The sequence below is a fragment of the Kitasatospora sp. NPDC032121 genome, assembly GCF_055580145.1.
Map to the genome: position 1 here is coordinate 1 of NZ_JBVILX010000031.1, position 43,101 is coordinate 43,101.

The 43,101-nt window shown below is 75.1% G+C and carries 40 protein-coding genes; 16 read left to right on the forward strand and 24 right to left on the reverse strand.

Annotated elements, in window-relative coordinates; genetic code table 11:
- Nucleotides 1–84 precede the first annotated feature (84 nt).
- From ACZ5OX_RS37715 to ACZ5OX_RS37740, 6 genes are all read right to left on the reverse strand, one after another.
- Nucleotides 85–849 carry an SDR family NAD(P)-dependent oxidoreductase gene (locus ACZ5OX_RS37715; protein ID WP_465636524.1) on the reverse strand — a complete coding sequence of 255 codons (765 nt, stop codon included), beginning with the start codon at nucleotides 847–849 and terminating at the stop codon, nucleotides 85–87.
- 138 nt (nucleotides 850–987) lie between these two features.
- Nucleotides 988–1,152 (reverse strand): hypothetical protein, encoded by a 165-nt coding sequence (locus ACZ5OX_RS37720; RefSeq protein WP_465636526.1) that lies wholly within the window; start codon nucleotides 1,150–1,152, stop codon nucleotides 988–990.
- A 223-nt stretch (nucleotides 1,153–1,375) separates the two neighbouring features.
- Entirely contained in the window at nucleotides 1,376–2,116 is a 741-nt protein-coding gene (locus ACZ5OX_RS37725; protein WP_465636528.1) for a LysM peptidoglycan-binding domain-containing protein, read from the reverse strand.
- Between the two features lie 556 nt (nucleotides 2,117–2,672).
- The gene (locus tag ACZ5OX_RS37730; protein WP_465636578.1) at nucleotides 2,673–3,341 is read right to left on the reverse strand and encodes a response regulator transcription factor; all 669 of its coding nucleotides are present in this window, start codon (nucleotides 3,339–3,341) and stop codon (nucleotides 2,673–2,675) included.
- 150 nt (nucleotides 3,342–3,491) lie between these two features.
- Nucleotides 3,492–5,153, reverse strand: a complete 1,662-nt coding sequence (locus ACZ5OX_RS37735) for a sensor histidine kinase (RefSeq protein WP_465636530.1) — start codon at nucleotides 5,151–5,153, stop codon at nucleotides 3,492–3,494.
- Between the two features lie 123 nt (nucleotides 5,154–5,276).
- Complete coding sequence (locus ACZ5OX_RS37740) at nucleotides 5,277–7,805, reverse strand: SpoIIE family protein phosphatase (protein WP_465636532.1); 2,529 nt, start codon at nucleotides 7,803–7,805, stop codon at nucleotides 5,277–5,279.
- Nucleotides 7,806–8,059: 254 nt separating this feature from the next.
- Between ACZ5OX_RS37740 and ACZ5OX_RS37745 the strand changes: the two genes are divergently transcribed.
- Together ACZ5OX_RS37745 and ACZ5OX_RS37750 are read left to right on the forward strand one after the other, a co-directional pair.
- Nucleotides 8,060–9,373 (forward strand): outer membrane protein assembly factor BamB family protein, encoded by a 1,314-nt coding sequence (locus ACZ5OX_RS37745; RefSeq protein WP_465636533.1) that lies wholly within the window; start codon nucleotides 8,060–8,062, stop codon nucleotides 9,371–9,373.
- A gap of 46 nt (nucleotides 9,374–9,419) precedes the next feature.
- Nucleotides 9,420–10,055 carry a nucleoside/nucleotide kinase family protein gene (locus tag ACZ5OX_RS37750; RefSeq protein ID WP_465636535.1) on the forward strand — a complete coding sequence of 212 codons (636 nt, stop codon included), beginning with the start codon at nucleotides 9,420–9,422 and terminating at the stop codon, nucleotides 10,053–10,055.
- Between the two features lie 21 nt (nucleotides 10,056–10,076).
- Here the strand turns inward: ACZ5OX_RS37750 and ACZ5OX_RS37755 are convergent, their stop codons facing one another.
- From ACZ5OX_RS37755 to ACZ5OX_RS37775, 5 genes are all read right to left on the reverse strand, one after another.
- Nucleotides 10,077–10,883: a DNA-formamidopyrimidine glycosylase family protein gene (locus ACZ5OX_RS37755; protein ID WP_465636537.1), complete on the reverse strand. Its 807-nt coding sequence runs from the start codon at nucleotides 10,881–10,883 to the stop codon at nucleotides 10,077–10,079.
- A 52-nt stretch (nucleotides 10,884–10,935) separates the two neighbouring features.
- Nucleotides 10,936–11,397: a universal stress protein gene (locus tag ACZ5OX_RS37760; RefSeq protein WP_449793118.1), complete on the reverse strand. Its 462-nt coding sequence runs from the start codon at nucleotides 11,395–11,397 to the stop codon at nucleotides 10,936–10,938.
- A gap of 262 nt (nucleotides 11,398–11,659) precedes the next feature.
- A complete protein-coding gene (locus ACZ5OX_RS37765; RefSeq protein WP_465636539.1) occupies nucleotides 11,660–12,709 on the reverse strand; it encodes a zinc metalloprotease in 1,050 nt (349 codons plus the stop codon).
- 93 nt (nucleotides 12,710–12,802) lie between these two features.
- Entirely contained in the window at nucleotides 12,803–13,480 is a 678-nt protein-coding gene (locus ACZ5OX_RS37770) for an AAA family ATPase (protein ID WP_449793116.1), read from the reverse strand.
- 149 nt (nucleotides 13,481–13,629) lie between these two features.
- Nucleotides 13,630–14,556 (reverse strand): LLM class F420-dependent oxidoreductase, encoded by a 927-nt coding sequence (locus tag ACZ5OX_RS37775; RefSeq protein WP_465636542.1) that lies wholly within the window; start codon nucleotides 14,554–14,556, stop codon nucleotides 13,630–13,632.
- Between the two features lie 189 nt (nucleotides 14,557–14,745).
- On the opposite strand from ACZ5OX_RS37775, the gene ACZ5OX_RS37780 reads away from it, so the two are divergent.
- Entirely contained in the window at nucleotides 14,746–15,099 is a 354-nt protein-coding gene (locus tag ACZ5OX_RS37780) for a DUF6401 family natural product biosynthesis protein (protein ID WP_392878136.1), read from the forward strand.
- A 30-nt stretch (nucleotides 15,100–15,129) separates the two neighbouring features.
- Here ACZ5OX_RS37780 and ACZ5OX_RS37785 read toward each other — a convergent pair whose 3' ends face one another.
- A complete protein-coding gene (locus ACZ5OX_RS37785) occupies nucleotides 15,130–15,939 on the reverse strand; it encodes a mechanosensitive ion channel family protein (RefSeq protein ID WP_465636544.1) in 810 nt (269 codons plus the stop codon).
- 199 nt (nucleotides 15,940–16,138) lie between these two features.
- Between ACZ5OX_RS37785 and ACZ5OX_RS37790 the strand changes: the two genes are divergently transcribed.
- On the forward strand, nucleotides 16,139–16,903 hold the full coding sequence (locus ACZ5OX_RS37790) for an alpha/beta hydrolase (RefSeq protein ID WP_465636545.1): 765 nt from the start codon (nucleotides 16,139–16,141) through the stop codon (nucleotides 16,901–16,903).
- Nucleotides 16,904–17,162: 259 nt separating this feature from the next.
- Here ACZ5OX_RS37790 and ACZ5OX_RS37795 read toward each other — a convergent pair whose 3' ends face one another.
- The 3 genes from ACZ5OX_RS37795 to ACZ5OX_RS37805 are packed head-to-tail and all read right to left on the reverse strand — an operon-like array spanning nucleotide 17,163 to nucleotide 19,245.
- The gene (locus ACZ5OX_RS37795) at nucleotides 17,163–17,585 is read right to left on the reverse strand and encodes a hypothetical protein (RefSeq protein WP_392878149.1); all 423 of its coding nucleotides are present in this window, start codon (nucleotides 17,583–17,585) and stop codon (nucleotides 17,163–17,165) included.
- Nucleotides 17,573–18,469: a class I SAM-dependent methyltransferase gene (locus ACZ5OX_RS37800; protein WP_465636547.1), complete on the reverse strand. Its 897-nt coding sequence runs from the start codon at nucleotides 18,467–18,469 to the stop codon at nucleotides 17,573–17,575. The genes ACZ5OX_RS37795 and ACZ5OX_RS37800 overlap by 13 nt, the downstream gene beginning before the upstream one ends.
- Nucleotides 18,466–19,245, reverse strand: coding sequence for a DUF2071 domain-containing protein (locus ACZ5OX_RS37805; protein WP_465636549.1), 780 nt, complete (start codon nucleotides 19,243–19,245; stop codon nucleotides 18,466–18,468). The genes ACZ5OX_RS37800 and ACZ5OX_RS37805 overlap by 4 nt, the downstream gene beginning before the upstream one ends.
- 384 nt (nucleotides 19,246–19,629) lie before the next feature.
- On the opposite strand from ACZ5OX_RS37805, the gene ACZ5OX_RS37810 reads away from it, so the two are divergent.
- Nucleotides 19,630–20,310 (forward strand): hypothetical protein, encoded by a 681-nt coding sequence (locus tag ACZ5OX_RS37810; protein WP_465636551.1) that lies wholly within the window; start codon nucleotides 19,630–19,632, stop codon nucleotides 20,308–20,310.
- Here ACZ5OX_RS37810 and uppS read toward each other — a convergent pair.
- From uppS to ACZ5OX_RS37825, 3 genes are all read right to left on the reverse strand, one after another.
- A complete protein-coding gene (uppS, locus tag ACZ5OX_RS37815) occupies nucleotides 20,255–22,111 on the reverse strand; it encodes a polyprenyl diphosphate synthase (RefSeq protein WP_465636552.1) in 1,857 nt (618 codons plus the stop codon). The genes ACZ5OX_RS37810 and uppS overlap by 56 nt on opposite strands.
- Before the next feature lie 153 nt (nucleotides 22,112–22,264).
- Nucleotides 22,265–23,710, reverse strand: a complete 1,446-nt coding sequence (locus tag ACZ5OX_RS37820; RefSeq protein WP_465636580.1) for a sensor histidine kinase — start codon at nucleotides 23,708–23,710, stop codon at nucleotides 22,265–22,267.
- A gap of 56 nt (nucleotides 23,711–23,766) precedes the next feature.
- Nucleotides 23,767–24,528, reverse strand: a complete 762-nt coding sequence (locus ACZ5OX_RS37825; protein WP_465636554.1) for a response regulator transcription factor — start codon at nucleotides 24,526–24,528, stop codon at nucleotides 23,767–23,769.
- A 199-nt stretch (nucleotides 24,529–24,727) separates the two neighbouring features.
- On the opposite strand from ACZ5OX_RS37825, the gene ACZ5OX_RS37830 reads away from it, so the two are divergent.
- The 3 genes from ACZ5OX_RS37830 to ACZ5OX_RS37840 all read left to right on the forward strand — a co-directional run bounded on the left by ACZ5OX_RS37830 (nucleotide 24,728) and on the right by ACZ5OX_RS37840 (nucleotide 27,532).
- A complete protein-coding gene (locus ACZ5OX_RS37830; protein ID WP_465636556.1) occupies nucleotides 24,728–26,107 on the forward strand; it encodes a ferredoxin reductase family protein in 1,380 nt (459 codons plus the stop codon).
- 131 nt (nucleotides 26,108–26,238) lie between these two features.
- Nucleotides 26,239–26,748 (forward strand): FMN-binding protein, encoded by a 510-nt coding sequence (locus ACZ5OX_RS37835; RefSeq protein WP_465636557.1) that lies wholly within the window; start codon nucleotides 26,239–26,241, stop codon nucleotides 26,746–26,748.
- A 31-nt stretch (nucleotides 26,749–26,779) separates the two neighbouring features.
- Nucleotides 26,780–27,532 carry an FAD:protein FMN transferase gene (locus ACZ5OX_RS37840; RefSeq protein WP_465636582.1) on the forward strand — a complete coding sequence of 251 codons (753 nt, stop codon included), beginning with the start codon at nucleotides 26,780–26,782 and terminating at the stop codon, nucleotides 27,530–27,532.
- Nucleotides 27,533–27,639: 107 nt separating this feature from the next.
- On the opposite strand, the gene ACZ5OX_RS37845 is transcribed toward ACZ5OX_RS37840, so the two are convergent.
- Complete coding sequence (locus ACZ5OX_RS37845) at nucleotides 27,640–28,665, reverse strand: hypothetical protein (RefSeq protein WP_465636559.1); 1,026 nt, start codon at nucleotides 28,663–28,665, stop codon at nucleotides 27,640–27,642.
- A gap of 190 nt (nucleotides 28,666–28,855) precedes the next feature.
- Here ACZ5OX_RS37845 and ACZ5OX_RS37850 point away from each other — a divergent pair, with 190 nt between their 5' ends.
- Together ACZ5OX_RS37850 and ACZ5OX_RS37855 are read left to right on the forward strand one after the other, a co-directional pair.
- The gene (locus ACZ5OX_RS37850; RefSeq protein WP_465636561.1) at nucleotides 28,856–30,241 is read left to right on the forward strand and encodes a sensor histidine kinase; all 1,386 of its coding nucleotides are present in this window, start codon (nucleotides 28,856–28,858) and stop codon (nucleotides 30,239–30,241) included.
- The gene (locus tag ACZ5OX_RS37855; RefSeq protein ID WP_465636562.1) at nucleotides 30,229–30,885 is read left to right on the forward strand and encodes a response regulator; all 657 of its coding nucleotides are present in this window, start codon (nucleotides 30,229–30,231) and stop codon (nucleotides 30,883–30,885) included. Before ACZ5OX_RS37850 ends, ACZ5OX_RS37855 begins: the two co-directional genes overlap by 13 nt.
- 32 nt (nucleotides 30,886–30,917) lie before the next feature.
- Here the strand turns inward: ACZ5OX_RS37855 and ACZ5OX_RS37860 are convergent, their stop codons facing one another.
- From ACZ5OX_RS37860 to ACZ5OX_RS37880, 5 genes are all read right to left on the reverse strand, one after another.
- Nucleotides 30,918–33,119: a DEAD/DEAH box helicase gene (locus tag ACZ5OX_RS37860; protein WP_465636564.1), complete on the reverse strand. Its 2,202-nt coding sequence runs from the start codon at nucleotides 33,117–33,119 to the stop codon at nucleotides 30,918–30,920.
- 155 nt (nucleotides 33,120–33,274) lie between these two features.
- The gene (locus ACZ5OX_RS37865) at nucleotides 33,275–34,267 is read right to left on the reverse strand and encodes a hypothetical protein (RefSeq protein WP_465636566.1); all 993 of its coding nucleotides are present in this window, start codon (nucleotides 34,265–34,267) and stop codon (nucleotides 33,275–33,277) included.
- Nucleotides 34,264–35,205, reverse strand: coding sequence for an ABC transporter ATP-binding protein (locus ACZ5OX_RS37870; RefSeq protein WP_465636567.1), 942 nt, complete (start codon nucleotides 35,203–35,205; stop codon nucleotides 34,264–34,266). The genes ACZ5OX_RS37865 and ACZ5OX_RS37870 overlap by 4 nt, the downstream gene beginning before the upstream one ends.
- Before the next feature lie 83 nt (nucleotides 35,206–35,288).
- Complete coding sequence (locus tag ACZ5OX_RS37875) at nucleotides 35,289–35,741, reverse strand: GntR family transcriptional regulator (protein ID WP_465636568.1); 453 nt, start codon at nucleotides 35,739–35,741, stop codon at nucleotides 35,289–35,291.
- 123 nt (nucleotides 35,742–35,864) lie between these two features.
- The gene (locus tag ACZ5OX_RS37880) at nucleotides 35,865–37,385 is read right to left on the reverse strand and encodes a DUF2079 domain-containing protein (RefSeq protein WP_465636570.1); all 1,521 of its coding nucleotides are present in this window, start codon (nucleotides 37,383–37,385) and stop codon (nucleotides 35,865–35,867) included.
- Between the two features lie 40 nt (nucleotides 37,386–37,425).
- Here ACZ5OX_RS37880 and ACZ5OX_RS37885 point away from each other — a divergent pair, with 40 nt between their 5' ends.
- From ACZ5OX_RS37885 to pcp, 6 genes are all read left to right on the forward strand, one after another.
- A complete protein-coding gene (locus ACZ5OX_RS37885) occupies nucleotides 37,426–37,629 on the forward strand; it encodes a hypothetical protein (RefSeq protein WP_465636572.1) in 204 nt (67 codons plus the stop codon).
- An 81-nt stretch (nucleotides 37,630–37,710) separates the two neighbouring features.
- The gene (locus ACZ5OX_RS37890; protein ID WP_465636573.1) at nucleotides 37,711–38,625 is read left to right on the forward strand and encodes an alpha/beta fold hydrolase; all 915 of its coding nucleotides are present in this window, start codon (nucleotides 37,711–37,713) and stop codon (nucleotides 38,623–38,625) included.
- Nucleotides 38,626–38,704: 79 nt separating this feature from the next.
- Nucleotides 38,705–39,466, forward strand: coding sequence for a MerR family transcriptional regulator (locus ACZ5OX_RS37895; RefSeq protein WP_465636575.1), 762 nt, complete (start codon nucleotides 38,705–38,707; stop codon nucleotides 39,464–39,466).
- Between the two features lie 84 nt (nucleotides 39,467–39,550).
- On the forward strand, nucleotides 39,551–40,765 hold the full coding sequence (locus ACZ5OX_RS37900; RefSeq protein ID WP_465636577.1) for an MFS transporter: 1,215 nt from the start codon (nucleotides 39,551–39,553) through the stop codon (nucleotides 40,763–40,765).
- Nucleotides 40,766–40,981: 216 nt separating this feature from the next.
- Nucleotides 40,982–42,160, forward strand: coding sequence for an alpha-hydroxy-acid oxidizing protein (locus ACZ5OX_RS37905; RefSeq protein ID WP_465636584.1), 1,179 nt, complete (start codon nucleotides 40,982–40,984; stop codon nucleotides 42,158–42,160).
- 131 nt (nucleotides 42,161–42,291) lie between these two features.
- Entirely contained in the window at nucleotides 42,292–42,975 is a 684-nt protein-coding gene (gene pcp / locus ACZ5OX_RS37910; protein ID WP_465636585.1) for a pyroglutamyl-peptidase I, read from the forward strand.
- Nucleotides 42,976–43,101 lie beyond the last annotated feature (126 nt).

Consider the following 43,101-nt stretch of genomic DNA (forward strand, 5'->3'; position numbering starts at 1 on the left):
CGTCAACGTTCTCTGGGCCCTGATTCGTGACAGACGGTGCTACCACATCACACCCCCAGCGACCGAGACGGCTTGACAACGACATTAGGAAGCGAAGCCGCCGTCCACCGCCAGCTCCGCGCCGGTGACGTACCGGCCGTCCGCGCCGACCAGGTAGGCGACGGCGCCGGCGACCTCCGCCCCGGTGCCGAAGCGGCCGAGCGCGGTGAGTCCGCTCTGGAGCTCCGCCGCCGGGCCGTCGCCCGGGTTCATGTCGGTGTCGATCGGCCCGGGGTGGACCAGGTTGGCGGTGATCCCGCGCGGGCCGAGCTCCCGGGCCAGCGCCTTGGTCAGGCCGATCAGCGCGGCCTTGCTGGTCCCGTACAGCGTGGAGCCGGGGAAGGCGGCGCGCTGGGCGATGCAGCTGCCGATGCTGACGATCCGCCCGCCCTCGGCCAGGTGCGCGGAGGCCGCCCTGGCGTACAGGAAGGGGGCCCGGACGTTCACCTCCAGCACCCGGTCGACGTCCTCCAGCGTGAAGTCGCCGATCGGGCCGACGGCGCCGACGCCGGCGTTGTTCACCAGGATGTCCAGCTTCCCGAACCGCTCGACGACGGCCTCGACCACGCTCTCCACCGCCTGCGGGTCGCAGCTGTCGGCCCGTAGGGCCCAGCCGGTCCGCCCCATCGCGGTGATCTTGGCGACGACCTCCTCGGCCCGCTCCGCACCGCCCTGGTAGGTCAGCACCACGTGGGCACCGTCCTCGGCCAGCCGCAGGGCGACCGCCGCCCCGATCCCCCGGCTGCCGCCGGTCACCAGCGCCACCTTGCCGTCGACCCCGTCGATTCCCGCCGCACCGTTCATCGTCATCTCTCCAGAACTCCTCGTTCCGATCTCGGACATGACTCGATTCTGGTCCGGGGCGTTTCAAACCTCCGGCGGAAATCAGACGTTGCGTTCAACGTTCAACCATTCGCGGGACGCCCCGCACCCCGGCGTACGCGCCCGTCAGTGGCAGTACGAGCCGACCGCCGGCTGTCCGGTGCGGTCGGGCCCGGCCGCCGGGTCGGCTCCGGCGTAGCCGAAGGGCAGCTCCAGCTCCCGCGCGCCGTCCAGGAGCAACGGGTGCCGCCGCGCGCGGTACGCGAATCCCGCCGCGCGCAGGGCCGCCACCACCGGACCGTCGGCCGACGCCGGCGAGAGGCCGGACGGCCGGCGCCCGCCCCGCGCGGGCACCCCCACCCCCGAACGGCCCGTCAACGGCCCGTTACGGGCTGTTGACGGGCCGTTGACGCACCGGAACCGGCCGGGCGGTCACCCCCGTCCAGGGCGGCCGCTCGGCCGGTTCCGCAGGGCTCCGTCGGGCGGCGGGTCTCCCGCCGGACGGTCGGCCCGGTCAGACCGTCAGCGTCTGGCCCGGGAAGATCAGGTCCGGGTCGCCACCGATGGTGCGCGCGTTCTTCCGGTACAGGCTGTCCGTGTCGGTGCCGAACTTGGCCGCGATCTCGCTGAGGGTGTCACCGCTCCGGACGGTGTAGCCGCCCACGGCGGTGTTCTTCGGCGAGGCCGGCGCGGACTGCGCCGGCTTGGCCGAGGGCTGACCCTTGGGCGCCTGCTGGGTGGCGGCGGACTTGGCGGCGGGCGCGGCGGGCTTGGCCGCGGGCTTCGCCGCCTTCGTGGTCGGCTTGGCCGCCTTGGCCGCCGTGCCGCCCGAGGTGTCGACGGCGGCCGGAGCGCCGCCCTTGCCCAGGCCCGCCTTCTGCGAGCAGACGGGCCAGGCGCCCGGGCCCTGCGAGGCGAGGACCTTCTCCGCGACGGCGATCTGCTGGTCCTTGCTCGCCTTGTTGGCCTGGGAGGCGTACGCGGTCCCGCCGTACGCGGCCCAGGTGGACGGGGCGAACTGGAGCCCCCCGTGGAAGCCGTTGCCGGTGCTGATGCTCCAGTTCCCGCCGCTCTCGCACTGGGCGACGGCGTCCCAGGTCGAGCTGGTAGCGGCGGAGGCCGAGGTGGCCGTGACGAGGCCGGCCACCGGCAGGGCCGCGACGGCGGCGCCCGCGATGACCGCCATCCGAACGCGGTGGCGCTTGACGGTGGCGGTGGTGTCGGTGGCAGCGGCGGTCTCGTGACGGGGATTCATACAGGTCCTCTCGACAAGTCCCGGGCGGGCATGCGGAACCAGGCCCGGGACATGGGCCGGCGGTCTTTTGCTCACCTCACTCGACGGGCGGCCGGACACGTGTCGGACGTGCCGTGCCGCCCCGGTCACCTCCGCACGCCGACGGCCTGTTCGAGCCGGCCTCGTCGGCGGGCACCGCCCTCGCGCCGCGGGTCAGTCGGCGGGCAGTGCGTCGGGGTGAACCCGGGTGGCGCTCGTTGCGCCGCCAATGAAGCTAGGGGGCATCACCCGGACGCAGCAAGCAATTCTTGGACCTCGCAGGTCAGTTGACTGTTACCGGCGGTATCGATCAAGAAATTGCGCCCGATTTGAAAGCTTTTGACCGTATTTTCAAGATCAAATGGTCAATTTTCGTGCCCTCGCTCACACCTATCCCTTCGAGAAAGCTGACACACCATCCACGCGGAGGAATCACCCGCTGACGCACCGTCACCACCGAAGCCGGAGTTCCCGGTTCCGCATGGTCGCCGAGTGGCATCCATCACGCTCGACACGGAGAGCGAGCGGAAAATGACCCTCAGTTACTGCCGTCGAGCTCCGCATCCCGCGCCAGCAGTGCCGCCTGGACCCGGTTCTCGCAGCCCAGCTTGGCCAGGATCCGGCTGACGTAGGTCTTCACCGTCGCCTCGCTCATGTGGATCCGCGCCCCGGCGTCGGCGTTGGACAGACCCTCTCCGAGCAGCGCCAACACCTCCAGCTCACGCGGGGTGAGCACCTCCAGCCGGCGCCGCGCCGCCACCGCGCGGGCGGCCAGCGAGGCGCTGCGCCCGGAGGCCAGCGAGTCGACGATGTGCCGGGTGGCGGCCGGGGAGAGGAAGGCGTTCCCGCCCGCCGCCGCCCGGACGGCCTGGATCAGCTCGTTCGGCGCGGTGTCCTTGAGCAGGAAGCCGGCACCGCCCTCGGACACGGCGCGCAGGACGTTCTCGCGCTCCCCGAAGGTGGTGAGGATCAGCGCCCGCGCGCCGGGGGCGACCTTCACCAGTTCCCCGAGCGCCGTCAGCCCGTCCATCACCGGCATCTGAATGTCCAGCAGCACCACGTCCACCCGGTGCGCCCGCGCGAGCTCCAGCGCCTCGCGCCCGTCCGCGGCCTCCGCGACCACCTCGATGTCGTCGGCGGAGCCGAGGATCATCCTGATTCCGGCCCGGATCAGCGGCTCGTCATCGGCGACGAGGACTCGGATCACGCTGGTCATTCCCCTCGAACGGTGCTCTTCGGCTGCGGCACCATCCTCACATCCCGGAGAGACCGCTCCGAACCACCCCGATCCGGACCGGCCGGCTCCGAAACCGGCCCGGCCCGCCCCACTGGAGCACCCGCCCGCGCACGGGGGCACTCAGCCCCGGGCCACGTACTCCTGTTTCTCCACCAACGCCCCGTCCCGGAAGCAGAATCGCGCCACGTGCTCCTCGTTCCAGCCGGAGCCGGGCGCACCGTTCAGGACGTACCAGCGGCAGTGCGCGCCCGCCGGCATCTCGGGCCCCGTCCCTTTATAGGTGCCGGTGAAGAAGTCGTTGCCGCGCGGCAGCGTCTGCAGCACCTCGGCCTCGGCGGTGCCGACCCTGATCTGGTCGTACATCGGCTTCTGCACGGTCGCGTCGTTGGTGCCCCGGACGAGGGCGACCACGCCCCAGACCAGCAGGCCGAGCACGATCACCGCGATCGCGACCACCCCGAGGGCACAACCGATCACCGGGCTGCGCCGCCCGCGCTCCGGCTCCTCGACGGGCGCCAGCCCGTCCACCATCCAGTCCTCGGCCCCGTCCGCCGCCGCGTCCTGCTCCGCCCCCTCGTACGGCAGCACCCCCGCCAGCCGGAAGCCGTGCTCCGGCGTGGGCCCGGCGTGCACCATGCCGCCGACCAGCCGGGCGCGCTCCCGCAGGCCGGCCAACCCCTGACCGCCGCTCACCGCCGTGCCCGCGCCGACGCGTGCCCCCACGAGCTCCGGCGCGCGGGCGTTGGTCACCTCCACCACCAGCGCGTCCGGCTCGTACCGCAGCGCGACGCCGATCGGCGCGCCGGGCGCGTGCTTGTGGGCGTTGGTGAGCGCCTCCTGCACGATCCGGTACGCCGCGTGGTCGACGGCGGCCGGCAACGGACGCCGCTCGCCCTCCAGGGTGAAGTCGATCCGCGCCCCGGCCGACCGGGAGGACTCCACCAGCCCCTCGACCCCGTCCACCCCGCCGCGGGCCGGCGCCCCGGCGGCGGCCGTCCCGACGGTGGGCGGCAGCGCCGTCGACTCGTCGTGCAGCACCCCGACCACCTCGCGCAGCTCGCGCATCGCCGCGACCGCCGCCTGGCGCAGCACCCCGACGGCCTCGCGCTGCCGGTCGGTGAGCGTGCGGTCCACCTCCAGCGCGCCCGAGTGCACCGAGATCAGCGCCAGCTGGTGGCCCAGGCTGTCGTGCATGTCCTGGGCGATCCGGTGCCGTTCGCGCAGCCGCGCCTGGTGCACCACCATGACCCGCTCGCGCAGCAGCTGCTCGTTGCGCTCGCGCAGCGCGTCCAGCAGGGCGCGGCGCTGCGCCCGGTAGCGGCCGTAGAGCGCCGGCAGCACGGCGGACACCAGGAAGAAGCCGAGCGACAGCGGCAGGACGAGCTTCGGCGAGAGCGAGGCGACGTCCTTCATCACGCCCGTCACCGTGAACAGCACCCAGCCCACGACGAAGGCGCCGACCAGCGACCAGACCCGGCGGATCCGCGCGCCGGCCGACCAGCCCGCGCACACCAGCATCGGCATCGGCCCGACCGCCCAGCCGGCCAGCGCCGCAGTGGTGAGCAGCACCGTGGCCGGCAGGCCCCTGCGCAGGACGAACAGCACCGCGACCGCGAGACCCAAGGGCACCGCCAGGCCGCTGTTGGAGAGCAGCTCCAACAGTGCGGCGAAACCGCCCATCAGCAGGGCGAGCACCGCCTCGCCCACCACCCGCCGGGGCCGCCAGGGCCCCGGCAGAGCCGTCCGTACCGCCGTGTTCCAGGCCCGCGCGATCGCTTCCACCCGTCGAGGCTACCGGTCCGGCCGCGGCGCCCGCCGTCCTCCTTCGTCTCCGCCCCGCGACGACGAAAGTCGCCTGGTCACCGCGGCCGAGTGGCATCCGTCCGGCGGTCGCTCGGGCCGTACTCAGCCGAAGGCCGTGAGCAGCAGCGCCACGTCGTCCACCCGGCGGGTCGAGCCGACCTCGCGCAGCAGCCGCTCGGCCGCCTGCTCCAGTCCCTCCCCGGCCGCGGCCCGGGCCAGCGCGGCCCGCAGCCGGTCCACGCCCTGGTCGATCGCCACCGCCGGGTCCTCCACCAGCCCGTCGGTGTAGAGGGCGAGCACGGCGCCGCTGCCCAGCCGCAGGTCGCTGACCGGGTAGTCGGCCCGCTCGACCACCCCGAGCAGCGGCCCGCCCGGGACGTACAGCGCCTCGGCCCGCCCGCCGGGGTGGCGCAGCACCGGCGGGAGGTGCCCGGCCCGGGCGATCCTGGCGAGGCCGGCGGCGGGGGTGAGCCGGACGAGGCAGCAGCTGGCGAGCAGCCCGGGGTCGAGGTCGAGCAGCAGCCGGTTGGTGCGGGCGAGTACCTCGTCGGGCGGGTCGCCGCCGGTGGCGAAGGCGCGCACGGCGCTGCGCAGCTGCCCCATGGTGGCGGCCGCGCCGACGCTGTGGCCCTCGACGTCGCCGATCACCAGGGTGACGTCCGGGCCGGTGACGATCGCGTCGTACCAGTCGCCGCCGATCTCCATGCCCTGGGTGCCGGGCAGGTAGCGGGCGGTGATCCGGATGCCGGGCACCTCGGGCAGCCGGTGCGGCAGCAGTGCCTGCTGCAGGCCGCGGGCCAGGGCGAACTCGGCGTCGTACAGCCGGGCGCGTTCCAGGGCCTGGGCGATGAAGCCGCCGAGCGCGGTGAGCAGGCCGCGCTCCTCGACGGTGAAGGGGCGCGGGTGCTCGAAGCCGATGATGCAGCTGCCGACCGGACGGCCGGAGGCGATGAGCGGCAGGAAGGCCCAGGCGCCCATCTCGTCCAGGGCGAGGCCTGGGTAGGTGGCGGCGAGTTCGCGCACCGACTCGAAGAAGATCGGGGTGCGGGTGCTGAGCGTCTCCGAGCCGGGCACCCGGGCGTCGATCGACAGGCCCTCGAAGGCGTCCAGGAAGCCGGCCGGGTAGCCGGTCTGCAGGAGCAGGTTCAGGCACTGCTCGCGCACCGCGTAGATGGCGAGCTCCTGGCCGCCGCAGGCCGGCAGGATCTCCTCGGCCACCGCCCGGCACACGTCCCGGACGGTGACCGCCTCGGTGAGCGCGCTGGCCAGCTGCAGCAGGTGGTGGGTGCCGCTCACGCTGTCGCCCACCCCGGTGCGGGTGGCGGGCGGCGGGGTGGCGAGCGGCTCGGCGGCGCCGGGCGGCGGCTCGGCCGCGACCACCCGGCCGGTGACGCCGTGTGCGTCCGGGTAGAGCGAGAAGGCGAGCCAGCAGTCCGGCGGGCGGGCGGCCAGGAAGGCGGTGGGCTGCTGGGAGAACAGGGCGGCGCGGTAGCGGTTCTCATAGAAGGGGTCGGCGAGCCAGGGCAGCGCGTCCCAGGGGCTGTGGCCGAGCAGGTCCTCGCGGCGGGCCCCGAGCAGCGGCTCGACGGCGCGGTTGGCGTAGCCGATCCGGCCGTCCGGGTCGAGCGAGAACACGCCCTCGTGCAGCCGCTCGACGGCGGCCGCGGCGGCGGTCAGGGACCGCACGTCCAGCACCGCGCCGACCAGGTGGGTCCGGCCGTCGGAGATCGCCACGGGCACTCGGGCCCACAGTTCCACCGGGTACGGCAGGCCGTCCCGCCCGAGCACCCGGACGCGGGCGGCCAGCACCTCGCCGTGCTCCAGCGCGACGCGGGCGGCGGCCCGGAACTCCGGCAGGTCGCCGGGCGCGATCCGGTGGTTCAGCGCGGCCGCCGTGCCGTCGAACTCGCCCGGCCCGAAGCCGAAGATCTCCCGGAAGCGGTCGTCGGCGGCGAGCGCCCCGGTGGCCACGTCCCAGTCGAACAGCCCGACCCGGGTGGTCGGCACCGTCGACGACGGCGCCTCCACCACGGCCACCTCGCCGCCCGGCTCCACGGACTGCCCCGGTTCCGCCAACTCGGCCAGATCCCGGCCGAGTTGGTCCGCCACCTCGGCGAGCTGCCGCGCGGCGGACTCCGGCAGCCCCTCGTCCGAGGCGGGCCAAAGCCCGTTCAGCACCCCGAACCGCTCCTCGCCGCACCCCACCGGCACACAGGCGGAGGCGAAGTCGTACGGCAGGCCGACCGCGAGCTGCGGGAAGCGCCGCATGGTGTCCTCGGTGTCGGTCAGGGTGATCACGTGCCCGGTCCGGAAGCAGACCGCGACCGGCATCGGCCCCGCGGCGGCCACCCTCCGGAACGGGCTCATCACCGCCGGCGGCACGCCCGCGATCGTGCGCAGCACCAGCGACCGGCCGTCCCGCGAGCGCAGGTACACCAGCGCCCCGTACGCCTCGGTGGTGCCGAGCACCCGGCGCACCGCCCCGGCGAACAGCTCGTCCCGCCGCTGCTCCGCGTGCCGGGCCGGGTCCCGGACGGAGCGGCCCGGCTCCGCGCCGGCTCCGGGCTCCGGCGGCCGGTCGGGACCGGTCCGCGCACCAGGGGCCCCACCGGTCGCCTGCGGATGGCACATGCTCTTTTGCTACGCCCGGCCCGGAACGGTGTCAAGGCGAGTGCGCACCGGCCCCGAGCTGCCCCGGGGCCCGGCCTGCTCCGGCACGGACGGCATGCCGAGCGAATCCCGCCGCACCACTGTGGTCAGCCGCAAGGGCCACCGCGACGACCCCGGGGGACGGGGTCCGGTCGGCGGCCCGTCGACCGTTTCCCGTTCGATATCCTCCGGGCGGGTGGCGGCGCGAGGCCGCCGGGTGGGGAAGTGGGAGCCGCATGCAGTCGCCGTCGTCCGAGAAGTCCGCACACGGAACGTCGTGGCAGTGGGACGGGGAAACGGCGGGCGGCGAGGCCTCCGCGGACGTGGTCGCGGGCGGCGGGGAGCGTATGCGGCCCAGCCGACGCGGGCTGCTGGTCGGGGCCGGGGTGCTCGCGGCGGGCGGGGCCGCCTGGGCGCTCGGCCGTACGGGTGGCGGCGGAGTGCTCCCGTCGCCGGGGCCGAGCAGGCCGCAGCCGACCGCGCTGTCCGGGCCGACGCCGCTCTGGACCTACCGCGGCCCGGAGGCGATGACCCCCGAGCGGCTCACCGACCCGCCGCACCGGCCCGTCTACCTCTCCAGGAACGGCCTGCAGGTCCTCGACCACGAGCGGGGCACCGCCGGCCGGCTGCTGGTCTTCGATCCGCCGACCGCCCGCAACTGGCCCGGCGACAGCGACATGCTCGGCAAGGTGGTGTTCGGGCCGGAACACCTCTTCACCACCTACCAGGGCCACGCCGAGGCCCGGCACTTCACCGACCCCGCCGCCGACTGGAGCCTGCCGCTGCCCGACGAGCTCCAGGGCCAGACCCGTCTCGCCGGCCACGACCGCGGCATCGTCTACGGCTACTCGTGGGGCCGCCCGCGGGCCGACGGCACCCCGCCGCAGAACCACCTCTTCGCGCTGCGGGTCGCCGACCGCTCCGTGCTCTGGTCCGTCCGCACCGAACAGACGGAACAGCCCGTCACCCCCACGACCGACCCCAAGCACCCCCTCCTGGTCTGCGTCCGCTTCCTCGGCGGCCGCGCCGAGCTGGCGGCCCGCGACGCCCTCACCGGCCGCGAGCTGTGGACCGCCCCCGGCGAGGAGGACCTCCGCTGGTGCGTCACCGGCGCCGAGCGGATCTACGTCCCCGACGGCAGCGGCGGCGTGCGCATGCTGCTCCCCACCGGCGAGACGGGCTGGACCCACTCCCCCGCCCGGGGTGAGTCCTGGCGGGCCCTGCCGCCCGTGGAGTGCGACGGGCAGCTGCTCATCCCGCGCGACCAGGGCACGGTCACCGCCCACGACACGTGGTCCGGCGGGCAGAACTGGTCCTGCCGGCTGCCGTTCCCACTGGACCGCCGCAACCGTCCGCTGGTCGCCGAGCGCACCCTGTTCGTCCCGGGCACCGCGGCCGGCGGGGTCAGCGCGGTCGACATCACGGCCGGCGAGCTGGAGTGGACCTTCCACGACTCGGGCCCGGGCAAGGACGTCTGGACCGTCGCCGCCGACAAGGACCGCCTCTACGCCGGCCACGACGACATCCTGCACGCCCTCCCGCTGCGCTGAGCGCCGAGCACCCCGACGAGACGGCACGACACGGCAGGATGGCCCGATGCAGGTACGCCCGATCTCCCCCGACAACCTGGCCGAGCTGCTCGCCGACCGCATCGCCGCCCTGCCCGACGCCCGCGGCCGGCGCCTGCGGGTGGCCGTGGACGGCGCGGCGGCCGCCCGCCCCGAGGCGCTCGCGGACGCCCTGGTGGAGCCGCTGCGGCTGCGCGGCCATCCGACGCTGCGGGTCTCGGCCGCCGGTTTCCTTCGCCCGGCCTCCATCCGGCTGGAGTACGGCCACCACGACGCGGACGCCTTCCACGACCTCTGGCTGGACGACGACGCCCTGGCGCGCGAGGTGCTCGACCCGCTGGAGCCGGGCGGCAGCGGTCGCGTGCTGCCCTCGCTGCGCGACCCGGTCACCGACCGCTCGACCCGCGCCCCGTACACCGAACTCCCGCCCGGCGGCGTGCTGTTGCTGGACGGCGCCCTGCTGCTCGGCCGCTGGCTGCCGCTGGAGCTGACCGTCCACCTGTCCCTCAGCCCGGCCGCGCTGGCCCGCCGCACCCCGGCCGACCAGCAGTGGACGCTGCCCGCCTTCGCCCGCTACGAGGCGGAGACCGGGCCCGCCACGGCGGCCGACCTCACCGTCCGGGTGGACGACCCGCGCCACCCCGCGCTGGTCGAGCTGCCGTAGGGCCTGACAAGGATCCGCCGGTCAGGCCCTCCTCTCCGGGGCCGGGCCGCGCTGGCAGTACGGGCACCAGAACACCGCCCGGTCGCGCGGCGGCGAGCCCTGGCGCCCGGCGGCCACCGGGGTGACGCAGCGCGGGCAGGGCCGACCGGCCCGGCCGTAGACCCAGTGCTGGTAGCCGGGCCTGGTGTCGCCGGTGGTGATGTGGCCGGGGCGCAGCTTGTTGGCCTCCAGCATCTGCCGGGCGCGCTCCACCAGCCGGTCGGGGTGCGGGAGTTCACCGACCTCGGTCCACGGTGTCACGCCCGCGACGAAGCACAGCTCGTTCGCGTAGACGTTGCCGATCCCGGCGAGGTTGCGCTGGTCGAGCAGGGCCTCGACGACCGGGCGGCCGGGGCGGGCGAGGAGTCGGCGGACGGCCTCGACCGGGTCCCAGTCGGGGCCGAGCAGGTCGGGGCCGAGGTGGCCGACGATCCGCCGCTCGTCGGTGGTGCGCAGCAGTTCGACGACGGGCAGCCGGTAGCCGACGGCGGTGCCCCGGTCGGTGCCGAGGACGGCGCGGATCTCCCGGTCGGGGCCGCCGCTCCACCGCTCGCCGGGGCGGTAGAGCACCCAGCGGCCGTCCATCCTCAGGTGGGTGTGCAGGGTGAGGCCGCCCTCGAGGCGGGCGAGCAGGTGCTTGCCGCGCGGGGCGACCTCCAGCACCCGGCGGCCGGTGAGGTCGGCGGTGGCGTGCGCGGGCACCCGCAGGTCGGCGCTGGTCAGCGGCTGCCCGGCGAGGACCTCGTGCAAGTGGGCCGCCACGCGGTAGACGGAGTCACCTTCTGGCATGTCTCCATTCTGGTCCGCGTGGCGGCCCGACGGGTCACCGCCCCCCGCCCGCCTACTCCGACTGCTCCGCGTCGCCGTGGGCCTCGCGCACGACGACCACCGGGCAGGGCGCGTGCTCGGTGAGGTGGCGGCTGACCGAGCCGAGCAGCACGCCGGAGAAGCCGCCCAGGCCGCGGCTGCCCACGACGAGCAGCGCGGCGCCCTTGGCGGCTTCCAGCAGCACCCGGGCGGCGTTGCCGGGCGTCACGCTCTCGGTGATCCGCACGCCCGCGTCGTCACCGGCCACCTTGGTGATGGTGTCGCTGAGGGTCTTGCCGGCGATCTCCTCGGGGTTGAAGGTCTCGACGGTCGGTACACCCTGTCCGGCCCAACCGTAGAAGGCCGGGTACTCCCAGGCGGCGATGGCGTGGATCGTCCCGCCGACGGCCCGCGCGTAGTCGATCGCCCAGCGCAGCGCCTGCTCCGAGGCGGGCGAGCCGTCCACGCCGACGACGATCCGGGGATTGGCACTCATGCCCTTGCTCCTTCGGTTGCTCCTGATCGGTCCCGACCCTCCGAACATAGATCAAATCGGACAAACGGTCGGTATCTGCCACGCCGCGAGCGGCCCGCCGCATTCAATTCCAGTGTGGGCGCACCGCCGGCGCCGGGGAGGGTGCCGGGAGATCGCCCGGCCGTCCGGTAGCGGGCCTCCGCCGCCCCGGAGCACCGGGCGTAGGGCTTCCGTGCCTCCGGCGGCCGGACACCGCGCCGCCCCGTCGTCTTCTGCTGAGACCTCAACGGCGGTAGGCGGCCCAGGAGTTGGCCATCCGCCGGACCTGCCCCGGGGTGAACAGGGTCATGCAGGAGTCGTAGCTGTAGTCCATGAAGTTGTGGATCGGGTCCAGCCCCGGGCCGGAGCAGGTGTCGCGACCCTCGGGGCAGCCGGAGGCGGCGGTGCGCTCGGGCGGGGTGTCGTCCACATAGTCGCCGGGGGCCCGGCAGCCGTTCTGGAAGGTGTGGAAGAGGCCGAGCCAGTGGCCGATCTCGTGGGTCGCGGTGTCGCCCTCGTCGTAGTGGGTGGCGGCGCCGCCGGGCAGGGAGGCGTCGAGGACCACCACGCCGTCGTCGATCGGGTTCGTCCGGTACGCGTTAGGGAAGGTCGACCAGCCGAGCAGGGAGTCGCCGAGCCGGGCGCTGTAGAGGTTGAGGGTGCCCTGGTCGCCCTTGCGCAGGGCGGTCTTCATCGCCTTCTCGGCCGGCGAGCCCGGGGTCATGCCGGTGTACCAGGAGGCGTTGTCGGTCCAGTCGGTGGCGACCAGCTGGAAGTGGAACGGGCTCGCGGTGTTGCCCTCGCCCTGGCCGCCGTAGCTCTCGTTGAGGTGGTCGATCTGGCCGGTGACGGCGGCCTGGTCCAACCGCCCGGCGTCGCCGTCGTGGATCACGTGGAAGTGGACCGGAATGGTGGTCGGGGTGCCGACCCGGAGCCGGCCGGTGCCCAGTTCGGCGAGCCGCCGGTCGAGGTCGGCCTGCATCGCCCGGGCCTTGCCGGCGCTCACCTCGTTCGGGTCCCGGACCGCCCGGCTGCCGGCCGGCCGACGGTCGGCGGCACCGGTCGCACCGGCATCGGTCGCAGCGGCGTCGGTCGCACCGGCATCGGTCGCACCGTCGCCGGTCGCACCGGCGTCGTCGTCCGCGCACTCGACGGCTGGAGCGGCGGACTCCCCGGCCGCGGCGCGGTGCGCGGCCGGTGCGGCGAACTGGCTCAGGCCGGCCGCCACGACCAGGGCGGCGGCGCAGGGGAACAAACGGGGGGCACGCGGGCGCACCCGGGAGGTACGGCGCATCAGCGCTCCTGACGGGGGGAGTTGACGGAGTCCCGGCCGCGCCCGGGGCCTGCTTCGGCCGGCCCGCCGGTGCACGGCGCGGACTCGCCGAGACTACGACGCGGTGAAGTCGATCTCCCGCAGGGCGCGCGCGGCGGCCCGGTCGAGTACCACGGCCGACGCACAGCCGGCCGGCAGCCGTCCGGCCCCCAGGATCAGGTGGCGCAGCCGGGCGATGGCGGCCCGGTTCCGGGCGAAGGCGTAGCGCGAGACGCCGCGGGCGCGTCGCCGCTGCCCGTCCAGCGCCTCGGCCGGGTCGGCGTCGAGCAGCAGCAGGTGCACCCGGCGGCCCTGCCGGGCGGCGGCGCGGACCAGCCAGGCCCGCACCCACGGCTGGGTGCCGCAGTCGTGCACCGCGAGCGGCCCTCCGTCCAGCACGGCCCGGCGCAGCCGCCGGTAGTGGGCGAGCCGGGCCAGCGGGCGGTAGAGCGCGTACGGCAGGCGGGCGGGCAGCCGGGCCGCGTACTCCTCGCGGACCAGCTGGGAGTCGATCAGCGGGGCACGCACGCAGCGGCGCATCAGGGTGCTCTTGCCGCTGCCGGGCAGGCCGGTGACGACCAGCAGGTCCCCGGCGGGGTAGCGCAGGGCCGCCGGTCCCGGCCCGCGCAGCTCGTGCCGGACGGGCGGCTCGTACGGGCCGTGCGACGGGGGCAGGACCACCCGCTCGTCGGTGCTGCGCGGCGGCGGCACCCTCGGCGCCGCCGCCGTCCGCACCGTTCTCGTCCCGCTCACCCGGTCTCCCCCCGCTGTTCCCCGCTCCTAGGAGCATGGCGCATCCCCAAGAACGAGTAAAGGGCGGAGGTCGGCGCGGGTACGGCCGGCCCGGGGCGGTCCGGCCGGGCGGTGTCCGGGCCGGGGATGTCCGGCCCGGGTGGTGGGGGTCAGCCCAGCTGCGGGGCGATCCGGGCGGCGATCAGCTCCAGGTGGTCGAGGTCGTCCAGGTCGAGGATCTGGAGGTAGACCCGCTCGCAGCCGATGGCCGCGTACCGACCGAGCTTCTCGACCACCTCGTCCGGGGTGCCGGCCAGGCCGTTCTCCCTGAGCTCCTCGACGTCGCGGCCGATCGCCGCGGCCCGGCGGGCGACCTCGGCGTCGTCGCGGCCGACGCAGGCCACCAGGGCGGCGGAGTAGACGAGGTCGCCGGCCGGGCGCCCGGCCTCCTCGGCCGCGGCGCGGACCCGGCCGAACTGGGCGGCGGTGTCCTCCACCGAGGCGAACGGCAGGTTGAACTCGTCGGCGAAGCGGGCGGCCAGGGCCGGGGTCCGCTTGGGGCCGTGGCCGCCGACCAGCACCGGAACGTGCTCCTGGGCGGGCTTGGGCAGCGCCGGCGAGTCGGTCAGCGTGTAGTACTCGCCGGCGAAGTCGAAGGTGTCGCCGAGCTTGGTGCGCCACAGGCCGGTGATGATCGCCAGCTGTTCCTCCAGGCGCCCGAGCTTCTCCTTCGGGAAGGGGATGCCGTACGCGGTGTGCTCGGCCTCGTACCAGCCGGCGCCGAGGCCGAACTCGACCCGGCCGCCGCTCATCGCGTCCACCTGGGCGACCTGGATCGCGGTGACGCCCGGCAACCGGAAGGTGGCGGCGGTCATCAGGGTGCCCAGGCGGATGGTGCTGGTGTCGCGGGCGAGCCCGGCCAGGGTGATCCAGGCGTCGGTGGGCCCGGGCAGGCCGTCGACGTCGCCCATCTTCAGGTAGTGGTCGGAGCGGAAGAAGGCGCTGAAGGCACCGAGCTCCTCGGCGGTGCGGGCGACCTTGAGGAGGGTGTCGTAGCTCGCACCCTGCTGGGGTTCGGTGAAGACGCGGAGATCCATGCCGGCCATTCTGGTACGGAGCCCCCGGTGATCGGCAGAGCGGATCCGGCGGGCCACGGAACGTATCAGGCCCGTCCCGACGGGCGCGGGCGGGGAGCAGGGGCAGGATGCGCCCGGGGTGGCCAAGGTCTCAGCACGGAACCGTCACGGCCGTCCGTTCCCGCTCCGGGGCTCGCCTACCGTGGACGGATGTTCGCCACCTCCGACGATTCCTTCCGGCGCTCCCCCGACGAGCCGGCCGGCTGTCCGCTGCCCGGCATCGTGACGGCCTTCACGCCCCGACTGGCCGAGTTCGCCTTCGAGCCCGGCTTCGTCGCGGCGGTCGACCAGCACGTGGCGATGCTGCGGGAGCTGCTGTACGCGCAGGGGCCGGAGCTCGCGCCCCTGCCCCTGGACCGTGAGGAGTTGTCGGACTACGCGCTGGGCTTCGTGGACGCGCTCGCCGAGATCGGCTGGCGGGAGCCGGTCGGCCACGACTACGCCGTGCTCCGGCTCACCGCGATCTGCTGGCTGGTGCGGGAGCAGGGCCTCCTGGAGGTCTGAACCCCGGCAGGCCCTGCCCGCGAGCCCGCACTACCCGGGGTTCTGGTCGCCCTCGATGCCCGGCGCGGGCGGGGTGCCCGGGCCGGTCTGGGTGGTCGGCCGGATCGGCTGGTTGGACAGCGCGTCGGAGCGGCCGGCCTGGTAGGCGCTGCCGCGCAGCCGGGCGGTCTCCCGCTCGGCGCCGTCCAGCCACCGCTCCCAGCGCTGGCGCATCGGCAGGATCAGACCGCCGCCGAAGCCGACCACCAGGATGCCGGTGATGGTGGCGAGCACGGCGATCAGCACCGGGGTGGTGATCGCCGTGGCGATCCCGACCTGGCCCAACGCGGCGATCACACCGAGGCCGACGATGAACGCCCAGACCGTGGTGGCGACCACCTTGCCGTACGAGGTACCGGACAGCGAGCTGCCCACGATGTCGCGCACGCCGTTGGCGATGGCCATCGCGACCACCACGATCACGACGGCGACGATGGCCCTGGGCAGCCAGGCGACGATGCTGTGGATCATCACGCTGATCGGGTTCGGGCCGAAGACCCCGAACGCCAACTGCAGGGCCATCAGCAGGACGATGTAGTAGACGACCTTGCAGACGATGCCGGTCATGTCGTACTTGGAGCGGGCCAGGTGGGCGGCCATCCCCGACCGCTCGGCGACCCGTTCCGAGCCGAGCCTGCGCATCACCCGGTCGAGGAGCTTGGCGATCATCTTGGCCACGATCCAGCCGATGACGAGGATCGCCAGGAAAGCGATGAACTGCGGGATGAACTTGGCGATCTTGGACCAGGCCTGGGTGAAGCCCGACCCGAAGTCGACGGACAGAGCGAGCTGCTGAGCCACGGAGTCCTCCACTCGGTGACACGGCGCCACGAGCGGGCGCTGCCGGCCCCCCACCTTCGTGGATAGCAGGCGCCCGCCCCGGCCGCTCGCGCCCGGTGTCCGGGATGCTTCCCTCGGGTGAACCGTCCGGCCGTCCGCCCGCGTACAGTGGCGGTCCGGGGGACGGGCCACGGGGCGGGACGGACGGGACGGTACGGCAGTGAGCGGTACGACGACGGAGCGCGCGGCGGGCCACCGGGCGCTGCACTGGCGGGTCCGGCCGGCGACGGCCCGGGCGGCCGTCCTGGTGCTGCACGGCGGCGAGGAGCACAACTTCGCCCCGCCCGGGCGCCTCAACCTCCCGCTGGTGCGGATGCACGGCTTCCTGCGCGGGCTCACCCGGGCGACCGCCGACTCCGGCGTCGCCATCGGGACCGTCCGCTACCGCCACCGCGGCTGGAACGGCGAACGGGCCGACGCCGCGCGGGACGCCACCGCCGCGCTCGACGAACTGGCCGCGGTGCTCGGGCCGGTGCCGACGGTGCTGGTCGGCCACTCGATGGGCGGGCGCGCCGCGCTCCAGGCCGGCGGGCACCCGTCCGTCACCGGCCTGATCGCCCTCGCCCCCTGGTGCCCGGCCGAGGACCCGTGCGACCAGCTCGCCGGCCGGGACGTGCTGATGCTGCACGGCGACCGCGACACCGTCACCGCGCCCGCCGACACCCACGCCTTCGCCGCCCGCAGCCGCGCCGCGGGCGCCCGGGTCTGCGGCTACACCGTCACCGGCAGCGGCCACGCCATGCTCCAGCGCATCCCCGACTGGCACCGCGCCACCACCCGCCTCACCACCGCCCTGCTCGGCCTGCGCCCCCTCCCCGCCGAGACCGCCTCCGCCCTCGCGCTCCCGCCCGCCTCCCGCGAGGCCCTCACCCTCCCCCTCCCGCCCCAGCCCCGCCGCACCCCGGCCCACCCGGCGAGCCCCTGACGGGGCGACCGCCCCCGTACCGTGCCCTCAGCTCCGACGCAGCGACCGCCACGAGCGGGAGGTGCCGGCGCTGACGGCCCAGGGCCGTTCCACCACCATGCTCGCGGCGGAGCCGTTCATCAGCTCATCAGCGACGCGGCGGTGAACAACCACATCGGCGACACCTTCCACGCGCCGGACCTGCCGGTGGACGTGGACGGCCACCGGCAGGTGCCGGCGGTGCTGCGCCGCCTCGGGGCGTGACGGGGCAGGGGGTTTCCTAGAGGGCGTGCCAGAGGGCGGCGGCGAAGACGGCCGTGACCCAGGTCCAGAGGACGGACAGGGCGAGGTGGGCGGCGGTGCGCAGGCGGTCGCCGCGCCACAACCGGGGCGAGAAGTAGGCGAACTCGAAGAGCCAGCGGGTGCCCCAGAAGAGGGTCTGGCCGGCCAGCAGGGCGGCGCCGAGCCGGCCGCCGGCGAGCAGGTCGGGGGCCAGGCAGAGCGGGAGCAGGCCGAGCAGGGCGCAGGCGAGGCCGATGAAGAAGACGTGGGCGTAGGAGACCTGGCGGGTCAGCAGGGTGGTACCTGACAGGTCGGCTGGCCAGTCGATGGCGCGGGGCAGCACCGCGTGGACCAGGCCGACGGTCACGAGGGCGGCGCCGACCAGGCGCAACTGGGCTTCCAGGGTGATCAGTTCGGGCACGGTGCGGGCTTCCGGAAGGTGAAGGCGGTGACCAGGCCGGCGATCCGGCGTTCGGCGGCCGGGCGCAGGCCCGCCTCGGCGGCGTGGCGGAGCCAGGTGGCGCGGGGCAGGAAGTGCCAGGCGCCGGGGCCGTAGACGGCGGTGTTGGCCGCGTCCCGCAGGTGCTCGACCAGCAGCAGGGTGCCGCCGGGGCGCAGGGCGCGGGCGGCCTCGGTGAACAGGGCGGTGCGGTCGGCGGGCCGGCGCAGTTCGTGGGCGGCGAAGACGGCGAACACGGTGTCCAGTTCGCCGGTGCCGGCGGGCAGGGCGTCCGGGCGGGCCGGGATGCCGCCGGGGGCGGGCGGGGCGTGACGGCGGGCGCGGCGGATCGAGCCGCTCGACGTCAGCGCCGGGTCGTACAGGTCGGCGACCCGCCTGCGGGCGGCGGGGTGGCGCTCGGCGATCGGCCGGCTGGCCTCGTCCAGGCCGGTGCTGACCACCAGGTGGTCGCCGGGGCCGTCGGGCAGCAGGGCGGGCAGCCAGTCGTAGCGGTGGAGTTCGGAGCGGTCGTAGACGCACCAGGTGGCGAGGATGCTGACGGCGAGGTACCCGGCGGCGGTGGCGGCGGCCGCCCGGGCGAGGGCGGCGGCGGGGCCGGGCAGCCGGCGGGCCAGCGCGCCGGCGGCGGCGACGGTGAGCGCTCCGGCCGCGTACATCGGCCAGTTGTAGCGGACCACTTCGCGCACGCCGGACGGGCGCGGGCCGGCGAGCCCCGCGGTGGACGGGCAGAGGGCGGCCTGGCAGGCGGCGAACCGGCCGGGGCCGTACGGGCGTTGGCTGCCGGGCCGTCGGTCGTCCGGGCGCCGGTCGTCCGGGCGGGAGCCGGCCGGGACGGGGGCGGTCATCGGGCGGCTCCGGTGAGGCTGCGGCGCTCTCCGGCGTGCCAGCCGTAGTCGAGGCCGGCGACGTGGAAGGCGTTGGCGAGCACCGGCCGGCTGCCGGCCAGCGGGCCGTGGTCGAAGAAGGTGAGCCGGGGCACCTCGACCGCCACCGGGGCCGGGTCCCAGTGGGCGCGGGTGGCCTTGACCACGATCATCGAGCGTGTCTGCGGCTCGTACTCGAAGGTGTAGGGCAGCGGTCCGGCGAAGCGGCGCGCGGCGCGGGCGTCCGCGAAGGGGCTGCCCGGCGGGAGGGCGGCGGGGGCGCTGCCGAGGTCGGCGCGCACGTGCAGGTCCGCGTGGCCGTCACCGCTGAGCACCTTGAACTCCAGGGTGCCGTCGACCACCCGGGTGCCGATCCGGGCGTGCCGGTAGCGGTAGCGGGAGAAGGCGTTGCCGCCGAGCGTCATCATCCGGCTGTCGGTGTCGGAGCGCAGGATGCGCAGGCCGCGCATGGTGCGGCCGCCGGGGGTCGGGAAGCGGGTGAAGACCCGGTAGCCGGTCAGGATGAAGTCCCGGCCGAGGCGGGCGGGCAGCGCGGCGGGGCGCAGTGCCCGGGTGTCCACGACGGCGGCGGCGACGAAGCCGTGCTCGGTGCCGTCGGGGTCGGTGTAGGTGTCGAGGGCGAGGCCGGGCGGCACCAACGGGGCGAGCAGGTGGGGCGGCAGGGCGTAGGTGAGGACGAGCGAGTGCGCGAAGTGGGTGCGCATCGCGAAGGGGTGGCGTTGCAGCAGGTGTCGCACGGTCGACTCCGTGGTCTGGTACGGGGATTCGGAGCGTGACTTGGCAGCACGGGACCGCCCTTCGCCGCAGGCCGCGGCGGGGGTGTTCTCGCGCTCCCTCATCATGGCGCACGACTTTGAACGCGTTCAAGTTGGGGTGGAGGGGTGGTGGCAGAGGTCGGAACGCGGCCCGGGCCCCGAGCGCGGGAAGCCCGGTTGCCGGAGCGGACACCCGGCGGGCAGCGGTCCCGGGGGGCTCCCGCTCCCGGGCGAACCACTCGGGGCTGCTCCCCGCTCCCCCCACACGGGTGGTTTCACCCTCCGCGCCCCGCTCGGGGACGGCCGGTGGACGGATGATCGGTCCCGGGTCCGTACTGGGCGGCCCGGGAAGGACGGATCGGGACGATGAGCACGACGCGGCGCTCGATGCTGGGCGCGGCACTGGCCGGCCCGCTACTGGGCTGGCTCACCGGGACGGCGGCCGGTGCCGTCGACGGCGGCACCGACCGCGCCGGGAAACTGGGCACGCTCACCGACGGCTGGGTGGAGGTCCGCTGGACCGCGGAGGCACAGGCCCAACTGGACCGCTTCCACGCGATGGTGGACGTCGTCGCCCCGGCCCGCATGGTGCTGGACGAACGGGGCCCGGCCGTCCACCTGCCGATCCGCTCGGCCCAGGGCGACCCGTCCCTCGCGAACCCGCCCAAGGCGCGCGGCGACGGGGCGCTGGACGGCGGGGTCTCCGTGCGCACCTCCAAGGGCGACTACCGGGTGGTCAACCTGGCCGGCGCGATCCAGGACGGTCTGGGCTCCGGCCGGTGCGAGGTCGGCGGCGCGGAGATGGGGCACCGCTCGGCCTTCCGCTGCGGCCTGGCGGAGGGCAAGCTGACGGCCCAGCCGGTGCCGGCCGGGCATCCGATGCAGGTCCGACTCAGCGGGGTCCCGCTGCGCCCCACCCAGGAGGCGGTGGACGCTTACACCGCGAACTTCGGCGCGCACCCGGTCACCGTGGACACGGTGCTCGCGTACGTCACGGCGCAGGGGGTGTACACCCCTCCCCCGGCCGTGAAGGAGCAGCAGCCGTAGCGGGCCGGTCGCCGAGGGGTTCCGCGGACTCCTGGGCCTTCCGGGGATTCCGGGATTTCCCGGGTTTCCGGGACTGGGCGGGCACGCCGCCGCCGAAGCGGCGCTCGCGGGCCGCGTAGGCGCGGACGGCCTCGCGCAGCCGGGCGAGGTCGTAGTCGGGCCACGGCGTGGAATCGAACAGCAGCTCGGCGTAGGCGAGGTGCCAGGGCAGGAAGTTGCTGATCCGCTGCTCCCCGGAGGTGCGGATCAGCAGGTCGACGTCCGGGAGGTCCGGGAGGTACAGGTGCCGGGCGAGGTCGGCCGGGCCGATCTCCTCCGGACGGATCCCGCCGGCCACCGCCTCGGCGGCCAGGCCCCGTGCCGCAGCGGCCAGTTCCTCGCGTCCGCCGTAGTCCACGCAGACCGTCAGGGTCAGCGTGCCGTTGTTGGACGTCAGGCTCTCCACCAGCGCGATCGAGGAGGCCAGCGACTCGTCCACCCGGTCCCGCCGGCCGCACCAGCGGATCCGCACGCCGAGCGCGTGCAGGCCCTCCGCGCTGCGGGCGAGGCCGTCGGCCAGCGAGTCGAACAGGGCGGTCAGCTCCTCCGGCGGGCGGTCCCAGTTCTCGGTGGAGAACGCGTACAGGCTCAGGTGGCGGACGCCCAGCCGCAGCGCCGCGTTGACCAGGCGCAGTGCGGCCCGCTGGCCGGCCTGGTGGCCGTACCGGGCGGGCAGCCGCCGGGCCTCGGCCCACCGGCGGTTGCCGTCCATGATCACGGCGACGTGGGCGGGCGCGCCCTCTGCGTTCACGGACCGGGTGCGGCGGCGGGGCGTGCTGCCGTCGGGGCTCAATGGGGTGAGGCCGTCGATCAGGACGCGTGAACCCACCAAGGTCACTTCGTCGTACTGGAGCTGGGCGCCGAGCAGCACGGTCTGCAGGAACGGGCGGCAGGCGGGGGCGACGAGCCAGGTGGCGGGCAGGGCCTTCTCCAACAGGCGGTGCATCCGGGCCTGTTGGCTCTCGACCAGCTCGTCCAGGGCGGACCTCCGGTCGTCCCGGCGGTCGTCCAGGCGGTCGTCCAGGCGGTCACTGAGGCGGTCAACGCGGCGGTCGCTCCGGCCGAGGTCGGCGGTGGTCAGGCCGAGCCGGCGCAGGTCCTCCCGCGGCAGATAGCAGCGGCCGGCCGCGAGGTCGAGCGGGAGGTCCTCCAGGATGTCCGCCAGCTGGCAGGCCTCCCCCAGCGCGGACAGCGCACCCGTCGCCCGCGGGCCCCGCGCCCCCAGCAGCGGGGCCCACAGCTCGGTGATCGTCCCCGCGACGCCGCGCAGGTGGCGGCGCTGGTCCTGGTGGGTCTCGAAGGCGGGCGGGCGGGCACCGTCGGCCCCGGTGGCGTCCAGGAACTCCTCGACCAGCGCCCGGTCCAGCTCCCAGTGCCGCACGGTGTCCACGAAGGCCCGGCGCAGCGGGTGCGCACTGTGGCCGGCCGCCAGCTCGGCCAGGGTGTCGGCCCGCCAGCGGGCGAACCGGCGTCGGCGCTCGGCGGGGTCGGCGGCTGCCCGGTCGGTGTGGGCGGCTCGGGCGGCTGCCCGGTCGGTGTGGGCGTCGCCGTGATCAGGGTGCGGCCGGGCGTCGTCGGCGATCCGGTCGGCGCGGGAGGCGAAGGCGTTGATGGCGTGGAAGTACGGCCGCACCTCGGGCGGCAGCGCGTCGCTGATCGCCCGCAGCGAGGCCAGGTGGCCGGCCACCTCCCGCTCGCAGACCCGGTACGACTCCGCCAGCTCCGGCGACCTGTCCACCGCCGCCGACCCGCTCCCCGCCATGCCCGCTCCCCCGTCTCCGCCTCCGCCGACACCGTGCGCCGTCTGGTCAACGAGACGGGGGCGGATCGGTGGCGTCACCGCCGTCGTACACGGCAACGGCGACGGCGACGGCGACAGCAATGGCAACAGCGACGGCATCCGCAGCGGCAGCCGTCACGGCAGCCGTACGGTGAACGCCGTGTGCCCCGGCCGGCTCGCCACCTCCACCGTGCCGCCGTGCGCCCGGACCACCGCCCGGACGATCGCCAGTCCGAGCCCGGTGGAGCCGGTGGCGCGGGAGCGGGCCCGGTCGCCCCGGACGAAGCGCTCGAAGACCCGCTCGGCCAGCTCCGGCGCGATCCCCGGACCGTCGTCAGTGACGCTCAACTCGACCTGCCTGTCCGACCGTTCTATGCGCAGCCGGACCTCGCTGCCGGGCGGGGTATGGGTCCGGGCGTTGGCCAGCAGGTTGGCCACCACCTGGCTCAGCCGGTGCCCGTCCCCGCGCACCACCACCGGGTCCTCGGGCAGGGCGAGCCGCCAGCGGTGGTCCGGCCCGGCGGCGCGGGCGTCGGCCAGCGCGTCGAGGGCGATCCGGGTCAGGTCCACCTCCTCCTCGGCCAGTGGGCGGCCTGCGTCCAGCCGGGCGAGCAGCAGCAGGTCCTCGACGATCGCCCCCATCCGCAGCGCCTCGGCGTCGATCCGCTCCAGCGAGTGCCGCACCTCCGCCGGCACCGGCCCGGGGTGGCGCAGTGCCAGCTCGGCGTGGCCGCGGACCGCCGCGACCGGGGTGCGCAGCTCGTGGCTGGCGTCGGCGGCGAAGCCGCGCAGCCGCTCCTCCACCGCGTGGCGGCGGGCCAGCGCGTCGCCGACGTGCCCGAGCATCCGGTTGAGCGCGGCGCCGACCCGGCCGACCTCGGTGCGCGGGTCGTCGTCGGGCACGCGTTCGGCGAGCAGCACCTCGCCGCGGGCGAGCGGCAGCGCGCTGACCCGCTCGGCCATGCCGACCACCCGCCGCAGGGGGCGCAGCGAGAAGCCGACCCAGGCGGCCCCGGCCGCGCCGGCGGCGGCGACGGAGATCGCGAAGACGGTGAGTTCCAGGGTGGCCAGCCGCTCGACGGTCTCCTCGGCCGGGCGCAGTGGCAGGCCGCTGACCAGCACGTCGCCGTCCCGTCCGGCGACCGCGCGGACCCGGTAGTGGCCCAGGGCTCCGCCGAGGTCGAGGGTGCGGGCCGGGCCGTTGACGGGCAGGGCGGCCAGCGCGTGCTGCCGGTCGGGGGTGAAGGTGACCCGGTCGTCCTCGTCGCCGGGGTCGTCCATGTCGTCGGCGTCCCCGTCGACCACGCCCGCGGCGGTGACCCGCCCGTCCAGCAGCCGCACGCCGAGGGTGCCGGGGGTCTGGGCCCGGGTGTCGGGGCCGGCGCCGTGGCCGGTGTGCTCCAGGCTCGCGGCGTAGCGGCCGCCGGACTCGGCGAGTTGCTGGTCCAGGCGGTCGACCAGGAAGTGGCGCAGCGCGGCGGTGGTGGCGAGGCCGACGGCGGCGCAGGTGGCGACGAGCAGCACCAGCAGACCGGCGATCAGCCGGGCGCGCAGGGTGCGGGGCGCCAACGCGGCACGCAGGGTGCGGGGCGCCGGCCGTACGGCGCGGGCCGGTTCGGCACCAGCCCGTACGGTCGTCACGTCGCCGCCTTGATCAGGTACCCCGCGCCACGCACCGTGTGGATCATCGGACTGCGGCCCGCGTCCACCTTCTTGCGCAGGTAGCTGATGTACAGCTCGACGATGTGCGCCTGCCCGCCGAAGTCGTACGACCAGACGGCGTCCAGGATCTGCGCCTTGCTGAGCACCTGCCGCGGATGGCGCATCAGGTGGGCGAGCAGCGCGTACTCGGTCGGGCTGAGCTCGACCGTCTCCCCGCCCCGGGTGACCTCGCGGGCCCGGTCGTCCAGGACGAGGTCTCCGAGCACCAGCGCGTGCGGCGGCGGCTGCCCGGTCGCGGCGGGCGGGGCGGCCCGGCGCAGCAGGCCGCGCAGCCGGACCACCACCTCGGCCAGGCTGAACGGCTTGGTCACGTAGTCGTCGCCGCCGGCCGCGATGCCGGCGATCCGCTCCTCGACGGCGTCCCGGGCGGTGAGGAAGAGCACCCGCACCTCGGGCTGCTCGGCGTGGATGCGGCGCAGCACCTCCAGGCCGTCGAGGTCGGGCAGCATCACGTCGAGCACCACGGCGTGCGGCCGCCAGGCGGCGGCGGCCTCGACGGCGGCCAGGCCGGTGGTCGCGCCGCGCGTCTGCCAGCCCTCGTAGCGGACGGCGCCGCTGACCACCTCCACCAGGTCCGGTTCGTCGTCGACGACCAGGACCCGCCAGTCGGGGCGGTCGACGGTCTCGTCCACGGGGCTCCTCGGGTCCACAGGGCTCCTCGGGTCGGTGCTGCGCATGGTTCATCCTGGCCGGTCCCGATGAGAAACCGGTGAGACCTCCGCATCGGCCCGGCAGCCTTCGCACCTGCTCCGACCTGCGCCGATGCCCACGCGGGCGGGCTCCGCGGGCGGCCCGGTTCAGAGCCTACTCAGAGCTTGCGGTGCGATCGTGGTCGGCCTCGGCGGCACCCGCCGCCGGGCGCTGAGGAGGTTCCCGATGACCACTGCCGCCGCGCCGAAGCCGCGGCCCGGGCCCCGGCCGGCCCCCGACCGCCGGGGCCACCGGGCGGCGCCGCGTCCGCTGTTCGCCCTCGACCCGCGCGCCGCGCTCGGTCTGATCGCCGTGGGCGGGCTCGGCGTGCTCGCGCTGTGGTGGAAGGGCACGCCGGCGGTGGTCGGCGCGGACGGCTGGCTGACCGGCGCGGGCCGGATCACCGGGCTGCTGGCCGGCTACGCGGCGCCCGTGCTGCTCCTGCTGATGGCGAGGCTGCCGCCGGTGGAGCGCGGGGTCGGTGCGGACCGGCTGGCGCGCTGGCACGCCTTCGGTGGGCGCTGGATGGTGGCCCTGGTCTCGGTGCACGTGCTGACGGTCGTCTGGGGCTACGCGCTGACCGACGGGCGCGGCCTGGTCGGCGAGGGTGTGGAGCTCGTCTTCCACTACCCCGAGATGATCAAGGCGACCCTGGGCACCCTGCTGCTGCTCGGCACCGGCGCGGTCTCCGCCCGGATCGCGCGCCGCCGCCTCCCGTACGAGGCCTGGTACTACCTGCACCTGGCGACCTACCTCGCGGTGGCACTCGCCTTCTCCCACCAGCTGGCCACCGGCGCCGACCTCGCCGGCGGCCCCGGCCAGGCCGCCTGGTACGCGCTCTACTTCGGTACGGCGGCGTTGGTCGGCTGGTTCCGGCTGCTGCGGCCGTGGCTGCTCGACCGGCGGCGCGGCCTGACGGTCGCCGAGGTACGGCCGGAGGGCCCCGGCGTGGTGTCGCTGTTCCTGAGCGGGCGGCGGCTGGACGAACTGCGCGCCGAGCCGGGCCAGTTCTTCCGGCTCCAGTTCCAGGCGCCCGGGCTGCGCTGGGCCGCCAACCCGTACTCGCTGTCCGCGCCGGCGCACCCGCACTTCCTGCGCTTCACGGTCAAGGACCTCGGCGGGCACAGCGCAGCGGTCGCCGCCCTGCGCCCGGGGACCAGGGTGCGCGCCGAGGGCCCGTACGGGGCGTTCACCGGGCGGCTGCTGCGGCAGCGCCGGGTGCTGCTGCTCGGCGCCGGGGTGGGGATCACCCCGCTGCGCGCCCTGTTCGAGACCCTGCCGGGCGAGCTGACCCTGGTCCAGCGGGCCCGGCGGCCGCAGGACGTGCTGTTCCGGGCGGAGCTGGCCGACATCGCCCGGCGGCGCGGCGCGACGGTGCACGAGCTGGTCGGCCCGCGTGAGCGGGTCGGTGACCTCGGGGCCGCGCTGGCCCGGCTGGTCCCGGACCTCGCCGAGCACGAGGTCTACCTGTGCGGCCCGGACTCCCTGACCGAGGAGGCCGTCCGCGCGCTGCGGGCGGCGGGGGTGCGGCCGGGGCGCATCCACCACGAGAGCTTCTCCTTCTGAGCCCGCTCGGTCTTCCGAGCGGCCGTTGCCAAGAGCCTCTTGCCGAACGCCTCTTACCGAGCGCCTCTTTGCCGAGCAACTCTTACCGAGCACCCGAGCATGCACCTGAGCACCCGAGGAGCGTTGATTCCATGCGCCGAGCCGTCGTCACCAGTGCCGCCACCGCGGCCGGGGTGGTGCTGCTGCTGTCCCTCAAACCGCACGAGGCTCCCGGGCCCGCCCCGGTGATCGGATCGGGGGCCGCCCCGGGGGCCGGGTCCGACGTCTCGGATCCGTCGGGCACGGCCGCCTCCCCCGGCCCGTCCGCCTCCGCGTCCGCCACGGGCTCGGGGTCGGGCTCGGGGTCGGGATCGGACTCGGGCGCCACCCGGAAGGTCAGCGGCAACACCGTCAACACCCGGTACGGCCCGGTACAGGTCCAGGTCACCCTGGCGGGCAGCCGGATCACCGCCGTCGACGTGGTCAAGTACCCGACCGCCGAACGGCGCGACCTGGAGATCAACGGCTCCGCGCTGCCGATCCTCAACCAGGAGGCGATAGCCGCCCAGAGCGCCCGGATCGACGTGGTCAGCGGCGCCACCTACACCAGCGACGGCTACGTCCGCTCGCTGCAGAGCGCCCTCGACCGGGCCAAGGGCTGAGGCGCCCGTGCTGAGCCACGCCGAGCCCGTGATGGGCACCGTCTTCTCGATCACCGTGCGCGACCCGGGTCCCGGCACCCCGGCCGTGCTGGAGCGGATCGCCGAGCGGCTGCACCGGATCGACGCGGTGTTCTCGACGTACCGGCCGGACAGCGACATCAGCCGCCTCGACCGGGCCGAACTCGTCCCGGAGGACTGCGATCCGGAGGTCCGCACCGTCCTGGCCGCCTGCCGCGAGGTGGCCGCCGAGACCGACGGGTACTTCACCGGGCGGCCGGGAGGCCGGCTCGACCCCAGCGGCTGGGTCAAGGGCTGGGCGGTCGAGCAGGCGGCCGCCCTGCTGCGCTCCTGCGGCGCCCGGCAGTACTGCGTCAGCGGCGGCGGGGACGTGCAGACCGCCGGCGGGCCGTGGCGGATCGGCATCGCCGACCCCCGGCAGCCGGGCTTGCTGGCCGCCGTCCTGGCCGGCCACGACCTGGCCGTGGCCACCTCCGGCACCGCCGAGCGCGGCGCCCACATCCTCGACCCGCACACCGGACGCCCCGCCGAAGGCCTGCTCTCGCTCACCCTGGTCGGTGCCCCCGGCACCGGCATCGCCCGCACCGACGCCTGGGCCACCGCCGCCTTCGCCATGGGTCCGGACCGTGCCCTCACCTGGGCCGCCCGCCGACCCGGCGTCGAGGCGCTGGCCGTGCTGCCGGACGGCACCAAGCGCTGGACCCCGGGCCTGCCCGGACACCTCCCGGCGAGTGGTCCGGCGGACTGGCGGACCGTTGTCGGCTGACCGGGGCCCGTCCGTGCGGTGCGTGTCATGGCGGAACGGGCGTTCTCGGGAACCGCCGTTCCCCGCGTTCGGTCCACGTCCGCTCCGTGCCCGCGCCCGCGCCGTGCCTACGCCCGCTCCTGCTGCGCCGCCCGCCAGGCCTCCCAGGCCACCAGCGGCGCGAGGTACGACCAGCGCCGGGAGCCGTCCGGGCAGGTGCCGCCCTCGACCAGCTCGGAGACCGTACGGCGGGTGAACGGCACCCAGACGGCCATGTCGTGCTCGAAGGTGCTGTGGCAGGCCTCGCGGCGGCGGTCGATCTCGGCCGCCTCCAGCCGGGACCGGACGGTGGCCACCAGGGTGTAGCAGGAGGCCGGCTCGCTCCAGCCCAGCCAGGTGATCACGGTCGGCCCGACGTCCTCCGGCAGCAGTCCCAGTTCCTCCTCCAGTGCCCGCCGGACCAGCCCGTAGAAGTCCTCGGCGGCGCCCGGCTCGTCGCGGTACTTCATCGTTTCGTTGATTCCGACCGTCCACTGCGCCGGGAAGGTGTTGACCGCCAGCGAGCGGCGGAGCAGCAGCAGCCGGCCCGGCCGGTCCCGCACCGCGACGCAGGCGCTGACCATCGTGGGCGGCGCGACGGCCACGAAGCTCGTCAGGCCCTCGTCCAGCGCCTCGCGCAGCAGCCGGGCCACCTCCGGCTCCTCCCGGCCCAGCCGGGTGGTGGCCATGCACTCCGCGTAGTCGCTCTCCGCGATGTCCACCTCGCAGACCCGCGCGCCGCCGTGCTCGCCGTGATCGACCGTCAGCCGCGAAACGTACGCCGTCCGGCCCGCGGCTCCGGCCGCCCGCTGCCGCGCCACCTCGTCGGCCCAGCCGACCGCGTCCAGCACGTGCGGGCGCTCGACCCGCCCGCGGTGCGCCGTCACCAGCGTGCCCGGCGTCAGCGGCCGGGCCACCGACCAGGTGATCAGCGGCGCCAGCCCGTCCGCCCGCAGGTCGTGCGCCCGGGCCGCGGCCGTCAGGCTCGCCCGCCGCACCCGCGGCGCCGGTACCCGGGAGCCGAGCCGCGAGCCGCCGAACTTGGCGAAGTCGTACACCAGGTTGGTCAGCACCCCGAGCAGCAGGGCCCCACCGATCCCCAGCAGCCACTCCACGTCGGCCCCCTCCGTCCGTGATCGACCGCCCCATTGTGGAGGCGCCCTCGCCGCCGGGGGAAGGGCCGCGGCCGGCGGCCGCTTCCGGGCCGCAGCCGACGGCCGGTTCCGACGGCCGCTTCCGGAGCCGGTGTTAGGGTGATCGGAAAGTCGGCTCGGAGACCCGGAGACTCGGAGGCACTGAACAGTCGTGCGGGCGCCCAGGGTTGACGCGTCCACGGTCCGGTCGACCGTCCGGTCCGCCGCCCGGTCCTCCGTGCGTCGCTTCCCCGCTGCCGCCGGCTATCTCCTCCTCTGTCTCGGCACTGGCCTGGCCGCCTTGGCCGGACTCTGCCTGCTGCTCGTCCTCCTCACCCTCTGCCTGGTCGGCCTCGGCCTGCCGTTCCTCCCACCGACCCTGCGACTGCTGCGCCACTGCGCCGAGTTCCACCGGCGGCTGGTCGGCCGCCGACTGGGCGGCGAACGGCCGCGCACCCCGTACGGCGACCGCGCGTCCGTGCGCGATCCGGCCGTACGCCAGGACCTGCTGTGGCTGCTCGCCCACGCCACCGCCGGGACGGTCCTGTCGGGCGCCGCCCTCACCCTGTGCAGCCATGCGTTCAACTGGCTGACGGCGCCGGTGTGGTGGCGGCTCCTGCCGGGCGAGCGCGACGCCGTCATCCTGCTGACCGTCGACTCCTGGCCGGTGGCCCTCCTGGCGGCGGTCGGCGGAGTCGGCTACGCCGCGGTCGCCGTGACCGTGCTGCCGCCGGCCGCCGACCTGCACGCCCGGAGCTCCCGTCGGCTGCTGGTCGCCCGGCCCCGCACCTCGCTGGCCCGGCGGGTCCAGGAGCTGACCACCAGCCGGTCCGAGGCGCTGGACACCCACGCCGCCGAACTACGCCGGATCGAACGGGACTTGCACGACGGCGCCCAGGCCAACCTGGTGGCGGTCTCGCTCCGGCTCGGCATGATCCGCCGCGCGCTCGACCAACGCCCCGAGCAGGCGGCCGCGTTGGTGGACTCCACCCAACTCGTCGCCGAGCAGGCCCTGGAGTCACTGCGCGCCCTGGTGCGCGGCATCCACCCGCCGCTGCTCGCCGACCGGGGCCTGGCCGAGGCCGTACGGTCGCTCGCCGACCGCTGCGCCGTGCCCACCCGGGTCGAGCTGGACACCGGGGAGCACCCCGACACCCCGCCCTGGCCACCCGCCCCGCCTTCCCCTCCTTCCCTGTCCTCCCCTCCTTCCCTGTCCTCCCCTCCTTCCCTGTCCTCCCCTCCTTCCCCGTCCTCCGCCGACCCGCCGCCGCGCGCACCGGCCGCCGCCGAGGCCGCGGCCTACTTCGTGGCCTCCGAGGCGCTCGCCAACGTCGCCCGGCACAGCGGCGCCCGCAGCGCCCTGGTCCGGCTGCGGATCACCGCCGCCACGATCGCCGTCCGGGTCGAGGACGACGGCCGGGGCGGCGCCGTCGAGGGCGCCGGCAGCGGGCTGGCGGGCCTGCGCCGCAGGGTCGCCGCGTTCGACGGCACCACCCGCCTGTCCAGCCCGCCCGGGGGCCCGACCATCCTGGAAGTGGAGATCCCGTGCGGATCCTGATCGCCGAGGACAACGCCCTGCTCCGCGAGGGCCTGGTCCTGCTGCTGCGCAGCGAGGGGCACGAGGTGTGCGCGACCGTGGAGCACGGCGACGACCTGCTGCCAGCCCTGCTCGACCACCGCCCCGACGTCTCCGTGCTCGACGTCCGGTTGCCACCGGACTTCCGCGACGAGGGCCTGCGCGCCGCCGTCGAGGCCCGCCGCCGACTGCCCGAGCTGCCCGTCCTGATCCTCTCCCAGTACGTCGAACGCGCCTACGCCGCCGAGCTGCTCGCCGAGAGCGCCACCGGCGTCGGCTATCTGCTCAAGGACCGGGTCGGCCGGGCCGAGGAGTTCCTCCAGGCACTGGAGCGCGTCGCCGAGGGCGGCACCGCGATGGACCCGCAGGTCATCTCCCAGCTGATGGCCCACCGCCCAGGACCCGACCCGCTGGCCGCGCTCACCCCGCGCGAGCGCGAGGTGCTCGCCCTGATGGCCGAGGGCCACAACAACCCGACCATCGCCCGGCTCCTCTTCCTCGCCGAGAGCTCGGTGAACAAGCACATCGGCGCCATCTTCGGCAAGCTCGGCATGCCCACCCCCGACACCGGCCACCGCCGGGTGCGCGCCGTCCTCACCTACCTGCGCGCGCTCGCGGACGGCTGACCGCCATCCGCTCGTCCGTGGGACGCCACCGGTCATCCATGGGCAGCCGCCAGCCGCAGCTGCTCCTCCTCGACGATCAGCGCCGCCAGCGACGGCTCCGACACGTCCACCGCCTCCGGTGTCGACTCCGCCACCTCGCTGCGCCGCGCGTAGTCGTCGAACAGCCGGCCCTTCGCCCGCAGCAGGTCCAGCATCCGCTGGTCGACGCTGTCCACCGCCAGCAGCCGGTGCACCCGCACCCGGCGGACCTGCCCCATCCGGCGTGAGCGCGCCACCGCCTGGTCCTCCAGCGTCGGCTTGACCTGCGGCTCGCAGAGGATCACCACCGAGGCCGCCTGGATGTTCAGCCCCACGCCGCCGGCCTGGATCTGGCAGAGCAGCACCGCGTGCCCGGGCGCGGCGCTGAACCCGTCCACCGTCTCCTGCCGCCGCACCGCGCCCAGCGAGCCGTCGATCGGCCCGAACGTCCGCTGCCCCAGGGCGGCTCGGACGGCCGCCAGGACGTCCCGGAAGTACGAGAAGACCACCACCTTCAGCCCACTGTCCGCCGCCTCCCGGACGATCTCCCGCAGCCGCCTCAGCTTGGCCGACTCCGCCGGGTCCGCGTACCCGGCCCGGCGCATCGCCGGGAAGTTGCCCGCCGCGACGGCCGACCGGTAGGCGGCGAGGTCGGCGGGCGAGAACTCCTCCCACTCGTCCACGTGCACCACCTCGGGCAGCTCGGTGAGCACGTCCTGCTGGTTGCGGCGCAGGTACGCCGGGGCGACCGCCCTGCGGAAGGCCGCCGGCCCGGCGGCCGCCGCACCCTGCTCGACCAGCAGCACCAGCTCCGGCCGCAGGTACCGCACCAGGGTGCGGAACTCCTCCACCCGGTTCTCCATCGGCGTCCCGGTGAGGAACAGCACCCGCTCCACCCGCTCCGCCCAGGCGGCCACCGCCCGGGAGCGCTGCGCGGCGGGGTTCTTGACGAAGTGCGCCTCGTCCACCACGACCATCCCGACGGTGACCGCCTCCGCGACCTCCGCCGCCTCCAGGCGGCGCAGCCCGTCGAAGGTCAGCACCGCGACCCCGCCGTCCCGCAGCCACTCGGCGAGCGCCGCCTCCCGCTCCGGGCCGTGCACCCGCAACGCCCTCAGGGTGCTGCGGGACTCGACCTCCCGGATCCAGTTGACCAGGACGCCGGCCGGGCAGACCACCAGGAAGTGGGTGCTCCCCCGGGCCCGCAGGTGCGCCAGTACGGCGATCGCCTGCACCGTCTTGCCGAGGCCCATCTCGTCCCCGATGATCACCCGTCGCTGGGCGAGCGCGAACCGCGCCCCGAACGCCTGGTAGCCACGCAGCGAGACCCGGCAGTGGGCGTCGTCCAGCGGCTCGGCCCGCACCCGGTCCGACAGCTCCTCCGGCAGGAACCCCTCGGCGGCGGCGAGTTCGACCCCGGCCTCCTCGACGATCCCGCCGAGCACGCCGTAGTAGTCGGCCGAGCGGAGCTCGAAGTCCGTCCACGCCTCGATCGGGTCGAGCGGCGGTCGCAGCAGGTCGACCGAGGCCTGGGCGAGCAGCACCGGGACCTCCTGCGCCCGGTACCCGACCAGCAGCTTCTCCAGCCGCTCGACCGCCGCCCGCGCCTGCGCCCGCCGCTCCCGGCCGGCGAACAGCCCGCGCAGGACCCCCCGGGCCGGCCGCGCGGCCGCCACCAGCGGCTCCACCTCGGCCTGGACCCGCTCCGCGGTCTCCCGGGCCCGCCTCGCCTCCGGCCCGGCGGCCACCAGCCGCTGGAGCGCGACCACCAAGGCGGTGCTCAGCGGGTCCTGCCGCTCGACGTCCAGCCGCACCGCCACCGTCTGCTCGACCGCCCGGGCGAGCTGCCCGGCCGCGGCGCGCGCCTGCGCCGCCGTCTGCGCCCCGACGCCGGGGATCAGCCGGAGGGTGTAGCCGGAGGCCTCCAGCACCTGCCGCACCGTCCCCAGCCCGGCCGCCTCCAGCGCCCCGACCCGCAGCCGCCCCTCGGTCACGTCCCGCAGCCGCGCGACCGGGATGGCCCCCAACTCCTCCCCCACCAACCGGTCCCGGATCGCGACGTACGCCGGCCGCACCTGCTCCACGGCCTCCCGGTGATCCGCCACCACCGCCCCGGCCGCCGCCCGCAAGCCCTCCGCCTCGGCCAGCACCACCCCGACCCGCCGCCGCTCCCCCAACCGCCCGCTCCGTCCGCTCCACGCACCCAGGAGCACCATGCTCCCACCCGCCACCCACAGCCGTCCGGGGCCGCAACGCACCGCGGCCAGGGCCCGATTCGGTGAATCGGGCCCTGGCCGCGGTTGGTGTCGCTCCGCTCGGCCGGGCCGGCGGTGGGGCGCCGGGCACCCGGCAAGGATCCAAGAGGCAGGCCCTACGTGCGGATGCAGCGGAAGACGGTGAGCAGGATGAGAGCGGTGAGGGTCAGGAGGATGCCGGCTTCGACGAGTTGGATGGGGACGAGGTGGTCGGCCGGGTGGTAGCGGAGCCAGGAGGCGGAGGCGCCGTCGCAGTCGGTGCTGAAGTGGAAGCTGCAGGCGCTGGTGCTGACGCGGGTGCCGTCGGGGAGGACGACGCCGCGGTCGAGGAGCCAGGAGTTGGTGGGTTGGGTGGTGCGCAGGTCGGCCACCCGGTCCACGGCCGGGTAGAGGAAGGGGCGGGCCCAGAGGACGAGGCCGTGGGCGACGGCGACGAGGGCGCCGGTGAGGAGCATCGCCGGCACGGTGCGGCGGACGAGTTGGCCGACGAGGACGCCGAGGGCCAGCGCGAACAGGGACCAGGCGACCGGGGCGAGGCCGAGCGCCGGGTAGGTGAGGGCCTGGAACGGCGGGTCGAAGGCGACCGGGCCGTGCACGATGTCCGTCCACCACACCCAGGTCATCAGCGCGGCGATCGCGCCGCCGGCGGCCAGGACGGCGAGGCCGGGGACGGCGAGGCGGACGGCCAGCCAGCGGATCGGGCCGACGGACTGCGCGCGGATCAGGCGGATGGTGCCGCGTTCGTACTCCTGGGCCAGCAGCGGGGCGCCGACGAACATGCCGAACAGCAACGGGAGCGCGGCGACGGCGGGTTGGAGGACCTGGAGGTACCAGAAGTTCGGCCGGTCGAGCGGCTGGACGAGCTTCCAGCACTGGGCGCTGTCCCAGGACTCGGGGTAGTAGCAGCCGGTCCGGCGCAGGGTGTCCACGATGCGGCCGCAGGCGATGTGGATCCAGAGGAGGTCCGCCACCGCCAGGACGAGCAGTACGCCCAAGACCCAGAGGAGGAAGTGGTTCTGACGGAACACCAGCCAGAGGAGTCCGCGCAGGCCGGGGGCCGTGGGGGCGGGCCGGGCGGTGGCGCGGTCGGGCAGGACGCTCGTGCTCATACGGCCACCTCGTTCGGGTTCTTCCGGTCGGCCGGGCCGTCGGCCGGGCCGCGGAGGTAGCCGAGCAGCAGGTCCTCCAGGCTCGGCCGCTCGCTCTCCCATTCGCCGTCCAGCGGGTCGCCGGTGCGGACCAGGGCGATGGCCCGGCGGCCGCTGACGCGCTGCTCGACCACCGACTCCGCGGCCAGGCAGGCGCCCCGGGCGGCCGGCCCGGTGAGCAGCCGGTGCCCGTCGAGGATCTCCTCGAGGTCGCCGGCCAGCCGGATGCGTCCGCGCTGGACGAGGAGCAGGTGGTCGATGACGCCGTCCAGTTCGGGGAGGATGTGCGAGGACAGCACGATGCTGGTGCCGCGTTCGGCGGCGGCCGACATCAGGGTGCCCATCAGCTGATGCCGGGCGAGCGGGTCGAGGTCGGCCATCGGCTCGTCGAGCAGCAGCAGGTCGGGGAGCTTGCCGAGGGCGAGGGCGAGGCAGACCCGGGTGCGCTGGCCGCCGGAGAGCGAACCGATCCGCGCTTTGGGGTTCAACTCGCCCTGGTCGATGATCTGTTGGGCCAGCATCTCGTCCCACACCGGGTTGAGCTCGCGGCCCATCCGGATGGTCTCTGCGACGGTGAGGCCCGGGTAGAGCGGCTTGTCCTGCGGCACATAGGCGACCCGGGCGCGCAGCTCGGGCGCGCCGGCCGGGGCTCCGAGCACCAGCAACCGGCCCTCGGTGGGCTTGAGTTGGCCGGCCGCGAGGGAGAGCAGGGTGCTCTTGCCCGCGCCGTTGGGGCCCACCACGCCGCAGATCCGCCCGGCCGGGACGGTGACGTCGCAGTCGCGTAGCGCCCAGCCGCCCCGGTACTTCCTGCCGAGGCCGGCGGCCTCCAGGGCCGCCTCCTGCGCAGTCTCCGGCACCGGCGCCGACACGGGCGCCGTGGTCGTCGGGTCGTCCACCCGGTCCCCCCACTGTTCTCGTTCGGTGTTGCCGGGGCGTCTCGGGCCCCGGTGTCGAGGCGCGCGGCCCCGGCGTCGGAGTCTCAGGCCCCGCTGCCGGGGCCGGTGACCCCGGTGTCGGAGCTCGCGGCCCCGCTGTCGGGGCCGGTGACCCCGGTGTCGAAGCGCTGCTCCAGGACGGAGGCCATCAGCGCGGCAATGTCCTCACGCTCCAACCCGGCCGCGCGGGCCCGGTCCACCCATCCGACCAGGTCCGCGCGCAGCGGCCCGTCGGCCGCGGCCCCCGGCCGGGCGAGTGAGCGCCGGACGAAGGTGCCGAGCCCCGGGCGGGGTTCGACCAGCCCTTCGCGTTCGAGTTCGCGGTAGGCCTTCAGCACGGTGTTGGGGTTGATCGCGGTCGCCTCGACCACCTCACGGGCGGTCGGCAACTTGTCTCCTGGCTGGAGCAGTCCGAGCCGCAGGGCCTGCTTGGTCTGCTGCACGATCTGCTGGTAGGTGGAGACACCGCTGCGCCGCTCGATGCGGTACTCGATCACCGGCTTTCCGGCCTTTCACTAGTTCAATAGTGGAATCGTGGCCCACTGCGGCGCGCGGGTCAAGCCGGACCTGGGGGTGCCGCCGGGATGCGGGGGCCGCCGGGATGCCCCGTACGAGGCGCTTCAGGGGCGTTGCAGCAGGAGCAGGCCGTCCTGCTCGATCAGCGGCCGGTAGCCGCGCTCCCGGTAGACGCCCAGCATCCGGGCGGTGTCGGCGGTGGCGCACGGGGACTGCACGCTCGGGTCGCGCAGGTCGACGGCCACCCACTGCGGCCCGGGGCCCACCGGCGCCCGGCACACCAGGGTGACCTCCGCCCTGGAGGTGAGCTGGGCCGCCAGCCGGTTGGAGGCGGCCACGGTGGCGTCGTCGGGTATCCGACCGAGCAGCGCCCGGGTCTCGGTGAGCCGGGGCGAGGTGCGCCACGCCTCGGGCATCACCACCTCGTGCAGCGGGTAGAGCGGCAGCGTCACGGCGGTCGCCAGGGCGCTGACGGCGAGCGCGCGCCTGGCTCGGCGTACGTCGACGCGCCGCAGGACGTCGACCAGGGCGGCGAGCGCGATCGGCATCAGCACCGCGCTGTAGTGGTAACTGACGCCCCAGTAGTGCGAGTTGTCCGAGAACAGCCGCCAGGCGAGGGTGGGAACACAGAGCAGCAGGAGCGGCGATCGGAGGCCGGCGAAGCCGGCGGTGGCGGCGAGCAGGAACAGCAGCAGCCACTTGACCGGCGGCCAACCGATCCGCAGCGGCAGCAGCCAGAGGGCGGGCTGCTCGCCGCCGTCCAGCTGCCGCCAGTAGTCGAAGCCCCCCTCGGGGTTGAAGGCCGGCAGCACGACGAGCACGGTGAGCGCGGTCGCGACGAGGCCGAGGGCGGCGAGGGCAAGCCCGGGCAGCGGACTGCGGTGCCGCTCCCGCCGGGCCTGCCAGGCGATCAGCGCGCCGACGGCGGCCACCGTCAGCCCCAGGTCCTCCTTGACCAGCAGCAATGGCAGCGACCAGAGCGCGGCGGCGAGCGGTCGGCGCCGGCCGAGCGCGGTGACGGCGAAGGCGAGCAGCGGGACGGCGAAGGCGATCTCGTGGAAGTCGTCGGCCGCCGCCCGGACGATCCCCCAGGAGGCCCCGGTGGCGCAGCCGACGAGCAGCGCCACCCGCGGCCCGGCCACCTCGTGAGCCCAGCGGGTGAGCGGGACGACGGCGAGCGCCATCAGCAGCGCCTGGGCGACGACGAGGGTGAGCGGGCTCGGGAAGGCCCGGTAGGCGGGGGCGAGGACGGCGATCAGCGGGTGGAAGTGGTCCCCGAGCAGGTGGTAGCCGGGCCCCTTGAGCGGCACGATCGGCGCCTGCCCGTGGGCGTACGCCCGGATGGCCTGCTCGAAGATGCCCAGGTCGTAGGCCTTGCTGAGGCCGCGCCGGTGCCGGTTGACGCCGACGCAGGCGTACAGCGCGGCGAACCCGGCCGCCAGTGCCCAGGCGAGCACGGCGGGGCGGCGGGCGAGGGGTGTCGCGCGCCGGACGGCCAGTGCGAGCACGGCGGGTTGCGCGGGCGGGGAGGACGTGGAGGGCCGGAAGAACAGGGCCAGCCGGGAGAACGGGGAAGGCCGGGAAGCCGGGGAAGGCCGGGCGGCCGGGGAGACGGAAGCGGGCATCGACAAAGTACCCTTTCACTATTCGATTAGTGGAAGGGTGGTGGAAGCCGCGACAACCCGTCAAACCCGGCCGGGCGACGCCGACCGGGCCTTCTGCCTGCCCTCCAGAGGCCTCGTTCCGGCTCACCCGGCTCACCCGGCTCACCCGGCCCAGTCGGACCCCAGGACCACGGCCTCGCCGCTGGGCACCACGCCGACGGAGTACCGCAACCGCTTCGCCGGCACCCACTACGCCACCGGCTGACGCCCGGCGGGAACCGCCACCGCCGGGTGCCGCCAGGGACGGCTTGACCTTGACGCTACGTCAGGGTTGGAGGCTTGCCGCATGAAGAACGAGAGCACTTCCACCGCCCCGCTCCACCCCCCGGTCGGCGGCTTCCAGGAGATCGACGGCCGCCACCTCTACGTGCACCGCCAGGGCAGCGGCGGGCCCGCCGTCGTCTTCCTGCCCGGCGCGAGCGCGATCGGCCTGGACTACTTCGGGGTCCAGCAGGGCGTCTCGCAGTTCACCACCGCCGTGGTGTACGACCGCGGCGGAACCGGCTACAGCGACGAGGTCCCGCTGCCCCGCACCTCCGCCGAGGTCGCCGCCGAACTGCGGGAACTGCTGCGCGCCGAGAACGTCCCCGGCCCGTTCGTGCTGGTCGCGCACTCGCTCGGCGGCGCCTACGCCCATGGGTTCGCCCAGCTGTACCCGCAGGACGTCGCCGGGCTGGTCTGGCTGGACGCCTTCCACCGGGACTGGGACGACTTCGTGCCCGCCGAGGCGAGCCTGGCCGCCAGCGTCCGGTTGTCGCCCACCGAGGAGCAGCTGCGGCAGGCGCTCCCCGCCATCCGGCGGATGTGCGAGGAGCTTCTGGTGGACTACCCGGCGGACGTCCGGGACGCGGTGGCCGCGTACCACGTGAGCGAGCGCTGGATCCACGCCGGCATCGCCGAGCGCGCCTCGATGGCCGACCTGGCCGACGAGCTGCGGGCCGGCCCCGACCTCCCCGACGTCCCGGTGATCGCGCTCACCCCGCTGGGCATCGACCCCGGCCAGCAGGCGCTGATGTCCGAGGAGACCCTGCGGGCGATTCACGACGGCAAGACCCGGCTGGACGCGGCCATGGTCGGCGCGGTCACCGACGGCGAGCAGCGCCTCCTCTCCGACACCGGCCACAGCCAGCTGGTCTTCGAGCGGGCCGATGCCGTGGTCCAGGCGATCCGCGACGTCGTGGACCGGGCGGGCCGCGCCTAGACTTCGTCCCGCGATCCCCCTCGACATCCACCGCGACCTCGGCCTCACCCCCTGACCTCGACAGAAGCGGAGCCGGACGGTGCTCACGATCAGTCAACTCGCCTCGACCGCCGGCGTGACCGTGCGCACCGTCCGCCACTACCACCAGGTCGGACTGCTGCCCGAGCCCGAGCGTGACGGCTCCGGCTACCGCCGGTACAGCGCGCAGGCCGCGGTGGACCTCATCCGGATCAGGACGCTCGCCGACGCCGGGGTGCCGCTGGCCCGGATCCAGGCCCTGCTGCACGCGCGGCCGGAGGAGTTCGCCGCCGCCGTCACCGACCTCGACGCCGAACTGGAGCGCCGGATCGAGCAACTCGCCGAGCACCGCCGCCGGATCGCCGACCTGGCGAGCGGCGAGCGGCTCGCACTGCCGCCCGAGGTGGTCGCCATCCTGGACCGGATGCGCGCGCTCGGGGTCAGTGAACGGTCGGTGCGGCTCGAACGCGACACCTGGATCCTGCTCCAGGTCCTGGACCCGGAGGCCGTGCGCCGGGGCATCCGGGAGAAGAACGCCAGCTTCGACGACCCCGAGACGACACGGTTGTTCCTGCTCTGCGACCAGTCGCTGGACTGGGAGCCCGACGATCCGCGGGTGGACCGGCTGATCGACGACCTGGACGCCTGGGAGCTCGCCCACGGGCGGGACAGCAGCCGACCCGGCAACCAGGCGGTGATCTTCGCCCGGATCGCCGAGGCCTCGCCGACCTGGCAGCGCATCCTCGGCGTGCTCGTCCACCGCGCCAAGCAGCGCCGCCTCGCCGGCGAGCGCCGGGACGCGGCCCCGCCGCGGAAGCGTTGACGTCGGATTCACGCCAGCCCAACCCCCGCTCGCACTGGTGGACTTCGGGTCACAGACCCACCACCCGTCGACAGGATCTCCGGCATGCCGACCGGCACCACCCCCCGCTCCGCTCCGCCCGTCCCGAAGCCCCACACCCGGGACGGCGGCACCCTCGCCGTCCTCGCCGTGACCACCGGGGTCTTCTCCATCGTCACCACCGAGATCCTCCCGATCGGCCTGCTGACCCCGATCGGCGCCACGTTCCGGATCTCCGACGGCACGGCCGGGCTGATGATGACCCTGCCCGGCATCGTCGCCGCGGTGGCCGCGCCCGTGGTGACCGTCGCGACCAGGCGCGCGGACCGGCGGACCATGCTCTGCGCGCTGCTGCTGGTACTGACCCTGGCGGACCTGCTCAGCGCGCTCGCCCCGGCGTACTGGGCGCTGCTGACCGCCCGGGTCGCCCTCGGCCTGGTCATCGGGGCGTTCTGGTCGATCGGCTCCGGACTCGCGCCGCGCCTCGTCCCCGAGCACCGGCGGGCCCGGGCGAACACGCTGATCTTCTCCGCCGTGCCGCTCGGCTCGGTGCTCGGCGTGCCGGCGGGGGTGTTCCTCGGCTCGCTGGCCGGCTGGCGGGCGGCCTTCCTCGCGATGGCCGCGCTGACCCTGGTCGCCCTGGCCGCCCTCCTGCGGTCGCTGCCGCCGCTGCCCCCGCTGACCGCCACCGGGCTGGGCGTGCTGCGCGGACTGCTGGCCGGTCGGGGCACCCGTACCGGCATCGCGGTGACCCTGCTGATCGTGCCGGCCCACTTCGGCAGCTACACGTACGTCACCCCCTTCCTCACCGGTACCACCCACGCCGGCACCGGACTGATCACCACCCTGCTGCTCGTCTACGGCGCTGCCGGGCTGCTCGGCAACGTCCTGGCCGGCGGCCGCGCGGCCCGGGCACTGCGGCCGGTGTTCGGCGCGGCGACCGTCCTGCTCGCCGCCGCGGCCCTGCTGCTGCCGCTGCTGGGCACCGGCGGTCCGGGCGCCGCCGTCCTGCTGACGCTCTGGGGCGTGGCGTACGGCGCCGTCCCGGTCTGCTCGCTCACCTGGTTCCTCGCCGCGGCCCCGCACGCCCCGGAGGGCGCCGGCGTGGTGTTCACCTCGGTGTTCCAGGCCGGCTTCTCGGTCGGCGCGCTGACCGGCGGCGTGGTGGTGGACCGCTCCTCCCCCACCACGGTCATGCTCCTCGGCGGGACGGTCGCGCTGCTCGCCTCGGCCGCGGTGTGGCGGTACGGCCACCGGGTCCGTCCCGTGCCGGCGCCGTGACGCGCCCGTGCCCCGACCCTGGTCGTCGGCGCGGTTCGTGGTGAGAATGCCGGGGTGCCGTCAGCCCACCCGCACGTCCTGCGGGGTGGGCTGGTGGGCTGACGGCACCCCGCCGGGACGGTCCCGGGCGGGTGCGGACGGAAGGACGGCCGGCGGATGGGCAGCGAGCAGGTGGGCGGCGAGCAGGTGGGCAGCACGCCGGGGAGCGGCGAGCGGATGGCCCCGGCGTTCCACGGGCGGTTCGGCGACTACCAGCACGAGATCTACCTGCGCGGGCTCGGCGGTGTGCTGCCGACGATGCCGATGGCCTTCACCGAGCTGGAGGCGCGGGCGAGCGCGGCCCTGGCGCCCTCGGTGCTCTCCTACGTCGCGGGCGGGGCCGGCGACGAGTCCACCCAGCGCGCGAACGTCGCCGCCTTCGACCGGTGGGGCCTGGTGCCGCGGATGATGGTCGGCGCGAGCACCCGGGACCTCTCGGTGGAACTGTTCGGCCTGCGGCTGCCGACCCCGCTGTTCATGGCTCCGATCGGGGTGATCGGCCTGTGCGCGCAGGACGGCCACGGGGACCTCGCCACCGCCCGGGCCGCCGCCAGGACCGGCGTGCCGATGGTCGCCTCCACCCTGACGGTCGATCCGCTGGAGCAGGTGGCCGCCGAGTTCGGCGACACCCCCGGCTTCTTCCAGCTCTACACCCCCACCGACCGCGCGCTGGCCGAGAGCCTGGTGCACCGCGCGGAGGCCGCGGGCTACCGGGGCATCGTCGTCACCCTGGACACCTGGGTCACCGGCTGGCGCCCGCGCGACCTGGCCACCGCCAACTTCCCCCAGTTGCGCGGCCACTGCCTGGCCAACTACACCTCCGATCCGGTGTTCCGCGCCCGCCTCGCCAAGGCGCCGGAAGAGGACCCGCAGGCCGCCGTCCTGGAGTGGGCCGGCGTCTTCGGCAACCCGCTGACCTGGGACGACCTGCCCTGGCTGCGCTCACTCACCGACCTGCCGATCCTCCTCAAGGGCATCTGCCACCCCGAGGACGTCCGCCGCGCCAGGGACGGCGGCGTCGACGGCATCTACTGCTCCAACCACGGCGGCCGCCAGGCCAACGGCGGCCTGGCCGCCCTCGACCTGCTCCCCGACGTGGTCGCCGCCGCCGACGGGCTGCCCGTCCTCTTCGACTCCGGCGTCCGCTCGGGCACCGACGTCGTCAAGGCTCTCGCCCTCGGCGCCACCGCCGTCGGCGTGGGCCGCCCGTACGCCTACGGCCTGGCGCTGGAGGGCACCGACGGCATCGTCCACGTGCTGCGCTCCCTGCTCGCCGAGGCCGACCTGCTGATGGCCGTCGACGGCTACCCCACCCTGGCCTCCCTGCGCGCGGACGGTGCGCTGCGCCGGACCTGACGCGACCTCGGGTCGCGGTGCCCACCGGAAACCGCCGGGGCTTGCCGGGGCTTGCCGGGATATTCGGGACGGCCCTACGCTCGAACGGCACAAATCGGGTCCGTACGTTCCCATCGGCCGGGAGGTCCGCCATCATCCGAGTCCTGCTGACCGCCTTCGAACCGTTCGGCCGCGATCCCCTGAACTCGTCCCTGGAGGCGGGCCGGCTGGTCGCCGCCGCTCCGCCGGCCGGAGTGGCCCTGGAGTTCGCCGAACTCCCCTGGGTGTTCGGCGACTCGATCACCGCACTGCACCGGGCGGTGGCCCGCTTCGAACCCGACCTGGTCATCGCCACGGGCCAGGGCGGCAACCGCCCGGACCTCACGGTCGAACGGGTGGCGGTCAACCTCGACGACGCCGTCCGGGGACCGGACCGGAAGGGCAACCAGCCGGTCGACCAGCCGGTCGTGCCGGCCGGTCCGGCCGCGTACTTCTCCTCCCTGCCCGTGAAGGCGTGCGTGGAGGCGGTCCAGCAGGCCGGCATCCCGGCCACCCTGTCGCACACCGCCGGCACCCACCTCTGCAACCACGTCTTCTACGGGCTGGCCCACCTGATCGCCACCGAACGCCCGGCGCTGCGCGGCGGGTTCGCACGCCTGCCCTACCTGCCGAGCCAGGCGTCCGGCCAGGAGAAGAGCGCCTCGATGTCGGCGGAGACAGCGGCCGAGGGGGTGCGCATCCTGATCCGCAGCGCCGTGGCCACCCTCCACCCGCCGCCCGTCGGCACGGTGGCCGCACCGCGCCGACGGAACTGGCTGTCCCGCCGGGGCGGCTGACTGCCGTCCAGCCCGTCGAGTCCGGTTTCCGGGAAATGCGAAAAGCCCCCGATCCGAATGGATCAGGGGCTTTTCAGAAGAATTGTTCGGCGGCGTCCTACTCTCCCACAGGGTCCCCCCTGCAGT

Coding starts and splice junctions, on each gene's coding strand:
- ACZ5OX_RS37715 (WP_465636524.1), bottom strand. CDS start 849: ATGACGATGAACGGTGCGGCGGGAATCGACGGGGTCGACGGCAAGGTG.
- ACZ5OX_RS37725 (WP_465636528.1), bottom strand. CDS start 2,116: ATGAATCCCCGTCACGAGACCGCCGCTGCCACCGACACCACCGCCACC.
- ACZ5OX_RS37740 (WP_465636532.1), bottom strand. CDS start 7,805: ATGTGCCATCCGCAGGCGACCGGTGGGGCCCCTGGTGCGCGGACCGGT.
- ACZ5OX_RS37745 (WP_465636533.1), top strand. CDS start 8,060: ATGCAGTCGCCGTCGTCCGAGAAGTCCGCACACGGAACGTCGTGGCAG.
- ACZ5OX_RS37750 (WP_465636535.1), top strand. CDS start 9,420: ATGCAGGTACGCCCGATCTCCCCCGACAACCTGGCCGAGCTGCTCGCC.
- ACZ5OX_RS37755 (WP_465636537.1), bottom strand. CDS start 10,883: ATGCCAGAAGGTGACTCCGTCTACCGCGTGGCGGCCCACTTGCACGAG.
- ACZ5OX_RS37760 (WP_449793118.1), bottom strand. CDS start 11,397: ATGAGTGCCAATCCCCGGATCGTCGTCGGCGTGGACGGCTCGCCCGCC.
- ACZ5OX_RS37765 (WP_465636539.1), bottom strand. CDS start 12,709: ATGCGCCGTACCTCCCGGGTGCGCCCGCGTGCCCCCCGTTTGTTCCCC.
- ACZ5OX_RS37775 (WP_465636542.1), bottom strand. CDS start 14,556: ATGGATCTCCGCGTCTTCACCGAACCCCAGCAGGGTGCGAGCTACGAC.
- ACZ5OX_RS37780 (WP_392878136.1), top strand. CDS start 14,746: ATGTTCGCCACCTCCGACGATTCCTTCCGGCGCTCCCCCGACGAGCCG.
- ACZ5OX_RS37800 (WP_465636547.1), bottom strand. CDS start 18,469: ATGACCGCCCCCGTCCCGGCCGGCTCCCGCCCGGACGACCGGCGCCCG.
- ACZ5OX_RS37810 (WP_465636551.1), top strand. CDS start 19,630: ATGAGCACGACGCGGCGCTCGATGCTGGGCGCGGCACTGGCCGGCCCG.
- uppS (WP_465636552.1), bottom strand. CDS start 22,111: ATGGCGGGGAGCGGGTCGGCGGCGGTGGACAGGTCGCCGGAGCTGGCG.
- ACZ5OX_RS37825 (WP_465636554.1), bottom strand. CDS start 24,528: ATGCGCAGCACCGACCCGAGGAGCCCTGTGGACCCGAGGAGCCCCGTG.
- ACZ5OX_RS37830 (WP_465636556.1), top strand. CDS start 24,728: ATGACCACTGCCGCCGCGCCGAAGCCGCGGCCCGGGCCCCGGCCGGCC.
- ACZ5OX_RS37835 (WP_465636557.1), top strand. CDS start 26,239: ATGCGCCGAGCCGTCGTCACCAGTGCCGCCACCGCGGCCGGGGTGGTG.
- ACZ5OX_RS37840 (WP_465636582.1), top strand. CDS start 26,780: ATGGGCACCGTCTTCTCGATCACCGTGCGCGACCCGGGTCCCGGCACC.
- ACZ5OX_RS37860 (WP_465636564.1), bottom strand. CDS start 33,119: ATGGTGCTCCTGGGTGCGTGGAGCGGACGGAGCGGGCGGTTGGGGGAG.
- ACZ5OX_RS37865 (WP_465636566.1), bottom strand. CDS start 34,267: ATGAGCACGAGCGTCCTGCCCGACCGCGCCACCGCCCGGCCCGCCCCC.
- ACZ5OX_RS37880 (WP_465636570.1), bottom strand. CDS start 37,385: ATGCCCGCTTCCGTCTCCCCGGCCGCCCGGCCTTCCCCGGCTTCCCGG.
- ACZ5OX_RS37890 (WP_465636573.1), top strand. CDS start 37,711: ATGAAGAACGAGAGCACTTCCACCGCCCCGCTCCACCCCCCGGTCGGC.
- ACZ5OX_RS37900 (WP_465636577.1), top strand. CDS start 39,551: ATGCCGACCGGCACCACCCCCCGCTCCGCTCCGCCCGTCCCGAAGCCC.
- ACZ5OX_RS37905 (WP_465636584.1), top strand. CDS start 40,982: ATGGCCCCGGCGTTCCACGGGCGGTTCGGCGACTACCAGCACGAGATC.